Here is a 57,671-nt window from a genome sequence, read left to right on the forward strand (position 1 = left end):
TTATGCGTCAAATGACAGCGATTGAGTATATGCAGTCTCAGTCAGGCAATGCTGGTCAATATATTGCGATTGCAGATCTTGCAGCCATGACCAAGCTGGTGGATGAAGATGGTAAAGAACATGAAATTACTTACAACATGTTAGGTCATTCCTCAAAGTCTAATCTTGAATACCTCAATGAAAAGCTGAAAGAACTTGAGGAAAAGGAAAAAGCCGAAGAGTAACGGAGGGAGCGCGGTTGATCCGCGCTCTTCTTTCTATGGGCATCCCATACGATGAAGCCATAAAGCTTCCAACCGATGTGGCAATCGCCATACTCGTAGATGAGCGGCCAAACAATACTCGTCCTAAAACACCCAAAAAACAGCAAAGTCCCAAAACTGAAACTTCAACCACAACGACCACCACCAAAGTTGCAACGAAGCGTAGACACTCCCAACCAAAGGCATAAGCGATGAGCAAGAACTCTGTAGTCTCCTTAACCCTTCAAGTCAAAGGCCAGCAAGCCAGCCAAGAGCTGAAGCGGATTGCTACAGAGCAAGTCACTGCTGTGCAAAGAATTAATACTGAACAGCAAAAGCTTGCACCCATTCAGGCTACTCAGATTAACAATGCTAAAAAAATCTCGGATGAACTTCGTAAACAAGGTCAAGCATTTACAACCCAAAAACGTGAAGTACTTGCTTTGGATACTGCACGAAAGTTGGGGATTAGAACTGAGCAGCAGATCACCACTGAGATTAAAAAAACCCAAGGTGCTTACACCCAGTTAAGTATTTTGCAACGACAAGGTTTAGTTACGGCTAAAGATATGGAGCGTGCATACGCTTCGATGAAATCACGTGTAGCAGCCCTCAATACTGAGCTAGGTAAAACAGTATCGACTGAAAAACAAATTCAGCAGATTCAAAAGACTGGTGGCTCGGGTGGAATGAGTACTTTACAGCGTGGTGGCGCTGTCGCTGGTGCTGTTGTTGGTGCTGGTTATGTGATGCAGAGACCAGTTCGCGATGCAATGCAATATGAAAAAGATTTAGCTCAATTATCAATTAATGCGTATGACAATCCAGATGATCGAAAGACTGGCCAAAACACACTACGCTCAATGATTTCAAAGACTGCAAAGCAATATGGTCAAACAACTGATGATGTTTTAACGGGTTTGAATAGCTTAATGGCATCAGGTAAATACAAAGGGAAAAGTGATGCTGAAACCGAAAAAAATCTAGAAAATGCTCTTAGCGCGGCAGCTGAGGCGGCTCAAGCCTCTGGAGGAGATATTCTAGATTTTGCTCAGTTATCAATTGCGGCTAAGTCAAAAAATATAAGTGAGCGGGAGTATATGGGGTATGCAGTTCAAGCTGGTAAGGAGGGAAATTTTGAGACACGAGATTTAGCTAAACATCTTTCAACTCAATCAGGTATGTTGCCCTCAGATCCAGCCAATCGACAGCGTCAAGCATCACAATTGATGGCGCTGAACCAAGTTGCCATGTCTACAGCAGGAACAGCTGATCAAGCTGGTAATAATGTTACAAACCTTTTGTCAAAAATGGGGGCTGAAAGTACCAAAAAGACATTTAAAAAGGATTATGGCATTAATCTTGATGAAAGGTATTTGGAGGGTGCTAAAACTGGGAAAACCCGTTTTGATGTATTTGGTGAAGCTTTAAATGAAGCTATGCAAAAAGATATTCGTTATAAAAAGGTCATTTCAGATTTAGGAAAAACGAATAATTCAGGTGAGCGCGAGCAAATTTTACTTAGTCAACAAGGGATTCTAGAGCAATCTGCACTCTCTAATATTTTACCAGATATGCAGGCCTTAGCAGCTGGAGTGGCATTTGCGACACAGTTGAAAGAGTTTAATCGCATCACTACGGCAAACCAAGAAAAAGGCTTGCAATCATTGACTGAAGATGCGGGCACAATGCGGGATACTGCTGGTTATGGTGTAAACCAACTCACTGTAACAAAAAAGAATTCTGAATTTGAGGCTATGGGGGGATTCAATGAAGCACTTGGTGATGTATCAATAAAGTTGTCAAAGTATGCAGATGAATACCCGAAAATAGCAGAAGCTGTTGCAGGTGCCACAGTTGCAATAAGTGCTTTAGCTGTTGCTGCTGGTGGTGCAGCATTGGTTCAATTTACTGGCGGTAAAGGTTCTGCCCCAGACTTACCCATAGGAACCAAAACTAAAGGCGCACCAAAAGTAAAAGGCTCAAATGGATTAAAAGCAGCGGGATTGGCTGGTCTTGCTTATACTGGATATGAGTTATTTGAGCCTATTGATGACTATATTTACAGCTCTTTGGATAAAATTCGTGGTGGATCAGGTGAACGGCCTGATTTTGTTCAACAGGCTATTGATAAGAGCATTGCTGCTCAATCTGAGCAAAATGCAGAGCTGGTGGCTAAACAAGAGCAAGCAAACCAATTAAGCCAAGAGATGATTGGAAAATTAAACTCTTTAATCTCAGTCACCCAACAAAACAAGCCAATTCCTTTCAGCGCAAGCGGCTTACTGGGTGATATTACCAAGCATGCAGCAACTGAAGAAAAGCGTCACGGTGTCGATTTATTGTCTTATGGCCAAAAATAAAAGGAAGTCCTTCCGTCTGATATTAGCTTAATAGTTTTTGAATAATAACCTCACTAAAAGTGAGGTTTTTTATATGGGCTGGAAAGATGATCTTCAGGATGCAAGTTTTCGTGGGGTTCCATTTGCCTGTGTAAACACATCTGAGAATGGCTCTAAAAGCCTAGCGATAAAGCAAGCCCCTTACTCTAATAAGGCCAGTATTGAGGATATGGGCAATGACCCATTAAAAATCAGTATTGATGCAGTTTTTTCTGGTGAAAATTATAAAACAGAAATGGATGCGCTTTGGGCCGCACTCGTTGTAACTGGATCAGGCGAACTCATTCATCCCATCCACGGTGTGATGCAAGTTAATGTAGTTAACTACAACATCGTTCATGCAAGCGAAGACGTCGATTTTTGTAAATTATCCATCGACTTTATTCAACAAGAAGACAAAGAACGGCCATTATTTATACCTGTTTCTACGCCTGATGAAATTGATCCAGCAGAAATTACTGAAACACCCGCTGCTGCCCTGGACACATTACTTAATCAGTTAGAAATAACCGATCCAAATAATTATTTTACTGTGATCAATAACATCAAGAATGCCGTCACTACAGCCCGTCAGTACCTTGGAATTGTTAAAAGCACGATTGAAAGCGTTTTATCTCCAGCTGAAAGTATTGTTGGGTTAGTTGATGAAGTTACTAAGTTAGCAACCTTTGATACGAATATCTCTGCAATAGCAAAATGGCGTGATTTGTTTAAACGTGTACAGCGTTTTGAAAAACTATTTCAGGATGATGACTTACCTGAGCTAAAACAAACGTGGCGTGCGACTCAGATTGCAAGCACTGTAACTATCACACAGCAAGTGGTCACGACTGTACGTGATGAGATGGCTCAGAATGAACAAACAAGTTTTACACCTGTAGAGCTTGCGATTATTCGTCAGCAAGTACGCCAAAATGTTCAACAAGTGATTAAAACTGAACGCGAGCAATCTGCTACAGATTTGTTATTTGAATCAGTTGCACAAATTCAGGTGTACAAAGATGTTGCTGATTTAGTTCATTTGCAGATTCAAGAACTAATAGAAGTCCGTCCACCCATTACGCTCACGACAATTTCAGTCCCTTGCACGATGCATTCCTTGGCGCACATGCTCTATGGGGATATGGATCGTGCAGATGAAATTCGTCGTTTGAATCCTGATTTATTCAACCCTGCTATTTTGCAGATCGGCACGGAATTAACCATCTATGCAAGATAATTCAGGTAAGGAAATTCGCCTTGTTATTGGCGATATTGAGATCAGTGATTGGGATAATGTGAGCTGTGATAGTCAGATCAATACCCCAGCGGACAGTTGGAGTTTATCTCTGTTTCGTCAGGCTGGTCAGACATTACCAGACAGTATTCAAGGCGCAGTAAAAATTCAGTTGTTCTATGGTGATGAAATCATTTTGACTTCCATCGCAGACACTATCCAAGAAGCTGTTAATCGTGACGGATATGGCTTACAGATTTCAGGTCGTGATTTGGCGGGTCAGTTGATCGACTGTTCAGTACCGATTTTCAGTGGTCGTCAGATCACGCTTGAAGAGTTACTTCAACGATTTGTACGGGCTGGTGATCTTTCTTCAGTCATTCACGATGTACGCATTCAGGATAATAGTTGGCTGAAGAATAAAGTCTCAATAGAGCCAAGCGAATCGCTTTGGGATGCGATTGCAAAAGCTGCTCAAGTTACGGGCCAGCACGTGTGGCTTGAACCTGATGGTTCAATGAGCATTGGTGATCCATTCGCCAATCCATATCAAGTGCAAGAGACCTTACGTTTGATGAAGCCACTTGATAATTCAAATAATGTACTTGATTTGCAATACACCAATGACGTTTCAGGTGTTTTTAGTCAGATCAAAGTGATGAGTCAAGATGCCAATGCGCAATCTATTTTGTCTGAAGCAAAAGCGCAAACTCAGTACAGTTTTAATCGTTTAAAAATTGTGACGCTTGGTGATGTTGAGACGAAAGCTGAAGCAGACGCAGCGCTTACTAAAATTATTAAAGATAACAATCTCGCAGCTTATGGCTTAGTTGCGACAGTTGACGATTGGGTTGTTGACAACAAGGTTTGGCGCGCTGGGTGGTACATCAATTTAGAAACCAATGCGCTCAGTCATGCAACAGCAAAGTGGGCTGTGCTTGGTCGCACACTGAATTTATCTCGTAAGAATGGCAAAACCACAAAACTTGAGCTGAGACGACAAGGCGATTGGGCGCAGCCATTAATTTATAAACAGCCTCAGCAGAAAAAAACCAAAAAAACGGCCAAAACCAAAGGAGTGCAAAAATGATTGGATCAGCGGCTGCACAAATTAAGAAAGCGATAGGTCAATTGAGATTCCCTATGTTTGGGATCATTGCCCGTGGTGGTTCTAAGGTGTTGCAGGTCAAAGGTCTACAAGACGAAACCTTGAATGAAGTTGAACTTATACAACAAGTTGGCTTCAACGCGCATATTCCAGACGAAGCTAAAGTTGTGGTTATTCCCCTTCAGGGGAAAACGGCTAAATCAGTCGTTATTGCCACAACTGGTGGTGCTGTAGTTGTCAATGTTGCTGAAGGTGAAACATGTGTTTATGACCAGTTTGGGCATCAAGTACTGCTGCATAAAACAGGCATAAAAATGGTCGGTGACGTTGAAATTGTCCAGGGCGGTTTAACGGTTGAAAAAGACATTAAATCCTTGGCAGAAATCGCTGACCAAACAGGCTCCATGCAAGAAATGCGTGATGTATACAACATCCATAAGCATGGCAGTAGCCCAACACCATCTATACCAATGGAGTAATCAATGGGAACGATTAATTTAGAAACAAAAGACTATGTTCTCACCAGTCTTGATGCTGCTTTCAATGATGATGTTGTTCAAGTTGTTTGTTTGCGCTTGAATATCCATCGGGGCAAGTATTGGGCTGATCCAAATCTTGGTAGCCGACTCTATACGTTACGTCGATCTAAAGACGTACCTCGTATGATGCAGATAGTTAAACAATATGCTGAAGAAGCACTTTCTGACTTGGTGCCTGCACGATTACAGTCTCTTGTTGTATCAGCGACTCAAACCATCAAAAGCCGTGTTGATCTAAGCATTGAAATTACGCGCCTGACTGGTGAAAAGCAGACCATTCCATATTTTGTTGCGGTAGGTGGCTGATATGGCTTATCCAGTTAAAACATTTGCACAGATTCGGAATCTGATTACTCAAGAAATTCGAAATTTAACAGGTTTGAGCATCTCTGATGATGGTGATGCTGGTATTCGTGCAGACGGTACTGCATCACTTGTTGAAGGTTTATATCACCATCAGGTTTATATACAGAAACAACTGTTTGTCGCGACTGCTGATGAGGCCTTTTTGTATATTCATGCAGATGAGTTAGGTCGTCCACGTTTGGGTGGCACGCAAGCTTCAGGTACAGTTTTAGCGACGTCTAATATTGCTTTAACAATCTCTGCTGGTACTAAGTTGACCGATGGTAAATCTCATTATTGGTCTGTCGTAAGTGATACTGAGTTATTGGCAAATACAGCAACACCTATAGATGCTATCGCTGATCAATTGGGTGCAAGTTGGAATTTTACAGGGACTTTACTGTGGGTCAGCCCAGCTGCTGGATTGAATGGTACCGCAACAGATGTTTCGATTGGTGGTGGCTCTAATGAAGAGGAACTAGAAGATTGGCGTGCCAGATTACTTGAACAAAAGCAGTTAGGCTTATCTCGTGATCGTTCTGAAGACTTGATTGCTGTACTAAAAACCGTTGCAAATGTGTATAGCGTATATCCATACCCCAAACGTCGTGGCTTGGGTTCGCTTGATGTAGCGATCACAGCAGTTGGCGATCCACCGACATTGCCAAGTCAGGCGCTAATAGATGCTGCACAACTAATACTTGATACCTATGCGGGTTTTTGGGCGGATTGTATTGTTTACTCTCCAACTGAGCAGCTTGTGCCAGTGACCGCGATTGTTTATGGCACAGCCGATTTAGATGCTGTCAGAACTGTTATTCGTAATTATTTTGCTGAGATTAATCCAGTCGAGCCATACCAAGCGGCTATTTTGACTTCACGTATTATCGCGGTAGCAGGTGTGACAGATCTTGAGTTATCACCATCATCCAACATTGTGCCAACAGTTGATCCGTTTAATACATATTGGCTGCGTCTTGGTACTTTAACAGTGAGCGCGGCATGATGACTTTAGAAGAAACCACGAAACTATATGAGATGGTGCTTCGTCAATTGCTTCCTACTGGTGGTTATGACAGGTCACCTCATACCAATATTGCAGATGACATTTACGGTCATGCAAAAGCTTTAGCTCAATGTGACCTCGATGCAAAACGTCTTTTAAATGTTCTTGAATCTATTCCTGCTGAGTTACTTGAAGAATATGAAAAAGAATATGGTTTACCACTCAAATGCCAGACCAACGTCGCTCAAACTGTAGAGGAACGTTTGGCAATTGTGAACTGGATTAGAAATACAAAGAACGTTTTAAATACCGAATATTTAAAACAGATTCTTATATTGTTTAATGTGAACTTGATTGAACTGGTGAAGTATAGACCTATGCAATGTACAACAGCATGCAATGCTCCAGTCAATACTGACCGACTGAGATATAAGGTCAAATTAAAACTACAAAATCCTGTTTTGGCAGACATGGACTGCATTATTTATAACTATCTACCTGCGTATATTCGCTATGACATTGAGGTGATCTAATGAAACGAATTGATACTGTAAACGCTCGCCCAGATGTCAATGGCGCTGATAAAACAGGCTTTCATATTAATGATGATGTATCAGGTCAAGAAGCAACTTATCTTGATCCGTCGTGGTGTAACCATGTTCAGGAAGAATTGGCTAATGTCATTGAGGGTTTTGGCCAGGCTTTAAATCCAGAACAAAAGAATCAGGTCTTTACAGTTGTTAAAGGAATCTCTGACCGCACAACACTCTTAGAAGAGTTTGTTGAAAATATCGTTGATTTTGTTTACCCAGTCGGAATTGTTATCGACTTTGGCATTGCTGATTTTAATCCAAACACTAGATATATCGGAACAACATGGGTACGTCATGGTGAAGGTAAGGCATCTGTGGGTTTATCAACACAGGAAGATGATCCAACTTGGACTAAAACCGTTGGTAATACTGCTGGTGAATATGAGCATCAATTGACTATTGGCGAGTTACCAAAGCATAAATTACCTATTCGTCTTGCGCATGAGGATGGAGGTACACAAGATAAAACAGGTTTTCCTGCCACCAATGCATCAGGATTTGCAACGCATAGTGCAGATGCGGAAGATTTTAGCGAAACCAATTCTGCGGGAGACGGTAACCCTCTTGGATCAGTTGGTAATAATGAAGGACACAATAACGTTCAGCCGTCAGTTGTAGATGCCCGATGGAGACGTACAGCGTGAAGATGATCAATGTTGGATATGTTGAAAGATGCAAAATTCTGAAAACATTTTACGACTGGTGAAATCTTAATTTATTTTATTTATCTCAAAATTTCGGCTGATTTATCTCGTCGCGCATCAGTTGGTACTGCAAAATCTTTTTCTAAGTTCATTACTTATTTAAAAATCGAAACTTCTCCAAACGATGGTAATAAACAATTTAGCGATCCAATTATCACTTTAGAAGTGAAATATAAAGATAATATTGGGAATATGGCATCATTTACAGAGGAAACAGGGTTTTATATTGCAGGCGGTGAGACTCAAAATCTGAGAAGTACTTTTACTTTGGTTATTGATAAAAATCATACACAAAAAATCACATATAAAAATAATCACATATCATCCATTGAGCCTTTTAAAAATGGGCTTCCTCATGGTGATCAGCTAGGCTACCTTGTTGGTATGGACGATAAAATTAATTTAATTCAAGCTGAAATGCCAAGTTCACATCCAAAGTTAGTTACAATCAACAGTACTAACTACATCGAAACACACTTGTGTATGCATGAAGGAGTCGGAGTTGATCAATTCCCATGTGTTGCTAAAAATTAAATTCAAATAGTTATTTGGGTGTGCGGAATCAAAAAAATGAATACACTATTTCCGCCTCACATAATAAACCACACCGCCCTTATCATCTGAAAAATAAAAAGAATTTTCATCAACTCGGTAAATATCTGCGGGTCGCCCATTTACCGTTTTATCCACTAAAAAACCATCCATAAAGGTCTGTAATTTTTGCCCTTTACGCATAATCACAATTTTATAACCATGACCAATCGTGGCATCCGTAGAACCATGCAGAGCCACTAAAAATGAATTTTTAATGGTGTCATCCGTATTTGGATCATCAAAATAGTCAAAGCCTAGAGCAGATGAATGTGATGGGAAATAAACATAAGGAGACGGTACATTTTTACATCCTGTTGAACGTTTAAATTTTGGATCTGCAAAAATTTGACCATTCGACGAATAACAAGATGGCCAACCATAATCGACATCACGCTTAAGTGCATAAAAAGTTTCATCAGGTTTATGTTTACCTAGATGATCTGCACCTTGATTGGTAGCAAATAAAAATTTACCTATCCATCTCAAACCCACTGCATTGCGTAAACCTGTGGCAAAAACCTTTTGTTCCGAACCATCGGGATTCATTTCTAAAACAGTTGCTCTAACTTTTTCTTTCTCGACACAAGCATTACAACTCGAACCCACGGAAACATAAATTTTTCCGTTCCCACCTACGGCAATAGTTCGTGTTAGATGCCAGCCCCCATATTTATAACTTAAACCATAATCAGGAAACGTCGCTAGAACTTCAGCTTTGGCCGTGGATTTTATTTCATCTTGGGTAAATTTTCGTCGGGTGAGCTGATGCGTTTCAGCCAAATACACCCAATCTTATCCTGAAGAATCGGTATAAAATTGGACTGAATTTGGATTTTTTAACCCCGTCATATAAGGAATAATTTTGCCGAATTTCCCCGTTTCAGCATTCCATTCATCCAAAATATAAACAATGCCTTTTTTATTGTCGGTCAAATCGTGCATATCCGTTACAAACATTCTACCGTCAGGTGCTTTGCTAAAAAAACGAACGCGTTTTAAACCTTCAGCCGCAGGAATGATTTCGTAATTTGCGGGGAGATTTAGAGAAAAGTGCTTCCCATTTTTCAAGTTGATTTGATGAGGCACAAGATTGGGCTGCCCTGCTAAAACTGCCATTGAGCAACATAAACATAGAAATAAGATTGACAGTATTTTCTTCATATTGTGATACGTCTCAATTCATCTTATGAAAAGTAAGCTTCTTTTTATATGATATAACTTGAATGATGAGCATAGCGTCAAATGCTTTTTCTAGAAAATCGTATAGGCTATTCATATACAAACTATTATTTTATATTATCTTTTAGCCCAACCACTGCAAACGTCTTTACAGTGGATTAAGGCCTTCATTGTCGTTATATGGCTATACAAAAGTATTGCTTTAGAACTCTATAACAAGCATCGGTACTTGGATAAAAAGCTCATCCAAGAACTTAAACCATTTTTAGAGCCTTATTTAACAATTCACTTATTTTCAATGAACATTAAATATCAAAAATCATGAAACAATTTATTCATGTCTTTGCAGAGATAGTCTTTAAATGAAAAATCTCGTGCATGTTTAGCATCAAATTTTGCGGTCACACCATCTTTTTCAAAGATATACACGCGGTCATCTTTGCTCACTAAAAACTCACCACCCAATTTCATCAATAAGGCATCAATTTTTTCGCCATCTGGAATCGACTCATCGGCCAAAACTTTTAAATAATTTCGCTTAATTGACTTAATAAACATGCTGAACTCGCTTCTCATTTTCAGCGCTATTTAAACAGAATCTAAGCCAGAATCCTAATAAAACACGAAGCTCATCAGCTACAACTACCAATAACACGTTTCGGTCCTTTCCACCGTACATCACGAGGTTTGTATTGGAAAAATATATTTGGATCAAAATAATCAACGGAAATTTGTAAGACCAAAACACAATTCAGATATTTACATTCACACAATTCAACTTATGATGTGAAATGACTAAAAACAAATACGCACATAGATGGACTTATGTGTACGAAAAAGGTTTATAAAACATGAAGAAACTCGTACTTGCAAGCTTAATTGCACTCACTAGCCAGCTTGCACTTGCAGCCACCACTCAAGATACCATCAACCCTGAATTTGCCAAGATTGAGGAAATGGTCAAAGCCAACAATATGACGGGGGCATATCAGTCTTTAGAAAAACTGGCAAAGTCTGGCAACCCACAAGCCATGTACAACTTGGCTTATTTGACTCAGACTGGCCAAGGCACAGCGAAGAATGAGAAAAAAGCCATTCAGCTCTATCAAGAGGCTGCAAACAAAGGCTACCCTGTTGCGCATTATGTGCTTGCGAAAAACTATGTCACTGGCACTTTAGGCTTGCCACAAGACCTCAACAAAGCCAAACAACACTTTGAAGCTGCCTCTAAACTAGGCTTTGATGATGCAACTGTTGAATATGCCGTGCTGTTATTTTCTGAAAATAAACCAGAGTCTGAAAAGTTAGCCCTGAAGAAACTTGATCCTTTGGTGAAAAAAGGCAACTATCAAGCCATTCATGCACAAGCCTTGTACGACATCAGCACAGGCTTTAAAAACAAACAAGAAGCGCCGATTCAAAAAGGTCTCAACAGCATTCAAGACTTAGCCAAAAAAGGTTACATTCCTGCCCTAATGGCCGTGGGCAATATGTTTGCCAATGGCAATATCATTCCGCAGAACTTACCAGAGGCGAAGAAAATTTTTACTGCTCTAGCCAAAGAAAATGTGCCACAAGCGAAAGAGTCATTAGCGCAGGTTGAAACCATGATGGCGAATCAAGCCAAGTCCCCTGCAACAGCAGCGGTTAAAAAATAAATATTTTCTTCAAAAATACTCTCCAAGGAGAGTATTTTTTTACCACCAAAGACCAATCAAGACACTGACCACCACAAAACTCAATAACGTGCTGATCATCAATGGGGTGAGTGCTTTTTCATTCAAACCATACACTTGCCCAAAAATACCAAATAGAGATGGCATCGGTAAGGCTGCAATCAAGGTCCCTGCATAAATCATCTTTTGGTCCAATGCAGTCAAATAGGTCAGTCCTAAATAAACCAATATTGGCATACAAATATTTTTAGACACCACCAGATAAACCGTTTGCAGGTTAAAAGACTGAATAGTGAGACCGACCATTCCACCACCAATAATAAACAAGGCTAAAGGCGAGGCAGTCTGACCTAACATTGCAAACACTTGGTCTATTAAATGCGGAATTTTAATTTCAAACATCGCACAGCTCATGCCAATCATCACCGACAAGAACAATGGGTTTTTAAATAACGTAAGAAATGTAGTCTTTAAAATGGAAGCAACATTGGCTTGCCTTTGTCGGCCTATTTCAGCCAAAGTGAGCATCAATGGAACCAAAAATACACTTTCAATGATCACCACCAATGAAATATAAATCATCGCTTCACTCCCCATCAGCAACGTCAAAATAGCGGCTCCCAATAAGCCTGTATTGGACATAGATGCACCCAGTGAGAAGACTGAAGCGTGGGTAAAGTGATTATTAAAAAGCTTTTGACCGAGAATAAAAGCCGAAATGAATAAACCAAAAGTCACAACTGCATAAACAAAGAAATAGGACGGATACCAAATTTCATGCAGGTCCTTTGTTGCCAAGGCGTGCAGCAATAAAGCAGGTAATGCAATTTTAATAACAAAGGCACTGATTGCTATAATTTGTTCTTTAGCAAGCAATTGAATTTTGACTGAAATAAAGCCAAGAAATAGCAAAAAAAAGACTGGAAAAATTACCGAGAAAATCATTCAAGTTATTCCTTTTCCAGATGATGTAAGTAAAGACCTATCCTAGAACACATCTTTACTCAGTTGAAATATTTAAAAAGACTTATGGGCTTAGAACGCAGAAAATAAATCTTTGACTCCATGTGGCTGACACCGTAAATACTGTGGTGCGATAGAGACTTTTCCACCTAGTTCTGCGGCGGCATGCCACGGCCATCGTGGGTCATACAGCATAGCCCGCGCCAGACCAATTGCATCAGCTTCTTGCGCTTCCAAAATATGTTCAGCCTGCTTGGCTTCTGTAATCAGTCCGACCGCAATCACAGGAATTTGCACTGCTTGCTTCACCGCATGAGCAAAAGGTACTTGATATTTGGCCTTGATCTGAATGTTTTGTTCCACATGCAAGCCACCACTTGAGACATGAATATAAGCTGCACCGAGTTGCTCCAATGCCTTGGATAGACCTACCGTTGAATCAATATCCCAACTTTCTGTTGCGGTCGACTCCATCCAGTCAGTTGCAGATAAACGCACGCCCACGGGATAGTTTTCAGGAACGGCTTGTTTAATGGCTTGGAACACTTCTAAGGTAAATCGAATGCGGCTTTCAAAGCTTCCACCATATTCATCCGTCCGTCGGTTTGACAGGGGCGACATGAATTGATGCAGCAAATAGCCATGGGCTGCATGTAGTTCGATCAGCTCAAAACCTGCATCTACTGCACGCACAGCGGCACTGGCAAAGTCATCTATGATGTCTTGCATTTCTGTCACACTCAAAGCATGTGGAGCATGCTCTTCGGGCTTAAAAGGCACATCACTAGCAGACACCGTTTGCCAACCATGCGTCTGATTCGGTTTGATCTGACCTTTTCCCGACCAAGGACGGTCGGTCGATGCTTTACGCCCTGCATGTGCCAGTTGAATAGCAAAAGGCATTGGGGAGAGTGTTTTGACTTTTTGAAGTAAGGCCTTCATTTGCGCACGTTGCAAATCATTCCACAGTCCTAAGTCTGCAAAACTAATCCGGCCTATCGCTTGTACGGCTGTCGCTTCGACAATGCATAAGCCTGCACCAGACAACGCATAATTGGCCCATTGTTGCTCATGCCAATAGCTGAGTTCACCAGCATCATTGGCAGAGTATTGGCACATGGGCGCAATCACAATTTTATTTGTTAATTTTAAATCCCCAAATTGAATGGGTTGAAATAATAATGACATCACAGCTCTCCCTGTACTCACTATGATCTATAACAAATAAAGTGCCTTGCATTCAACGCTAAAAGTGCAAATCTGCTGTCAAACCTTTGCACTTTTATGGCTATCCATTTAGAAAATAATGCAGCTTACAAATCCCAAGACCAAGGCATTATCCACCACGTCGCAACAAAACGAACGATGAATCCCTCCCAGCCTGCCAACTTTTCTAAATCAAATTGTGTGCCTAGCCAAAACTGAGAAGTCGTTGTCAGACTTCTACCAGTGTTACGTCCACCATCCGCTAAATAATTGGTATCTGTTAACGCATTCGCTTCAAACTTGATCCCTTTTTGCGCCAATTCAGTTCGTTTTCCCTGCCAGTCACCGAATAAGTACTAGCCATGAGCATCCAAAACTTGTTCAGCATGACTCATTGTTGCTAAAACAGACATTGCCGTTGCACATAAAGAAAGCGTGAACTGTCGCATGAAATCCTAAGCCCTGATTTAAAATGAATATAGATCCACCTCATTTAGATGAAAAATTTAATGAAAATTACATAATTTTAAAAGAAAGATCTCAGCATTTTTTTATTTTTTATTCAGAATAAGTTATCAATACAGTCAACAATTATAAATATAAGATTTGATTTAAATGGTTCAAAGATTGTCCCTATAAAAATTGCTCTCTACTCCTACCTAAGTACTCATTCTGCTTTTCATTTTGTTCTAAATGCTTAGAAAAATAAGACAGATGCCAAAACTACTTGCAATATTGCGTGTACACCGCAATATTAAGCTCACGTTTTATCATCTTACGTTGCCATGCCTGAATTACCTGAAGTTGAAACTACCAAAGCCAGTTTATTACCGTTGTTAGATCAGCAAGTACTCAGCGTTGAAGTTCGTCAATCCAGTCTACGTTGGCCAATTCCCGCAGATCTCAACAAACTGGTCGGACAGCGCTTAGTTCAATTAAGTCGGCGATCCAAATACATTTTGGCAAGCTTTGAACAGGACACCATGCTTTGGCATTTGGGCATGTCGGGTAGTTTTCGGATTTGTGAAATTGGCGAACCTCTAAGAAAACATGATCATTTAATTATTCGTTTTGAAGATGTCGAGCTACGCTACCATGACCCGCGCCGTTTTGGATGTATCTTATGGTTAGATGAAAACTCACAAGCCAAGTTAATTGATACACTTGGACCTGAACCACTGAACACAGATTTTAATACTGAATATTTGAGTCAAAAGCTGAAAAATAAGCAGGTCGGCATAAAAGTTGCAATCATGGATAATCATGTAGTGGTTGGTGTTGGAAATATCTATGCCACAGAAAGTTTGTTTAATTTGGGCATACACCCTGCGCAAGTGGCATCGAGTTTAACGCATAGCCAAATTGAACAATTGGTGATCGAAATTAAACGCATTTTGCAGCAGGCCATTAACTTGGGAGGCTCGACCTTAAGAGACTATTCAAACGCCATGGGAGAAAATGGCTATTTCCAACAAACCTTGTTGGCTTATGGCCGAGCAGGTGAAATGTGTGTGAACTGCGAAACCACGCTGGAAAACATCAAACTCGGACAACGCGCTTCGGTGTTTTGCCCAGAATGCCAACCGCTGAAAAAAGTGCAATCCAAGCCCAAAGCAACGGCTATAGTTCGAGGAAAAACCAAATGAAAACTGCCATTGTTCGTCATATTTTGGTCAAAGACAAAGACCTCGCTGAACAACTGAAAAAGAAAATCCACGATGGCGCCGATTTCGCTAAAATTGCCAAACAATATTCCACCTGTAACTCGGCTAAGCGTGGTGGTGAGCTCGGCGAAGTGAAAAAAGGTCAGTTGGTTCCAGTGATTGATAAATTGGTCTTTACTGCAGCAGAAAAAGTACTTCATGGCCCAGTGAAAAGCCAATTTGGTTTTCATTTATTAGAAATAAAATTCCGTATGGATTTTTAAAATATAGCGAGATATGGTGTGTTTAAGTCCAAACACACCATAAGCATGGTCTTGATTAAGCTTCCTTCATCTCATAAGTCCACGCATCAACAGGTTCACCAGACGCTAACACCCCCTGCACCTTTACCCGTTGATACTGTATTCCTTCAAACTCATCCAATGCATCCCAATGTTCAGCCAACTTTTCGCTACAGAAAAAATAGCCCTCAACAGCAGGTGCCTTAGAATCAAGCACAATCGCAAATAAACCTTTATCAGGTCCCCAATCCAAAATATGGACCACGCCATGCACATAGCCTTTTTGCCATATACCACCAATGCGCTCTAAAAGGTGAGCATTTTCATGATTTGGACGTAAGGTCCCATAGACAAATAATTGATTCATGCAGCATCACAATACGGGTTCAAACTGCGCGCATCATAAAATTAAATCTGTACAAAAACCAGTCTTTTCATCAAGCATAAAGAAAAAAACGGCACATGATGTGCCGTTTTATTTTTGTTATCTTCGTCTTTTCATTATTGACGTTTTTTTAATTCATCACGAATCTCACGTAGCAATTCGATATCTTCTGGTGTTGCCGCTGGTTCTGGCGCAGCTTCTTCTTGTTTACGGCGCATACGATTGATCATTTTCACCATTAAGAACACTACCCATGCCAAAATGATGAAATTAATTAAAATCGTAAGGAAGTTACCATAGGTCAGGACATTTACACCTGCTTTGGTTAACTCATCTAAAGACTGTAAATTGTTTGGGTTATCGCCTAAAACAAAGAACTTTTGTGTGAAATCCACACCACCACCGGTGATCACAGTAATCAATGGCATGATGATATCTTTCACTAATGAATCAACAATTTTACCAAATGCCCCACCAATAATCACACCGACAGCCAAGTCGATCATATTACCTTTTACCGCAAATTCGCGGAACTCTTGCATAATACTCATTTAAATCTCCAGTTTTTTTTGACTTTAATTTATGTGACGAAGTATACATTAATTTTATAGCTTCATTTCCACGTAATTTACTCGGAAATCATCTGTTTTTATACATAGGTTTGCTAATTTTAAACAAAAAAAATGCCATCAAGTGATTGATGACATTTTTAAATGGCGCTGCCCCGCATGGGGCAACACCATTTTTAAAACTTATTTACCAGAACGGTTACGTTTACGTTCGTTTTCAGTCAAGTAACGCTTACGGATACGAATAGACTTAGGAGTTACTTCAACTAATTCATCATCTTCAATGAATTCAAGCGCTTGTTCAAGTGTATATTCAACAGCTGGAACAAGAGTCAACGCATCATCAGTACCAGAAGCACGTACGTTTGTTAACTGTTTTGCTTTAGTTGGGTTAACTGTCATGTCATCTGAACGAGAGTTAATACCAATGATCATACCTTCGTAAACTTCTAACTGAGGTTTAGCAAATAGACGACCACGGTCTTGCAATGTGAACAATGCATAGCCAAGGCAAGTACCTTGAACCATAGAAATCAACACACCGTTTTGACGTTTCGCAACAGTACCTTGTTTCATTGGACCGTAGTGCGAGAAGCTTGAAGTCATGATTCCTGTACCAGAAGTCATGGTCAAGAATTCTGAACGGAAACCGATCAAGCCACGTGAAGGAACAGTTGCCTCAATACGGATACGGCCTTTACCGTCAACTTCCATATTGGTCATTTCGCCTTTACGGTGACCCATTTGTTCCATTACAGAACCTTGGTGCTGTTCTTCAACGTCAAATGTTACGTTTTCGTATGGCTCTTGCTTTTCGCCATCAACTTCTTTCAAGATTACTTGTGGACGAGATACGCCCATCTCGAAGCCTTCACGACGCATGTTTTCAATCAGAACTGAAAGGTGAAGTTCACCACGACCAGAAACTTTGAAACGGTCTGGACTGTCAGTGTCTTCAACACGTAACGCTACGTTATGAATTAATTCGCGGTCTAAGCGCTCACGGATGTTACGTGAGGTTACGAATTTACCTTCTTTACCAGCAAACGGAGAGTTGTTTACTTGGAAAGTCATCGTTACTGTAGGCTCATCTACAGACAATGGCGGTAAAGCTTCAACATTTTTCGGATCACAGATTGTGTCAGAGATATGAAGTTCATCAATACCTGTGATACATACGATATCGCCTGCTTGAGCAGAATCAACATCAACACGTTCTAAACCGTGGTAACCCATGATTTTTAAGATACGACCGTTACGAGTCTTACCTTCTTTGTCAATTACAGTAACTTGAGTGTTCAGACCAACTGAACCACGTTGAATACGACCAACACCGATAACACCTACGAAGCTGTTATAGTCAAGTGAAGAAATCTGCATTTGGAATGGACCATCAACATCAACTGCTGGTGGTTCAACAATGTCTACGATGGTTTGGAACAATGGAGTCATATCTTCAGCAAGTTCTTCTGGAGATGGACCAGCAACACCACGAAGACCTGAAGCGTAAACAACTGGGAAGTCTAACTGTTCGTCAGAACCACCAAGGTTATCAAACAAATCAAATACTTGGTCAATTACCCAATCAGGACGCGCGCTTGGCTTGTCGACTTTGTTGATAATTACGATTGGCTTCAAACCACGTGCGAACGCTTTTTGCGTTACGAAACGAGTTTGTGGCATTGGACCTTCTTGAGAGTCAACAAGAAGAAGTACACAGTCAACCATAGACATTACGCGTTCAACTTCACCACCGAAGTCCGCGTGTCCTGGGGTGTCGACGATGTTAATACGGTATTCTGTATTGGTACGTGCATCTAACCATTTGATTGCAGTGTTTTTTGCAAGAATAGTAATACCACGTTCACTTTCAATCGCGCCTGAATCCATGACACGCTCAATCTCACCTGCACGATCGCCAAGTGCACCTGATTGCTGTAAAAGTTTGTCTACTAGAGTGGTTTTACCGTGGTCAACGTGCGCAATGATGGCAATGTTGCGGAGAGTTTTAATATCTGACATGTAAATTCGATACGCCTAAAGTTTGAGGGCAAATTATACAGAAAAATAATAGAATTTAGTAGTGACAGTTTATTGACAGACTCGTTTTTTTTGATAAGTGGTGTGCAATTAATTTTGTAAAGCCGTGTAAAGCGATTAGAATGGCGCCACATTGCTAATATCTTTTGACTTATGTCTGATCAGAATCTCCCCCCTAATCAGCCAGATCAGCTTGATTTGGTCTATGGTTTAAATGACCGCCCTCGTCCACTTATTGCTTTTCTTGCTGCTTTTCAGCACCTCCTTGCCATTATCGTCCCAATCGTTACTCCAGGTTTGCTGATTTGTTTAGCGCTTGGTGTGTCGAAAGAAGATACCAACATGATTTTATCCATGTCATTGGTCATCTCAGGTGTTGCAACCTTCTTACAATGTAAAAAAGTTGGACCTTTGGGCGCAGGCTTACTGATTGTTCAAGGGACCAGTTTTAACTTTATCGGTCCAATTATTGGAATTGGCTCTGCCATGGTTGCTGCAGGTACTCCTGTAGAATCCGTCATGGCTGCCATTTTTGGTGTAGTAATCGCAGGTTCATTTATTGAAATGGGCGTGTCACGCATCCTACCTTGGGTGAAAATGCTCATTACCCCATTGGTAACAGGCATTGTGGTGTTATTGATAGGTTTGACCCTCATCAAAGAAGGTCTCATCAGCATGGGTGGTGGCTATCAAGCCATGTCAAACAACACTTTTGCCAATGCAGACAATCTCATCATGTCGTGTACAGTGCTGGCATTGATCATCATCTTGAACCGTATTCGTATTACTTGGGTGAAAAGCTCGGCTATTTTAATCGCACTGATTGTCGGTTATATATTGGCTGGCTTTATGGGTCATCTTGACTTTTCGGGTGTTCAGGACGCCCCCCTAGTTCAAGTTCCAACCCCCATGCACTTTGGTTTAGACTTCTCTTGGAGCTTGTTTATTCCAATGGCCTTTATTTACCTTGTAACCTCTTTAGAGGCGATTGGCGATATTACAGCGACCTCTAAACTCTCCAACCAACCTGTCGATGGTTCAACATGGATGGAGCGTATTAAAGGTGGTGTCTTGGTGAATGGTGCAAATTCTTTGCTTGCAGGTATTTTCAATACCTTCCCTAGCTCGGTCTTTGCACAAAACAATGGCGTGATTCAACTTACTGGGGTGGCGAGTCGTTATGTCGGCATCTGGATTGCTGCGCTATTGGTGATTCTAGGTTTACTGCCTGCGGTTGCAGGTGTGATTCAGGCAGTGCCTCAAGCTGTTCTAGGTGGTGCTGTGATGGTGATGTTCGGTGCTGTTGCTGCATCAGGGATTAATATTCTTTCGGGTGTTCACCTTGACCGCCGAGCACTACTGATCATTGCCATTTCGCTGGCGCTCGGTTTAGGTGTTGCACAAGTTCCACAAATTTTGGAACATTTGCCAGAATTATTCCGTAACATCTTTAGTTCAGGTGTTGCGACAGGCGGTATTGCAGCATTGTTATTAAACATTATTCTTCCTGAGCCGAAGAAATAAGTTTTCATTTCAGTATGCACGTAGCCCAGCACTGTCTGGGCATCGTTTTTACTATGGAGTATATAAAATGGATCCACGAAGTGAAGTTGTTCTTCGCCAGCAGGAATTTCTCTCTGGTTCAGTCTTACTGGTCAATGCACCGTGTGACGAATTAAATACGCAACTAACTGGGGTTGTAGAGCCACATTTTTGGACATGGAATTTTAACGAATTACAATATTTCCAAAACCAACAAAGTGATGTGCATTTTGGTACAGATTTACCAGATGTCGCTTTTGATCAAGCCATTGTATTTGTTCCAAAATCAAAAGAGCTTCTCAATTACGTCTTGCACCAACTGGTCAGTCGTTTGGCCGTAGGCGCATCAATCTTTTTAGTCGGTGAAAAGAAAGGCGGTGTAGAACGTGCTTCAAAACAGCTACAACCATTTGGTAAAACACTCAAATTAGACAGTGCCCGACATTGCCAAATGTGGCAATTGATCACCGAAAAAACCGTAACCGCAAAACCTTTGGTCGATTGGGCACAGCACTACACAGTGCTCACCCCAAAAGGTGAATTACAGATTTGCGCATTGCCGGGGGTGTTTAGTCAAAGCCGTCTAGACGTAGGAACAGCCGTGTTATTGCCTCACCTTTCCCACGTCACCTCTGGCAAAATTGCAGACTTTGGCTGTGGTGCTGGTGTGATTAGTGCTTATTTAGCCAAGTTAAATCCGAAAAATCGTATCTTTGCACTGGATGTCGATGCCTTTGCACTGGCTTCAACAAAAATGACTTTTGAAAAAAATAATCTTTTACCAGAACAACTTGAGATCAAAGCAGTTCGCGGAATTGAGGATGCGCCACTATTTTTACACGCAATCGTCAGTAATCCCCCATTCCATCAGGGCATTCATACAGATTACAATGCCAGCGAAAATTTATGCAAAACATCCCGCCGCCATCTCAAATCAGATGGTGAGTTGTGGATTGTTGCCAATCGCTTTCTGAATTATCCATTACTCATTGAGCAAAGTTTTGGCCAATGTACAACCAAAGCCGATCAACAAGGCTTTAAAGTGCTGTTTGCTAGCACACAAAAGAAATCTTAAGGAACAATGATGAGCGAAACGACTCAACCAGCTCAACTCAAGCGAAAGCTTGGAGCTCGCCATCTGAATATGATCGCCATTGGTGGTTCAATTGGCACAGGTTTATTCCTTGCCTCAGGTGCAACCATTGCAAATGCTGGTCCAGGCGGGGCGTTATTGGCCTACTGCTTAATTGGTGTGATGATTTACTTTCTCATGACCAGTCTTGGTGAGTTGGCAACACACAACCCAACATCGGGTGCATTTTTCACCTATGGTACCAAGTATGTTGAAGGTGGTTTTGGTTTCGCCCTCGGCTGGAACTATTGGTATAACTGGGCGATTACGGTGGCATTTGAATTGGTTGCCGTCCAATTCATTATGAAATTCTGGTTCCCCGACCTACCTGGTTTTTACTGGAGTGCCTTATTTCTAGCTGTTGTCTTTGGGATCAACGCACTCACCGTCAAAGGCTTTGGTGAAAGTGAATTTTTCTTTTCTTTAGTCAAAGTCCTTGCCATTATCGTGTTCATCATTATTGGTATTTTCATGATTGTTAAAATTATGATGACACCAGGTGTATCTACATTTGCAAACTGGACCAAAGGTGAAGCCCCATTTGTTGGTGGTTTATCTGCACTAATTGGTGTGGCGATGATTGCGGGGTTCTCGTTTCAAGGTACCGAGATGGTTGGCGTTGCTGCAGGTGAATCAAAAGATCCGCAGAAAACCATTCCAATCGCCATCAAACAGATTTTTTGGCGTATTCTTCTGTTTTATGTCGTGTGTATTTTCATTATTGGCACCCTGATTTCTTATGATGATCCCTTGCTCCTTCAAGCCGCTTCATCTGAGAATATTACACTCTCTCCCTTTACTCTACTCTATAAAAAAGCAGGTTTTGCCTTTGCAGCCAGTGTAATGAATGCTGTAATTTTAACAGCCATTCTTTCAGCCGGTAACTCAGGAATGTATTCGTCAACACGTATGTTGTTCGACATGGCCCAAAATGGTAGCGCACCAAAAGCATTTTCAAAATTGGATCGTCGTGGCGTACCTATGAATGCCCTTTATGCGACCACAGCAATTGCCGCACTTTGCTTCTTAACTACCTTTATTGGTGAAAAGCAGGTATTTAACTGGCTGCTCAATATGTCAGGTATGTGTGGTTTTATCGTCTGGTTAGGGATTGCTGTTTCACACTATCGTTTCCGTAAAGGTTATGTTGCGCAAGGACATAAAATTGAAGATCTAGCCTATCGTGCCAAATTCTTCCCTTTTGCTCCATGGTTTGCCTTTATTCTGTGTACCATTGTTGTTTTAGGTCAAAACTACCAAGCAGTACTTGATGGCGAATGGCTCTCTGTTTTATCGACCTATATTGGTATTTTCTTGTTCTTGATCATTTGGTTAGGCTATAAGTGGAAATACAAAACCAAACTGGTTTCTTATCAAGAGATGGATGTCAGTCCAATGAACCCCGATCGCGATTAAAATCCTTTCATAATAAAAGACAGTCTTCGGGCTGTTTTTTATTATCATCATTTATTGTTTAACTCAAACCATAACACATCAATTAATAATTTAATTTTCAATAAGATAGTTCAATTATTAAAGTCACATAAAACCGATAGCTATAATTCGAATCTAGCCTAAAATTAGTTAATATTCTGCAACTAGTATCCGTTCACTTGTGAGATGAACAATTGACATACTTACGCAGTAAAAAGAACGTACTTGGTTTAGCTCCAAATTCGCACCGCCACAACTCAAGAAGACAGCTTGTTGAGCACTGATCGCGATCTATTTTTTAGACAGAAAATAAAGTAGTTTCAAGTGGCTCCAAGTTGGAAATATTATTTCGTTGGCAAACACATCCTTGTAAAGTTAAATAACTAGAATTATCCATTTACTCTAAAGGTAAAGCTATTATCAATGTCATGAAGCAGGAATAAATGTAAATACCCTTATCATTCCTCTTAGCCCCATCCCTATAATTAGAAACTTCTAACAGTATCATCCTATAACGAAACTAACCATGACGACCCTAAGTCTTAACGGCTCTTGCATTAAGTAATGGGTTTATTGTTATCAACATGACTTAACATAAATTTCATTATTTTTAGGCATAAAAAAACGACTCCGAAGAGTCGTTTTTTTATTAGTTAAAACTCAAATTATTGAGCTTGAACTGTACGGCTGCCAGAAATTGTCGCGAATACACGACGGTTCATAGCACGGCCTTCTTTAGTATTGTTGTCAGCAATCGGTTGGTCCCAAGCGAAACCTTGAGTAGACAAACGAGCTGGGTCAACGTTGTATTCGTTTACTAGAGACGATTTAACAGAGTTAGCACGAGCTAAAGATAAACGTTCGTTCAATGCACGTGGACCAGTGTTGTCTGTGTGACCTTCGATGCGAGCAGTAGCGTTTGGATATTCAACTAACTTCTCAGCAACTTTAGCGATTTCTGGTTTGTATTGGTCTTTGATGTTTGATTTGTTTGTATCAAAGAACACACGAAGTTCCATGTTAAGGTCTTCAGTTAACTCTTGTGGTTCAACTGGAGCAACAGGCTCAACTGGAGCAACTTCTACTACAGGAGCAGCAGGCTTCAAGTGACCACCAAGAACTACGTTAAGACCAGCAAGTGCTGTGTAGTTCCAGAAATCTTCATCAATGTTGTAAGTAGCACGAGCTTCAGTACGTAGAGATAAAGCGTCGTTTAAGCGCCAGAAAGCACCAAGACCAGCATTACCTAAAGTACCTTCTTCGTCTTTAGCAATACCATCGATGTCATATTTATAGTGACCAGCACCTAAAAGTACATACGGCTTAATTTTGCTGTCGTAGTTTTTAGTAATCAAATCAGAAGTAGCATAGAAGTTACCATTGATTTGAGTTTGCTTGTATTCAGCGCCAGCAGCTAAACCGTCTACATCACCTTTAACTTGGTTGTATTCAGCTTCGAAACCTAACCATGGAGTCAATTCAACGCCTAGAGCAGCACCAACGAATAAATCGTCTTGAAGTTCAGGACCTGAAGTTAAGTGGTCAACTCCGTTGTTGTGCTGACTGTCTTGGAAAGTGTAACCAAGCATTAATGGAGTAACAGTTACGCCCGCGTTTGCAGCAGCTAAAGGAGCAGCTACGAGCATTGCTAATGCAATACGACTCATTTTCATGGATTTATCCTCCAGAGATAACAATTGTTTTTCAAGCTAAGCTTAAAATTATTTAACCATTCTGAGATAGGTTTTTTTATACCCCAGTTTTATTTTTAAGCTATTCGCAATGAATCATACAAACACTTTATTTTTTTTCCAAGTGCTTGATAACTTTAATCAAGTAAATTATTGACAAAATTACTTACAATTTCCGTTGTAATTCGGTAATTTTTTACTCAATTTTTAGTTGCGAATCGCTTATTTTCACTTGTCATACATTTTAACAGCTTTTTGAACAAGTTGAGTACTACTAATTATGTATAAAATTTGTTTGATAAACAAAGCTTTAATAAATAAAAAATAATCTTAAAATAAAAAATACGGATAAATACATGTTTTATATCAATAAAAAAGGGATAACTTTGTTTGAACTTGTGATTACCATCACTATTCTTGCCATCATTTGCACACTCGCCCTGCCATATTTTCATCAACACATGGCCTCTCAAGAGCGAAGCAAGACGCTGAATATATTAAGAAATAGTATTCAGGCTGCCAAGAATATAGCCAACTTACAACATCAAAATATCACCATTTGTCCAAGTCAAGACCTCGTTCAATGCCAGAATCATCAATGGAACACAGGCTTTATTGTATTTATCGATAATAATAAAAACCGACGAGTAGATCCCACTGAAACCATTATTCGAACAGAACAGCAACAGCTCAAATATGGCAATCTTGATTGGCGAGGCACCCTCAATCTTCCGTCCTTAAGCTTTAAAGCTGAAAATGGTCTCCCTCTCGGCTCAAATGGAACTTTTTATTATTGCTCTTTGCAAAGCTCAGATCATTTTAAACTAGTCATGAGCAAAATGGGACAGCTCCGAGCCGAACCACTCAATACCTGTAACTAGACCCATGAGTCCATAATCACGTTTTCAGCTTTTCACTCTAAAAAATTTGCATATACTGCTTAAGTTTCCAACAAAACAGATAAGTGATTTCGGAGAAGAAAATGACAGACATCGTGATTGTAAATGGTGCACGTACCGCAATGGGTGGTTTTCAAGGCAGTTTAGCAAGCGTAACTGCGCCTGAACTCGGTGCTGTGACCATCAAAGAAGCGATTGCTCGAGCAGGCTTACAAGCAAACGATGTAGAAGAAGTCATTATGGGCTGTGTTCTACCTGCCGGTTTAAAGCAAGGTCCAGCACGCCAAGCTATGCGCCAAGCTGGTTTACCTGATTCAACAGGTGCCGTAACCATTAATAAGCTCTGTGGTTCTGGTATGAAAGCAGTTATGCAAGCGGCGGACATGATCAAAGCTGGTTCTGCAAATATTGTTGTTGCAGGTGGCATGGAGTCGATGACAAATGCACCTTATATTTTAACCAAAGCGCGTGCGGGCTACCGTATGGGACATGGCGATGTCAAAGACCACATGTTCCTTGATGGTTTAGAAGATGCTGAAACAGGCCGTTTGATGGGTTCTTTTGCACAAGATATGGCCAATACTCGTGGCTATACGCGTGAGCAAATGGATGCCTTCGCGATTCGCTCTTTAGAACGCGCACAAACAGCGGTCAACGAAGGTTACTTTGCCGATGAAATTGTGCCTGTGACTGTAGCAACCCGTAAAGGGGATGTTGTCATTGATAAAGATGAACAACCGTTCAATGCCAACATTGCAAAAATTCCAAGCCTTCGCCCTGCTTTTGCTAAAGACGGCACCATCACTGCGGCAAATGCAAGTTCAATCTCGGATGGTGCATCAGCATTGGTTTTAACTTCAGCAGAGAATGCATCGAACAAAGGTTTAGCCCCATTAGCTAAAATTGTGGCTTATGCTTCGAATTCACAACATCCATCAGAGTTTACCATTGCACCCGTCGGTGCAATTGAAAAAGTACTGAAAAAAACGGGGTGGGATGCACAAGAGATCGACCTTTGGGAAATCAATGAAGCTTTTGCAATGGTGACCATGTGTCCAATAGATGACTTCAAGCTTGATCCTGCAAAAGTGAACATCAATGGTGGAGCTTGCGCACTGGGTCATCCTGTCGGTTCAACAGGCTCACGTATTATCCTCACTTTAATTCATGCACTTAAACGCACAGGTGGTCAAAAAGGGATTGCAGCACTATGCATCGGCGGCGGTGAAGCGACTGCTGTCGCGATTGAATTACTTTAAGATGCAAGCAACCTTCTTTTATTGACATATTTTATACAATAAAAGATTGAATGATTAGCTGATATAAAAGCGATATTTATGAGAATCCCTCGACTTCGGGGGATTTTCTATTACAAGATTGTATTATGGTCGATCTCAACGACTTGTTAAAATAACGACGAAAAAAACAACAAGGATAAGACAATGCAACTGAATCACTACCTCAACTTTGACGGTCAAACCGAAGCCGCTTTTAATTTTTACAAATCTGTCTTTGGTGGAGAGTTTGCAACCTTCATGCGTTATGGAGATTTACCTTCAGATGAAAGTTCAGTCACCCTTTCCCAAGCTGAGCAACAAAAAATCATGCATGTTTCATTACCGATTAACGAAACAACAGTGCTTATGGCATCCGACACGAATGATCAGTTTTGTGCCCAAAGCAATACTGTATTTACAGTAGGTAATAACCATTATATTTCGATCAATTTGGAAGCCCATGAGCAAGCCGATGCAAAACGTTTATTTGATGCACTTTCAATCAATGGAAAAATAGAGATGCCTCTAGAGAAAACCTTTTGGGGTGCACTCTATGGCGCATTTACTGATCAGTTTGGAATTAAATGGATGGTGAATTGCCAACTAGATGGATAATTGCATATTTGTAATAATGCAATCTCAAATTGATATTGCATTATTATTTCTCTATTTATATGTTTTCTAATATTTTACGAACTCCAATATCTTCAAAAATCTCAGGGTATTGTTTCATAAAAGTTGGTAAATGTTGTTTCACTTCATTTTTCTGAAGTACAGTCCATCTCGGTGGATAGGTTTCATAACTAAGAAATTGTAGACGACACCGTAAATGATAGTAAAAGCTCTGCTGATCTTTCTCAGTTTCTATAAATTTTTGCTGCGTAACAAACCAATAAAGCTGATCCCATAAACTATAACCTTGCGTTAAGTCTAATTTTTGCTGAAATGACAAACTTCCTTCGACTAAGCATAAATACTGTTTTAATTCATCTAAAGTAGGCTGGGTATCACAATATCCTTTTGCTTTAATAAATTGAGATAGTGACACTATTTGTTGAGTAGAATGAAAATATTCTAAATATTGATTTAGTTTGATATTTTTTTGTTTCAATGCAAATAAGACCAATGCATTTGCAACTTTTTGAGATTCCATTTTTTCAATAATATGAAAAAAATGAGGTAAATCACCTTTCCATAGAATCCATTGAAAAGCTCTAATTTTCAGCTGTTGTCGGTTTAAACTATCAATAGAATATTGAGTAAAATATTCTTTAAAATTAAATTGACATTGCCTTAAAGCAAAATATGCATAATCCATTATAGATAAATAATGACTGTGCCAAAGCTTAATTAAATCATCCGTTGTTAAAACACCTCTATGATACAAGACATCAAATAAACGATACTGCACATCTCGAAATTTTGAAGTTTGGAGTTCAATCATAAGTTCATGATTTGATTGAGTTTGAATAATAAAATCAAGCCAAAATTTACGGACTATTTGGTCTTTCGCAACTTTGCATAATTCAATCAAGTAATCATGTTCAACCCATTGGTATTTTTTGATATAAACCAACAAAATACGAGGAAGTTCTCCTTGTAATGAAATCAAGGTGTCTTGCAAATAACTTTTATTATTAGCAACCTCTTTCAATAATAATTCTTCAACTTCAGTAACAACGCGTATTCGCTTTTGTATCGCCGCAATATCTAAAAAATAATCAACACAGAGCCGACTAAATTCAGGCCTTTGACTCCACCGTTGCAAGTGTGCAGCTGCCAACTTTTGGTTAATTGGAACATAGTCACTTAACCGAAATAATAAAGCTGGAAAAAGTGCAGTCTCATAACAGTCTCGCAGTTGTTCTAATGTACTCTGACGTATATACCCATCATAACTTCTAAGCTGCCAAAGCAATTCATCTAAAGAACTTTCTTCAAGATTTTCATTTTTTATTTTTGGCATAATTACATAAGAAGATTGTTCTTCTAAACATTCAACGGACTGCTTTTCAAATACATTAGATGCATTTATATGTTGCTCAGACAAACCAAAGAGCTTTTTTAAAAAGTTTAACATTTTATTTTTTAATGAAAGAATTTTATTTTTATAACAAATTATGAAATAGCTGTCATTCACTGTCGATTATCAAACATCAATATTGGAAAATTGCGCAATAATAGTGAGCCCCACAGTAATAAAACCGATACCAAGCCATCCTGCTAGATCTATGTTTTGTCCTAAAAATGTCTTGGCCAGTAGTACAGTGGCGATGACACCAATACCAGACCACAGCACATATAAAATGCCTGCTTGCATAAATTTTAAAGCATAGGCAGCGCATGCAAAAGAAATCATGTACAGCACTAGCGCAATGCCTTGATCCAATTTATTGACCAAGCCATTGCCTTTTGCAGAGTAAAAAGTCGAAAGTACATCTGTAGCAATAGCGATGAGTAGCCAAATAACACCAGGATTAATCTTTGCAAAGAGTGCCATCATGTCAAATTTTCCTGCTTTTTTTCTTCAATTTGTTCATCAAAAATGCTGCGTATAAATACAAAAAAGCTGGACTAAAGTCCAGCTTTTCAATGCTTGCCTAAAAATTTAAGCGCCTGTTTGATAACTGGCTTGAGCAACGGCTGTTGATGCTTGATACGGATTTCTAAAATCATTTAAACCCGCTGCTGCTTCAAGAATGTCTTTGCCTTCTTTAACAACAAAGGTATCAAAGCCTGAACGTTTCATGTAGTTCAAGACATCTTTAAACACATCACCTGTTGCGCGTAGTTCACCTTGGAAACCTTGGCGACGTAATAGCGCTGCAAATGAATAGCCACGACCATCGTTAAAACCAGCAAAATCAATAAATATGGCATCTAGCTGATCTAAAGGGAACTCATGCGTTTCAGGTGAAGCATCGACTGTCACCAGTAGTGCTTTTTTACCCGAAACTTGAGCCAATTGATCTAACTGCTCAACCGTTAAAACCACATCACCTTGTGGTAAAACACCATCTTCACCAATCACTTGGTAAGTGTTGTCGGCAATCGTGCCATCTTTAGAGAGGACTTGTAGTGCTGTATTAAGCATATGCACGCTCCTTAAAGGGTTGGATGCCCACACGGCGATAAGTTTCAATGAATTCTTCACCCTCATTTCGAAGGTCAAGATAGGTATTTAAAATTTCTTCAACGATGTCTGGTACCACTTCAGCTGCAAATGATGGGCCTAAGATATCGCCAATCGAAGCATCATGGTCTGCATTACCACCCAAAGTGATTTGGTAGAACTCAGCACCTTTTTTGTCTACACCTAAAATACCAATGTTGCCCACATGGTGATGACCACATGCATTCATACAACCTGAAATATTCAGATCCAGTTTGCCGAGGTTATAAATGGTATCTAAGTCATCAAAACGACGTGAAATCGCTTCAGAAATAGGAATTGATTTTGCATTTGCCAATGAACAGAAGTCACCGCCTGGGCAGCAGATAATATCTGTTAAGAAACCAATGTGCGCACGTGCTAGATTGTTTTTCTCAAGAATAGTCCAAAGCTCAAACAAATCTTTCTGAGGCACATCGACCAAAGAAATATTTTGCTCATGCGTGGTCCGCAATTCACCAAAGGTGTATTTGTCTGCAAGATCTGCAATCAAATTCATTTCTTCCGTGGTCACGTCACCCGGTGCAATACCTGTACGCTTCAACGAAATCGTTACAATACGGTAGCCCTTCACTTTGTGAGCATTGGTATTGATATTGAACCACTGTTTGAATTTTGGATGCGTAGCAAACTGTTCAGAAAAATCTTCATCTGCATAATCTTGATAATCAAACGGTATAAATTCTTCGTCTAATTTCTGCAAAATTTCAGGCTGAATCTTTAAAGTTTTAATGGTATGCGCAAACTCAGCTTCGACTTTTTCAGCAAAGACTTGAGGAGTTAACGCTTTCACTAAAATTTTAATACGTGCTTTGTATTTGTTATCACGGCGACCGTGTAAGTTATAAACACGTAGTACGGCTTCTAAATAAGCAATCAGGTCTTCACGTGGCAAGAAATCACGAATGAAACTACCAATTACAGGGGTACGACCTAAGCCACCACCGACTTTAATTTTATAGCCGATCTCACCCGCTTCATTTTTAACGATATACACCCCAATATCATGGAATGAGGTCGCTGCACGATCGGTTTCTTCAAGTGCTGATACAGCAATCTTGAACTTACGTGGTAAGAAAGCAAATTCTGGGTGGAAGGTTGACCATTGACGGATCAATTCACACGTTGGACGTGGGTCAGCCACTTCACCTGCAACCACACCTGCATATTGATCTGTAGTCGTGTTACGAATACAGTTACCTGAAGTTTGGATCGCATGCATTTGTACCGAAGCAAGCTCTTGAAGCATGTCTGGAACATTTTCTAGCGCAGGCCAGTTAAACTGAATATTCTGACGGGTTGAAACGTGCGCATAACCACGGTCAAACTCAGTTGCAAGTTCTGCAACTTTGCGCAATTGCGTTGAGTTCATTAAGCCATAAGGCACAGCAATACGTAACATTGGCGCATAGCGTTGTACATAGAGACCATTTTGAAGACGTAATGGGCGGTACTCATCTTCAGTGAGTTTTCCAGCTAAATAACGTTCCGTTTGGTCACGGAACTGTGCAACACGTTCATTGATCAGTTGCTGATCGAAATCAGTATATAAATACATGGCGTACAGCTAGTAGTTTCATTATAACGGCTGACAGCATAACGAGATTTAAACTATCAACAAAATGCGTTTTTTACATATTTCATAGCTGTTTTATTGATAAGGATAAGTAGATGTGCTGTTTGTCCCTAATCCTAAAGGTTTTTTCTGATTAAAGTATTTTTTATTAGATACTTATACATTATTCAGCTAACCTCATTCAGGCTATCATATACACACAAACCAATGCATTGCTACCGCATAAATTTTAAACCCGACTTTCTGGGCAGATCTCAATTTTTCTATTGCTTCCTCGTTCTCACTTTACCCTTTTAAACTGACTGCACATAAAAATAGCCTGACGAATCAGGCTATTTGAAAGTTTAAATGACTACAGCAAATTATTTTGCATCTGGTAAGGCATACGCCACCAAAGCATCTCCCATCTTGGTGCCAAATGAACCATGACCACCTGCCATAATGACCACATACTGTTTACCATTGGCTTCATAGGTCATTGGTGTAGCTTGACCACCCGCTGGTAGACGACCTTTCCACAGTTCATCACCATTGGTCACGTTGATGGCACGGATATAATTATCCTGCGTACCACCGACAAACATCACATTACCCGCAGTTGAGATTGAACCACCAAGCATAGGCACCCCCATTTTAAATGGTGGCAATTGAATCCCCGGTAAGCTGTCGCGGATCGTACCAATACGACGTTTCCATGCAACTTCATGAGTATTTAAATCCACACCTGCCACAAAGCCCCAAGCAGGCTGTTTACATGGCAAGCCAAATGGAGACAAGAACGCACTGATTTCAACACCATAAGGCACACCATACATCGGTTGCACACCCGCTTCAGTGCCTGCACCTTTGGCTGTTTTCGGACGGTTTGGATCGGCTGGAATAAGCTTAGACACAAACGGCAAACCGATTGGGTTCATCACCGCGATTTGGCGGTCAGGGTTAACAGACATACCACCCCATTCGAATACACCCAAGTTGCCCGGGAAAACCAAAGTTCCGTTTTCTGAAGGTGGGGTATAAATACCGTCATAGTTCAGTTTGTGGAAAGACACACGGCACATCAACTGGTCAAACATGGTTGCGCCCCACATTTGCTTATCTGTCAATTTCTCTTTTGGCGCAAGATCAAAGTCAGAGAAAGGTTGTGTCGCAGAATAACGCTCACCTTTGGTTTGTGGCCCACGTTTCACTGTTTGTGGTACAGGTTTTTCCGTAATTGGAACAATGGCTGCACCAGTACGACGGTCTAGAACAAAGGCATTACCTGTTTTCGTTAACACGTAAATGGCAGGAACCATTTTGCCTGACTTGTCTTTAATGTCCGTCAATGTCGGCTGTGATGGTACATCCATATCCCACAAATCATGATGCGTAGTTTGGAAATTCCACACCAACTTACCTGTTGAGGCATTCAGTGCCAGCATTGAGTTGGCATAACGCTCATGTAATTCGGTACGGTTACCGCCCCAAATATCTGGCGTACCCACACCCGTTGGAATGTAAACGATATCCAAGGCTGCATCATAGGCTAATGGTGCCCATGCATTCGGTGAGTTTTGAACATACTTTTGACCCAGAGCTGGAATCGCGTTCGGATCTTCGGCACCTGTATCAAACACCCACAACAATGCACCCGTATTCACATCATAACCACGAATCACACCTGAAGGTTCTTCAGTTGAATAGTTATCTGTGGTTGAACCCGCAATAATAATCGTCGTGCCTGTGACCACAGGTGGTGAAGTTGGGATATAACCGCCCGGATAAGGGAATGGCATATCTTTTTGTAAGTCGACTTCACCATTTTTACCAAAGTCCGTACAACGCTCACCAGTATCAGCATTGATGGCAACCAAACGACCATCATTCACCGGCAAGATCACTTTACGTGGGCACAACTCAGACGATGACTTTTTATGTTGCAAGCTGGCTTCAAAACCAACTGTATTGTTCGCATCATAATAAGACACGCCACGACAGGTTAAATGTTGGAAAGTATTGTCCGATTTCAACTTCGGATCAAAAGTCCATTTCGCCTTACCTGTAGCTGGGTCGAGGGCAACCAGTTTTTGGTGCGTGGTACAGATATACATATTGTCCCCAACTTTAATTGGGGTGACTTGATTGGTGGTTTCACCAGAGTCATTTTCTGTTTTAAAGTCACCTGTGTTATAGGTCCAAGCCACTTTTAAATCTTTAACATTCTCAGAGTTAATTTGCGTTAAAGGAGAATAACGCAAACCAGACTGAGTACGGCCATAAGCAGGCCAGTCGCCATCCGCAACACCTGGAATGGACTGTGCGGTTGCAGGTTGCTTGCTGCTCAGTTCACCTCGAATTTCTTGAGGATCATTAAATACAGCATAGATCATCACTGCAATGGTAATTGCCAATGAACCTGTTAAAGCAATTTTTGCACCTTTAGTGTTATCAAAGCCACGTGTGACCGCTGGAATGAGTAACCATAATCCAAATAAACCAAGGATATCTAGACGTGGCGCCAAGGCAAAGAAGTCAGAACCCACTTCCCAAAGGCCCCACACCACTGTACCCAAGACCAACAAGGCATAAACGATTAATGCCGTACTTTTTAATTTTTGCAGTAGCACTGCAGTCGCGATGAAGAGTAAACCCGCAATGATGTAGTACCAAGACCCACCAAGCACTGCAAGATAAATCCCTCCTATCAGCAGGACTAAACCAAAGATCACAGCAATCACAGCTGTAAAAGTTTTAAGTCCTGAACCTGAAGACGGAGTACTCATATTGACCACCTTTTTCTTAGATTCTGTTAAAAGCTCATATCATTTCAACATTGATATAAGCACCTAGACAGTTTTTAGATTTTAAGTATCTGTCCAAACGACTTATTTCAAACAGTTTTATGCTTTGAATAACCATAAACGTATTTATCAACCTTGTTGGACAAATACTTATAGATCTAGAAACTAAAATGCCGTCTGGAGTTTAATTCCGCCGACCCATGCATTTTCACCATTTTTATACGCGCCTACATGGCGGATATATTGGATATTGGGACGAATGGTCAACCAGTTGGCTGCATGAATACCGTAGTAAATCTCGGCATCATATTCTTCACTTTGTAAGCCACGGGCATCAACGCTGTTATTGGCAATATTCGCCTCATTCACGTCATCATTGATGCTAATACGCCCCAAGCCAATCGCAATTTCATCTTGTGGACGTGCATCAAAAGCGCCTTTATAGACCAAACCTATGTTCTGCATGTCGCGAACCGTATTGGTGTCTGAGTCATGTAGCGTGAGATTTACAAAGCCTGTTAAACCACGTGTAGCATCATCGTGATGTGCTGTGAGTTGTTGCTTGGCAACCACCCAGCCCCCTTGTTTATGTGAAGTTTGCTGCGGGTTTTGAATATTTGTGGCGTCTGCCGAACTGTAGTAATAACCCGCACGATATTCACCGGGTAATTTTTCAGTTCCTAACTGAGGAGACCACACTACTTCAGCAGGAAGAATCGCGCCATGCGAACCATCAGTACTTAAGTTCCAGCCTTTGCCACGCTCTAAGTTTTCAGGGTTATATTCATATACCCCAACTTGTGCATATAGCTCAGGACGGATATTGTATTTAACCCGCGCAGCCCACTGACTGACAGGCCAGTTGTACCATTGGTCACCGACCCAGTTACCAACTTGAGAGCCACACAGTGCAAGATTCTGGAAATCACAATCGAAACTGTTGAAGTCTTCACCTTCACCAAAACGACCGACTTTGATGTCCAACTTTTGATCCATGAACTTTTTCTTAATCCACAAATCCGTTAAACGCCACGTTTGTCCACGTCCCCACACTTCTTGAGTAGAACTTAAATGTCCATCTAAAGCATCGGAAGTTTGAGAAAGTGAACGTCCATTACGCTCAGTAATGGTGATTTGAGCCTCAGTATCCTGCCAACCCAAAATTTTGTCTAAATCGAAGTGCGTACCAAATGCAAACTGGTCTGCATATTCAGTACCATGATTTGAAGAACGTGAAGCATCGAGTAAAGTTGCCATCTCACCCGTATAACCAAAGCTAAAATCGTAGCCTTTTTCTTGCAATGCGGTGCGTTGACCATTCCAATCACCGAGCATCCAAGGGCTTTGTACCTCGAATGCATTTGCAGCATATACAGTTTGCAGGCAACAGCTGAGTGTTAATAAACTCACCGTTAAACACCAACTTCTATTACATTTATTCATAATTGGTGACCTTTCTTACAATTTTACAACCAATTGATATGATACTTGCTATTTGTATAAAGACCCATTGTTTTTGTTAGATTATTGTTTTAAAACTGGTTAAATTATCGCTATATGATATTTACAAAGAGTCAAAACCCAAAGATTTCCCTATAAATTCATACCTTATTTTTGAACGTGAAAACTTGATTGGACAAGCTAATTGTTGTTCGCTTTTTGTACTCCCCTCTTCTAAAGGCACAGCAACAATCCATTTTCGGTCTCTTGCCAGTTGCGAATCGAGTGCTTCATCCAGCTTCAATACAGGCTCAACACAGACATCCCGTGACTGAAAAATTGCGTTCCATACAGCAAAATCTTGGGTTTTAATCTTGGCTTTTATCGCTTGTTTCACCACCTGACGGTCGTCAGTTGCCAGTGAGGCGCCTTTTTCAGCCACAATCGGCAACTCTAAAATTTCTGCCAGTCCGTGTAAAAACTGTGGCTCTAAACTCCCAATCGACAAATAGCGGCCATCTTGCGTTTCATAATAGTCATAAAAAGTCGCACCATTGAGATAGCTTTGCTCCGGCCCTTGCTTTTCCTGTCCTGCTAAGCTCGCCGCTGCAGCCATGCTACTGAGCCCCACCACACAGTCAGTCATAGAGATATCAATATACTGCCCTATGCCACTACGCTGCCTTTCGATCACAGCTGCGAGTATTCCTATCACGCTATGTAATGACCCGCCTGCAATATCCGCAATTTGAATTCCCAAAGGAGGAGGACCACTATGCTGTCGACCGCTATGTCCTGCGATCCCAGACAAAGCCACATAGTTGATATCGTGCCCTGCTTTATTTTGATATAAACCTGTTTGCCCATAACCCGTAATGGAACAATAGATCAAGCGCGGATTAATTTCAGATAAAGTTTGATAGTCAAGTCCCAGTCTTTGCATTACCCCCGGGCGGAATTGCTCAATCACAATGTCATAGTCTGAAATTTTCGACTTGATCAGTTCAATATTGGCAGGATCTTTTAAATCCAGTGCTACAGAATGCTTATTTCGGTTGAGATAACTGTGTGCTGTGGCCTGTCCATTGGCATAAGGTGGCATTAAACGGATCAGATCAGGTCGAGTTGGAGACTCGATGTGGATCACTTCTGCACCTAAGTCTGCCAAATACATTGTTGCAAACGGTCCCGGTAAAAGTGTAGAAAAATCGAGAACTTTCAATCCTTTCAATGCCATATCCATGCTACTTTTTACTCTTTTTATGTTGATTTTTTAGCTATTTTAGAAATATAAAAGCAACAAAACAATGTCATGTTCAGCCATTTACCTTGATCATTTCGGCAATTTAACATGTAAAAAGGCAAAAAACTTTAGTGTAAATTGCCTAAACTTATTTTTTTAGCGTCATTTAGGTCAAACGCAAGTGAATATAAAAGAGACTGAAGGATTAAATATGAGCCGTGATACCATTAGTATCCATTTCGTCAATGCGGCTTTAACTGGCGTAAAACGTCTCGGCATGGATGTCGAAACATTACTTTCTCACGTTGGCATTGAGGCAGAACTGCTGCGTCAGCCTAAAGCCCGTATTTCTCCAGAACAATATACTCGCTTCGTTAAAATGTTATGGATGGTCACCCAAGACGAACATGTTGGTTTTGACAAACAACCACGTCGTCTAGGTACATTTGCCATCATGTGCCAGTTGATTATTCATGCCAAGACCTTAGGGGATGCTTTAGAACTGTCTTCACAGTTTTATAAGCTCTTTGGTGATGAATGGTCGGTGACATTAGAGCGCGACAAGCACGAAGCGCGTCTCGTTCCCCAGATTCCAAAATCAATGGACCCAGATCACTTTATCACTGAAAGTATGTTGATGATTTGGCATGGTCTTGCTTCTTGGTTGATTGAACGTCGTTTACCACTTGAACGTGTACATTTTGGCTATGAACGTCCTGCACATGCAGATGAATATGATGCCTTATTCTTCGCACCTGTGATGCAGTTCGATATGCCGCGTACAGAAATCACTTTTGCCGCAGATTATTTGGACTTACCAATTCGTCAGAATGAAGAAACGTTAGAAGAGTTCTTAAAAGCAGCTCCTGCACAGTTGTTAGTGAAATTTAAAAACACCAACTCCCTCACTTCACGTATTCGTGATGTGTTAAAGAGTCAAATTGGTGAGGAAATGCCAACGCTGAACGATGTGGCTTCCATGTTGTATTTATCTCCTCAAACGTTGCGTCGTCGCTTAGCGGCTGAAGGTAAAAGTTACCAAGGCGTGAAAGATGCATTACGTCGTGATGCCGCGATTCACCTGCTGTTAAATCCGGGTTTGACGTTGGAAGATGTGGCACAACAAGTGGGCTTTAGTGAAACCAGTACCTTCCACCGTGCATTTAAAAAATGGACAGGCGTCACACCTGGTTTATATCGCCAACTACACGGTTATCACTAATTTTTTAGTTTGACCACGGTTCGGCACATTGCTAAACCCAAGATTTCGATCTTGGGTTTTTTTATGCCCTAAACTCAGGCTATTGGCAAAAATCTTCATCTAGCCTGACTCGTTCTAGTCATTGCATCACGGCGATTAATTTGTACACTCAAGGACATAACAACTTAAAAGTCATAAAAAGGAACAGCTATGAGCGAGGCTTATATCATTGACGCCATTCGCACACCACGCGGAAAAGGAAAGAAAGATGGTTCACTGTATGAAGTGAAACCGATTACTTTACTGACCACATTATTGAATGAACTCAAAGATCGTCATCATTTAGATACGTCTAAGGTAGATGATATTGTCTTAGGCTGTGTCACACCAATTGCGGATCAAGGTGGTGATATTGCGAAAACTGCGGCAATTGCAGCAGGTTGGGACAATGATGTTGCGGGTGTACAAATCAATCGCTTTTGTGCGTCAGGTTTAGAAGCAGTCAATATGGCAGCGCAAAAAGTACGTTCAGGTTGGGAAGATGTGGTTGTTGCTGGTGGCGTAGAGTCGATGTCACGTATCCCAATGGGTTCCGATGGTGGTCCGTGGGCATTAGACCCTGAAACCAATTTAAAATCACATTTTGTTCCGCAAGGCATTGGTGCAGATTTAATCGCAACACTGGATGGTTATACGCGTTCAGATGTTGATCGTTTTGCAGCCAATTCTCAACGTAAAGCGGCAGCAGCACAAGCTGCAGGTTATTTTAATCAATCAGTCGTCGCCATCAAAGACAAAGCAGGCGTAATCATTTTAGATCAAGATGAATTTATTAAACCAACTACAACAGCGGAAGGTTTAGCAAAACTCAATCCAAGTTTTGAAATGATGGGTGCAATGGGTTTTGATGCGATTGCATTACAACAGTATCCTGAAGCGCAAAAAATTAATCATGTGCATCATGCAGGAAATTCATCGGGTATTGTCGATGGTGCAGCGCTGGTATTGCTTGCTTCTGAGAAAGCGGTCAAAGAACAAGGTTTAAAACCACGTGCCAAAGTCTTGGCGACAGCATTAGTCGGTTCGGATCCAACCATTATGCTGACTGGGCCTGCACCTGCTGCTCGTAAAGCATTGGCAAAAGCAAGCTTAACGATTGACGATATTGATCTATTTGAAGTCAATGAAGCTTTTGCATCTGTGGTGATGCGTTTTATGACGGAATTAAAAGTGCCAAGCGATAAAGTCAATGTAAATGGTGGCGCAATTGCGATGGGGCATCCATTGGGTGCGACGGGTGCGATGATCCTCGGAACATTGCTGGATGAATTAGAACGTCAAGGTAAAAAGCGTGGCTTGGCAACATTATGTGTGGGTGGTGGCATGGGTATTGCGACCATTATTGAGTTGGTATAAGGAGAATAATAATGAGCGCAATTCAATATCTAAAAAATGACGATGGCATTATTATTCTGACTTTAGATTCTCCGAATCAATCTGCAAATACCATGAATGGTGATTTCCGTGTAGCTTTAGAAAACATTGTTTCTAAACTGAAATCTGAAACGTCAATTACTGGGATTATTTTCCGTTCAGCGAAGAAAACTTTCTTTGCAGGCGGTGATTTAGATGAATTGATTCAAGCACGACCTGAAGATGCCACACCATTTTTTGAAATGGTTCAGAAAATGAAAACCGAGTTTCGTTATATCGAAACTTTAGGTGTACCTGTTGTAGCAGCATTGAATGGTACGGCTTTGGGTGGCGGTTGGGAAATTGCTTTAGGCTGTCATGCACGTATCGCATTGAATGATCCTAAAACAAAATTTGGTTTACCGGAAGTGACTCTAGGTCTACTGCCGGGTGGTGGTGGTATTGTGCGTATGGTTCGCCTTTTAGGTTTACAAAATGCTTTTCCATTCTTGATGGAGGGTAAGCAGTTTGGTGTGGATAAAGCGAAATCTCTAGGTTTAATCCAAGACACGGCGGAAACACCTGAAGAGTTGATGGATAAAGCGATTGCTTGGGTGAAAGCACATCCCCCATCCACAAAAGCATCACAACAGCCGTTTGATGTGAAAGGTTATAAAATTCCGGGTGGTGATCCTAAAACACCTGCGGTTGCGCAAATGCTGGCGATTGCTCCAGCAATGTTACGTGATAAAACCAAAGGATGTTATCCAGCGCCTGAAGCCATCATGGCGGCTGCGGTTGAAGGTGCACAGGTGGATGTGGATACAGCACTGACCATTGAATCTCGTTATTTTACCTATCTTGCGACAGGTCAAATTTCAAAAAATATGATCGGCACTTTTTGGCATGGGCTGAATGCTATTAAAGCAGGTGCGAGCCGTTCTAAAGATGTTGCAAAATGGCAAGCGACCAAAGTTGGTGTGCTTGGTGCAGGGATGATGGGAGCAGGGATCGCTTATTCAACAGCAATCAAAGGTATTCCTGTTGTGCTCAAAGATATTTCTATTGAAAATGCAGAAAAAGGGAAAGCCTATAGCCAAAAGTTACTGGATAAGAAAGTATCACAAGGTCGTATGACTGCTGAAAAGCGCGAGCAGGTTTTAAGCTTGATTACTGCAACAGCATTTGCGGAAGATTTAAAAGGTTGTGATTTAATTATTGAAGCTGTATTTGAAAATCAAGAACTCAAAGCGAAAGTGACGCAGGAAGCCGAAGCATTCCTTGCTGAGGGTGGAGTGATGGCTTCAAATACTTCGACATTACCGATTACAGGTTTGGCAAAAGCTTCGAAAGATCAAGCAAACTTCATTGGCCTACATTTCTTTAGCCCAGTTGATAAAATGCAATTGGTTGAAATCATTAAAGGCAAAAACACTTCTGCTGAAACTTTGGCGAAAGCCTATGACTATGTACAGCAAATTGGTAAAACCCCGATCGTTGTGAATGACAGCCGTGGCTTCTTCACCAGTCGCGTATTTGGTACTTTTGTTCAGGAAGGTTTACGTTTACTGCATGAGGGCGTACACCCAGCTCGTATTGAAATGGCGGCACTTAAAGCAGGCATGCCCGTTGGCCCATTGGCCATTCAAGATGAAGTTGCGTTGACTCTTTCTGAACATGTTGCCAATGAAACGCGTAAGGCATTGCAGGCCGAGGGTAAAGATTTACCACGCTCAGGTGCAGATGATGTGATTCAAACCATGATTCATGAATTCGGTCGTAAGGGTAAAGCTGCTGGTGCAGGTTTTTATGATTATCCTGAAAGTGGTAAGAAACAGCTTTGGGAGGGCTTGAGCCATTGGAAAAAAGAGATTGATATTTCTGAACAAGAAATGATAGACCGTTTCCTGTTTGTACAATCGCTAGATACGTTACGTTGTTATGAAGAAAATGTCCTTGAGTCTGTAATTGATGCCAATATCGGTTCGATCTTTGGGATTGGTTTTGCGCCGTGGACAGGTGGTGCGATCCAGTTTTTAAATCAATATGGTTTAGAGCAAGCTCTGCAACGTGCCAATCAGCTTGAAGCGAAATACGGTGAGCGTTTTAAAGCACCGCAATTACTCATTCAATCATTGCCATCTGGGCAAATCCATTAAAATGCTGACTTAAAAATCAGGGATCCATAGATCCCTTTTTTTATTCTCTTGGAGAAACCAATTAAAATACTGATTCATCTTTTAATTTTGACCTATCTTAGTGCATTATTTTCGCGCCGGAACTCATTTTTTGTGTTATAAAGTTACATCGTTTTAGATTTATTATTATTCAATTGGGCTGTTGCACATGACTGACAATACTTCTCCTGAAAAATCACCATGGGGTTGGAAAGCACTGATCATTGCTTTCATTTTAAGCGGATTTTTCTTAGGTTTCTTCTACCTTGCAGTAACCAATGAACCTGACTATATGCCAAGTCAGCAAGCTAAACAGAACACTCAACAACATGCTTTTAAAAATGCACCAGCTATGTCTGAAGAGTCAATGGCAAAAGCGCAGGCTGATAAAGTAGCGCGTGAAACAAGCAATCAAGCTGCTTCTGAAAATATAACCGAACATGCAACGGCTGAAGAACATAGTATGAGTGCCGATGAACATGCGCAGATGTCTTCTGAACATAGTCACTAATCTACATTAAAAAGAAAAAGCCCTGATTCATCAGGGCTTTTTCATAGACGATAAACGCATATCAATATGTGGAATACCACAGTCTAAATACACCTCACCCTCTTGTACAAAACCCAAAGCCTGATAAAACGCTTGTGCATGTACTTGAGAAGACAACACTAAAAATGGACGCTGTTGCTGTTGGGCGTATGCGATCACAGCCTGCATCAAAACCTTACCTATACCCAAACCTCGATGCGACTTTAAAACAGCAACACGACCAATACTATGATTCTGTAATAGCCTTGCCGTGGCAATCGCTTGATCTTGTTCATAGACGACAAAATGAACTGCAATTTCATCTTGCTCATCCCATTCATCTTTAGCAGCAATGCTTTGCTCTTGAATAAAGACCTGCTCACGAATCATTTTCGCAGCCTGTTGCAACTCATCCCATGTTCCGTGTGTAATTCTCAAACTTGGCATTTTCATTTCCCTATAAATCATCTCTGTATTGATCATTGCAGTAACAGTGATGTTCCGATCAGCACTTACACCCTACACCTTGCTGATCCCATTGATCATTCAACAACAGTTCCAGTGAATGCTTTTGAATGCCATACATCTCTTTCAAGGCTTGAATTTGTGCCAAGACAGCAACATCGGGCGCTTGATAATCCCTACGCTTGGTTGCCAAAATCATTTTATTCTTACTGGTATGCTCAAGTGCCACAAACTCAAACACTTTGGTTTCATAGCCATAGGCTTTGAGTAATAAGGCACGAATAGTATCGGTCAGCATTTCAGCTTGCTGACCTGCATGAATGCCAAATTGCAACATGGGTTGTAATACAAGCGGAGCTTTCAACTGTGGACGTAATTCTTTATGACAACACGGCGCACACATGATCATTTCGGCATTTAAACGAATGCCCGTATGAATCGCAAAGTCAGTCGCTACATCGCACGCATGCAGCGCAATCATCACATCGAGACGTTCAGGTTGGTACGTCCGAACATCACCCTGAAAAAAATCAAGTTGTTGAAAATCCGACTTGTGTGCAACCTCCTGACAGAATTCCACCATCTTGCTGTTGAGCTCAACCCCAGTCACAAAAGGATTCAGATCTTGCTTTAGCAAATAATCATACAAAGCAAAAGTTAAGTAGCCTTTTCCAGAGCCAAAATCGACCACACGTAGTTGTTCAGGCAGTTGAATATGACTTAAAGCTCCTGAGAAAATTTCAACAAATTTATTAATCTGTTTCCACTTACGCGCCATACTAGGAATGATGTGCGCTTTTGCATCGGTAATGCCAAGCGGCTGTAAGAAATAACTGTCTTGATCGACAAAACGCTGCTTGATTCGATCATGTCCTTGCTGCTCTGCTACTTTAGCCTGCGTTTTATTTTTACTTTGGGTCAGCATGGCTTTCTTCTTGTTCTTTTTCAGTTGAAACTCTTGTTCAGTCGTCATCAAATTGGCTTGTTTACACTGTGCCAAAAGTTCAGTCACCGTTTCAAGTGCCAGATCTAAGGAATAGTTTTTAGTGACATCTTGAGTTTTATAACGATATAAACAACTCAATACTGACTGACCTTGCACAGTCACTACCCGAAATGTCATTTTTTCTAATTGTTGCATTTCCCCCTGATACTGGCTCAAAATCATCCGATCGAAACATTGAGATTCAAGCGCTTGCTGAAAGGCTTGAAGGAATTGCTGCTCTTGTACAGAGGAAGACACCGAAGTGGTCATAATAGAAACCAGAAAAAGAATTGCGATTAAATTTTAAAGCGTCTTACGCTAAATGCAAATTTGAATTACGATACAGTTGTATATTTTATAAAAACAAGCACGATTGCCTATGAACGCTCATCCAGTTGCAAACTACGATCCTGTCGAAGAACGAATCAATTTCATTAGCCATGCTATTGGTGCAGCTCTTGCACTCATAGCAGGAATATTATTGATTATCAAAGGGTCTTACTTAGAAACAGCGCAATGGATCGGGCTGTGGGTCTATGCTTTGAGTCTATTTTTATTGTTCGCCGCATCAAGCTTATATCATTTTGCCGAATCACCTGAGCGTCGAGGCTGGTATAAAAAATTAGATCACACCGCCATTTATTATCTAATTGCGGGCACCTATACCCCATTTTTGTCTATCGCACTACCCACACAAAAAGCACATTACCTGCTCATTGCACTTTGGGTGATTGCACTCATTGGCACACTATTCAAGTTAGTTTTCATCCATCGCTTTGAAAAAATCTCACTGATTGCCTATCTACTTATGGGATGGATGGCTGTGTTGGTTATGGATGATATGCAACGCTTTTTATCTAAACAAGCACTCACTTTTTTAATCATTGGTGGACTTTCCTACACCATCGGTGCATTGTTTTATGCGCTAAAAAAGGTAAGATACACTCACGCTATCTGGCATATTTTTGTATTGATCGGTGCAGGATCACATTTCTTGTCTATCTATCTTTACGTGATATAACCCGCACCTACTACATTTTTTAGCAACCCTAATCCCGTAGTTTGTCCGCAGGGTTTTCGTATTTTTTTAAGAAATTACGCCTTTTTTAAAAAGATTACGCTTTTAAAACTAAGTCTCATTATTTTTAGTAAGTGTAAGGTCTACCATGGCGTCATTAAATACTGCTGTTGCAGAACAACAGCAGCCTGTAAACTCAAAATTTCGCGTACTTACAGCCAGTCTCGTAGGTACCACAATCGAATTCTTCGATTTTTATATTTATGCGACTGCTGCAGTCATCATTTTTCCATATTTGTTCTTTCCAGCAAGTACCGATCCGATGACCGCTACAATTCAGTCATTAGCAACCTTTGCAATTGCCTTTATTGCACGCCCGATTGGTGCTGCACTGTTTGGACATTTAGGTGATCGTATTGGTCGAAAAGCCACCTTAGTTGCCGCATTGCTAACCATGGGGCTTTCAACCGTATGTATTGGCTTGCTACCAACCTATGCACAAATTGGAATTGTTGCACCATTACTGCTTGCACTCTGTCGTTTAGGTCAAGGCCTCGGCTTAGGTGGTGAATGGTCAGGTGCGGTCTTGCTTGCCACAGAAAATGCACCTGAAGGTAAACGTGCTTGGTATGGTATGTTTCCACAGTTAGGTGCACCGATTGGCTTTATCTTGGCAACGGGTTCGTTCTTGACACTCGGTCATTTCATGTCTGAAGAAACATTCATGACATGGGGTTGGCGTATTCCATTTATATCAAGTGCGCTACTGGTGATTATAGGACTGTGGATTCGTTTACAACTCCATGAAACTCCTGCGTTCCAGAAAGTTTTAGACAAGCAAAAAGAAGTTAATATTCCATTTAAAGAAGTAATCACCAAACACTGGGGTATGCTGATTTTAGGCACTATTGCTGCCATCTGTACCTTTGTTGTGTTCTACCTCACGACGGTCTTTGCTTTACAGTGGGGCACCAAACAACTGGGTTACACTCGTGAACAGTTTTTACAACTTCAATTGGTCGCAACACTCTGCTTTGCTGCGTTCATCCCTTTATCTGCAGTATTTGCAGAAAAGTTTGGTCGTAAAACAACGTCTATTGCTGTATGTATTGCTGCGGCATTGTTTGGTTTAGTGTTTTCCAGCATGTTGGAATCAGGCAATACCTTTGTTGTATTCTTATTCCTATGTATTGGTTTATCTATCATGGGTTTAACCTATGGGCCAATTGGTACCGTGCTCTCTGAAATTTTTCCAATATCGGTTCGCTATACAGGTTCAGCACTGACCTTTAACCTTGCTGGCATCTTTGGTGCTTCATTTGCGCCATTAATTGCAACAAAACTTGCAACCACTTATGGCCTACATGCTGTAGGTTACTACCTCACAGCTGCATCCCTTCTGTCTTTATGTGCATTCTTAATGATCCGTGAGACCAAGAATGATGATGTAAACAATCAAATTTGACCCTAAGTTTGATATTTGAAACCAGCACACAGATGCTGGTTTTTTTATACCAATGCTTTAACAAACGCTACAAAAACCACCTTTAAAATTGCGCATATAACTTCAAAAATAAAGGTGAATACTGATGAATAGGACACAGAAATGGATGAAAAAATAGAACAACTCACCAATGAACAACTCCTCGACGTCATCGTATTAGTTGAAGAAAACAAAATCATTCAAGCCATCCAATACATCGCAACACACACGGCTTTTCAATACGACGATGCCCAAGAAATCGTCACGGAGCTCACAAAACGTCATGATGCAGCACTAAAAAGTATGTATAACCACGAGCAACTTTACTCAGAAGATATCTCAACTGCAGAGTTAACAATAAATCGTCTTACTCCTCCGAAATTAACTCTCAAAGAAGATCAAACCCTGCAAAAATCACAACATAAAGATGTGAATAATAGTGACGTAACCCGAACACAAGGTATTCAAGCCTTACAGCCCAAAAACCACAAGCTGTGGATGATCTTGGCTGTGGTCATTTTGGTTTTAAGCTTTATTTTTTATTGGTTCTAGCTGAGCTTTAGATTAGCTCAATGATATCAATGGTCGGTGGGACCCGGAAGCGAAACGGTACACCCACCATACCTGTACCCACCGTAACAAACACATCTGCGTGTTCATGACGGTACAGGCCTTTCTTGTGCCCCAAGATCGACACCTTTTTCATCACAAAATCCGTTAACCACGGCAGTTCAACTTGGCCGCCATGCGTATGACCTGACAACATTAAAGGACGTGTTGGTAAAGAAGGCACCATATCGACCGTGTCAGGATTGTGCGATAAAATGACCCATGGCTTGTCCTGCGGTAAATGTGGCATAAAACGCATATCTGCCTTACCTGCCCACAAGTCACCGACCCCGATTAAGCGAAACTCATCAAATTCAACAATCTGCCCCTCTATATCAATGACATTGTTGACCTTCAAAGCATGTCTTAACAGGTTTTGAATCGGGGGACCTGGATACTGTTCATCATGGTTACCATTGACCGAATAGACGGGTGCATTAATTTCGCGTAGTACCTCTAACTCTTCCGCCAGTGTATTTTCAGGTTCATAGGTCCAGTCTCCAGCAATCACCACCAAATCAGGCTTTTGTTCATTCAGCCGTTTAACAATGGTTTTTAACTGACGTTCATGACCTGAAAACAAACCAATATGTAAATCGGCAACCAAAGCAATACGAACAGGTTTGAGTAATTTATAGTCCTCTTGGATTTGATACTGCATGGTTTTAACATGGACAAAATGCGGCTCAATAAAACGTGCATAACACAATAAGCCACTCACTAAAAAGACAAAAATTGCTTCATGCCATGAGTAATAACCTTGGATACCTGCGTATAAACTAAAGAAAAATAAAGGAATCAGTAAATAAGACAAATAAAAAGCCAATAAATGCACAAAGGCTTTAAACGGATGAATCGTCTCCGTATTGGTTTGACTGATCCATGCTTGATACACTGCCCAACCGGCAAGCAAGGCCATCGCAATATAAAAATAGAACACGACGGATTGTGTATTTAGCATAGACATTTACTCACAAACAGTTCATCAAGAACACATAATCTTCTGTTTATCTTTTCACAGCTCAGAATTATACTCAAACCAAATTTATAGACTTTATGACGATGGAAAAACCACACAGCGCAGTGAAGCGCGCTCTACCCCGCTCAACGTCGACTCAGCAAGGTGCTAAACTACTTTTACTCAGCTGTATGGTGATCTCTGTTCCTGCCTGTAATACTTTGCCCAAACAGATTCCGCAGCCTCAAGTTTATGCTTTTGATCAAGCCACGGACCAAACCAGCTTAGCCAAAATTGTACTACCACTCCGTGAGCAAAATCCGGGATTGACAGGTTTCCATATTCTCTATAACCCACTCGAAGCATTAGCAGCGCGCATCCATCTCATTGATAAAGCAGAAAAGACTTTAGATCTACAATATTATATTTGGGATAATGACCGTATCGGCGCACTGGCACTTTATTCAATATTGAAAGCGGCAGACCGTGGGGTCAAGGTTCGGTTACTGATTGATGACAACAATGCCAAGAAAATGGAAGGCATTTACCTCGCACTCGACCAACACACCAACATTGACATCAAACTGTATAATCCCTATCGCTTCCGCCACTATCGCGCGATGGATATGATGCTCAATCTCAAACGCATTAACCGTCGTATGCATAACAAAAGTTTTATTGCTGATAACCAAATCGCGCTGATTGGTGGTCGTAATATGAGTAACCAATATTATAATGTCAGCGACAATTACCAGTTTTCCGATGTAGATGTCATGCTTGTAGGTTCGGCAGCAGATGAAATTGTGCACTCATTCGATGAATACTGGAATGATGATTATGCCTTTCCAGTGCGTCAGATCGTCAATGCCAATCATTACAGCTTACGCTATGAAGGCTTAAAAACACAGTTGCAACAGCACTATCAAGAAGTGACGGTACAAAATTATCTGGATCTTGCCAATCGTTCACAAGCGTTTGAACACTGGCTGAACGATAGTATCCAATTTGACTGGGTCAAGGCCGAAGTCGTAAAAGACTCACCAAGTAAAATCAAATCCCGAGCTAAAAAAGAAGAACATCTCAACTTCCAGTTGCAAACCCATCTAGAAAAACCAACAGATAGCATCGACATTATCTCTGCCTATTTCGTTCCTGAACGTAAAGGCAAAAAACACCTTGCCAACCTTGCGCAAAGTGATATCCAAGTCCGTGTACTCACCAACTCATTCAAAGCCAATGATGTACCTTTGGTCCATGCTTTCTATGGAAAATACCGCCAAGACTTACTAGAAAATGGTGTACAACTGTATGAATTCTTAGCAAATCCTGCGGCTGAAGCACTTAATGAGAACAATGAGGAAATCTCGAAAAAAGCCAAAGTCAGCATCAAAGGATTAAGCCGTTCTAGCCTGCATGCCAAGCTTATGACGATTGATGAAAAACAAGTTTTTATTGGCTCGTTTAATTTTGACCCACGTTCTGCCAACTTAAATACCGAAATTGGTGTTTTACTCAACAGCCCGCCTTTGGCAAAGGCTGTGCATCAAACAATGGATCAAAATTTGAGTAAATATGCCTATAAACTGGTTCTGGATGCCAACAAAAATATTAACTGGCAAATTAAGCAGGCCGATGGCTCAATCAAGACTTATACCACAGAGCCGAAAATGAACTGGTTTAAACGTGCAGGTATTAAAGTCATTTCATGGCTCCCGATCGAAGGCTTTATGTAAGCCTTCAACTTCCCATCGCGCTCGCTTGAGGTTTCAATACCTTTTGGTGTAAGTCAGCCAAGCCTTGCACCATCTTTTGTTGTACCAAGGCTGTTAAGCTATCGACTGTATGACCTGCAGTACAAATTGCAGGTAATGCAACAAGATGTGCTGTAACTTGAGGCATCTCCAAGACTTTTTGGACGTGTTCGGCAAAACCAATATTACCAATAAAAGGCGAAACTTGGTCGAGCCCGCCCTGCTGATTGACATAACAAATTAAACAAATTTGGACATCGCGCTGTGCTTCAATTGCAGCCCCTAAAATACGCCCATGGACTTTTTTTACTTTAGAGCCGTCAGTAGTTGTCGCTTCTGGAAAGAACAGCACAGGAATGTCTTGTTTTAAAAATTCAGTAATTTGTTCACGGATCTTGATTGAATCCCCCGACCCACGTTGGATAAACAAGGTTCCACCACTTTTTGCAAGTTTGCCAAACACAGGCCATTTTTCAATTTCAGCTTTGGCTAAAAAAAACACCCGTGCGCCAGAACCCAAAACTGCCACGTCTAACCATGAAATATGATTACTCACCCAAAGTGCAGGTTTACGTGGAATATCGCCATGGACATGCACATCAATGTTAAAAACTTTGCAGAGTCGACGACAAAAATACTGCACGTAGCGGGTATTTTGAGGATTATTAATGTCTTTATACAAGCCATGTCGATAAACCAAATAAAAACCCTCAGAAACGGCACCGAGTCCCGTTACTAGCTTCTTGCTATACAACGCAAGTTTTGAGAGTCCACTTAATGATGTTGTTTTTATTTCAGTATTTGATTGCATAGAGGATTCACTTGGCACAGCTTTATTCAACAGTTAATCATTGATTACAACTCATTCTATACTGATCTTAACTTACTTGCATTGATCATAAAAACCGAAAGACTAGATGATTATTTTCAATTTTAATCGTTTAAATAAATTAATTACAATAATTCAATCGAAATATCAAAACAAGGTTCTCCCATGAATGATCAAATGAATCCTCCTGCTGCACCCTTAAATCCCGTTCAAGCATTTAAATTTATTCTTGGGTTAAGCATCTTATACTTTGGAAGTTTGGTTCTTTTGGTACAGCTCTTTCGCACCATGTAAAGCCACGCTATAACTATTTCGCTCAAGCTGAGTAAATTCATCTACACTAGAGCTTTCTAGGTGCGAGATTATATTGAGTGGAATATTTTGAACAGAAACAAGGTGGCGAAAAAACGATTTTAGTCAGTGTTGCCATCCACATTCTGGAAGATCTTGATGCAGAAGAGTTTCGCTTACTTGCCAAGTCGGCAGGTGCAGAAATTCTAGAGCATATTCACGCTCAAAGATTCAAACCTGACCCTAAATATTTTATTGGTTCAGGCAAAGCTGAAGAAGTAGCAGCACGTGTGGAAGAGCTAGAAGCAAGTTTGGTGATTATTGACCATGCACTAACCCCCAGTCAGGAACGCAACCTGAGCCGCATTATCAAATGTCGCGTCATTGACCGTACCCGCCTTATTTTAGATATCTTTGCACAGCGCGCACGTACTCATGAAGGTAAACTTCAAGTCGAATTGGCTCAACTCGATCACTTGTCTTCTCGACTAGTCGGTACAGGGATTAGTCTCGATAGCCAAAAAGGTGGGATTGGGCTTCGTGGACCAGGTGAAACTCAACTCGAAACTGACCGTCGTTTACTTCGTGTTCGTGTAGGACAACTTAAAGATAAATTAGAGAAAGTACGACAAACGCGAATCCAAGGTCGTGCAGCACGCCAAAAAGCTGCTATTCCAACCGTTTCTTTAGTCGGTTATACCAATGCTGGAAAATCGACTCTATTTAACACCCTCGCCAAATCTGATGTTTATGCCGCAGATCAGCTATTTGCAACCTTAGACCCCACTCTAAGACGTTTAGACTGGGATGGTATTGGCCCTTTGGTCTTAGCCGACACTGTAGGCTTTGTACGTAACCTTGCGCATGCCTTGGTCGAATCTTTTAAAGCGACACTAGAGGAAACCTTAGAAGCCAGCCTACTGCTGCATGTAATTGACTCCAACAGTCCAGATTTGATGGAACAAATTGAAGCCGTTGAAAAAGTGCTCAAAGAAATTGGAGCCGATATTCCTATCCTTCGTGTTTATAACAAAATTGACCAAAGTGCTGAACAAGCCAAAATTATCTATGCTGAACCCAATGTCCCTGAGCGTGTTTATGTGTCAGCACATACGGGCGAAGGACTCAATCTACTGCGCCAAGCAGTACAAGAATGCTTAATGGGACAAATTCAAAACTTTGACGTTCTGCTCAAGCCAGCCTATGGCAAATTGCGTAATCAACTGTACGCCCTAAATGTGATTCAATCTGAAAATTATGATGATGAAGGAAATCTTCACCTACAAGTGTACATTGCACCACATAAACTGGAACAACTGATTAAACAAGCACATTTACCAATTGATGAAATTTTAGGTTTGAAAGCAAAACAATTTCATCGTGAACTCGAAGAATTTGAAATCAAAAACTAAATCGGTTAAAACGTGATAAGTAAAATGTTAATGACAGAACAAAATGGAATGGATAAAAACGGTTGATTGGACCGCATGGATCGGCACGGTTGCCCTCATCGTTCTCTTTCGAGAATCTGCTGTATGGGTCACGGGGTACTTTGGGCACCCCGAAATGGGCAATTTACTTGGACTGATTAGTTTATTGATCGTGCTGTTAGGTTGGCGGAAATTCAAAAAAATTCCAGCACGTTTGGTCGATACCAACAATAAAATCATGAAAGAAAGTGCTTTCGCCTTTCTGCCCATTAGTGCAGGTTCCTTGCTGATGATGACCCATTTAGGTCACGAAATCCCAATGTTTTTGGTGGTGCTGTTTGTCAGCACACTTATCCCACTTTGGGTTTATGCCAAAATGTCTAAGAAATGGCTTTAGGAGAATGCTCATGATTCCCATCATTTTCGGTTTTTTCCTGACTTTAGTTGCTTATTTACTGGCAAAACCAATCAATAAAAAGTTGCCACAGATTCCAATTATTGTGATTGGCATGTGTTTTGTGATTGCACTTCTCTTCCTCCTCAACATTCCTTATGAGCAATATATGGCGCAGGTGAATCCTGTTTTTAATCATTTGCTCGGTTATGTCACTGTTGCACTGGCTATTCCTTTAGCGTCCATGCGTTATGACGACCTTCCTCTCAAAGCAGTAGTTGGCATCTTAGTTTTTGCAAGTATTAGTGCGGTCGGATTGCCTATGGGTTTGGCTTATTTACTGCATTTATCTGATCCGACCATCATGGCTTTTGCCACACGTGCTGTCACCACTCCAATTGCGATTAATATCGCAACACTCCTCCATGCACCCATCAGTCTCGCGATTTTAATTGTGATTTTATCTGGAGTCATCGGTGCCGCATTCTCTCCACTAATTTTAAAACATATCAATGATGAACGCGCTTCAGGGTTAGCACTCGGTCTTGCCGCACATGCTATTGGAACAGCCCAAGCATGGCAACGAGGCAGTATTGCAGGGCGCTATGCTGCCTTTGGAATGGCTGTCAATGCGGTATTTACAGCAATATGGTTACCGTTGTTTATTCTATACTTGCAAAAAATGTGATATGTTCCTCACATAAACAATTGTATTGTTTAAAAAATCAACTTATGATGAGTTTGTCGTTTATTAAATGATAAAAGGATTTTGTTCATGAGCAAATTGACACTTGCAATCGCACTCGCTACATCTGTCATTGGCAGTGCAGCTTTTGCTGAAGATATTAGCGGTACGTGGAAAAACATTGATGACAAAACTGGATCATCGAAAGCCATCCTAGAAATCCGTCAAGAATCAAACGGGACCTATACCGCTAAAGTTGTTAAAGTGACCCCTCGTCCAGGCTATACCCCCAAAGAACATTGTATCAATTGCCCAGCACCATATACCAATAAACCCATTTTAGGCATGGATGTCATGAAAGGGCTCAAACACAATGGTGATACCAATTATACAGGTGGAAAAATTATCGACCCGTTGTCAGGAAATATTTACAGTTGCAAAGCAAAACTTAGCTCGAATGGTAAACGTTTAACACTTCGAGGATATGTGGGCATATCTGCACTGGGTCGTAGCCAAACATGGATCCGTGAATAATTGCGACTTAATGCTCGCTAACGTGTGGCTATCATCTGTAAAATCATACCATGTTGAGATTTAACAGCTAAACGATGAGTAAATTATACATTTTCAAAACTTAGACTGATCATTTTAAATTCAATGAATAATAAGGTTTCAGCTAAGTCTGTATGATTTTTCCATTTTTTTAAAAGGCATATGCCTATTCTATATCCAACGACCATAAGCAGTTTGCCTTATGCTAACTGCTTATTTTTCTGTGTCTTGGATATTTTTGTGAAATTATAGAGAACCTTATATGAAAAGTAAGTTTTTTATCGCGGGATTAACATTGTCCATGCTTTGCGGGGGAGCATTTGCACAGGACTTAACAGGGACATGGCAACAAATTGATGATAAGTCAGGCTCGCCGAAAGCCATTATTGAAATTCGTAAAGAGTCCAATAACACCTATACTGGAAAAATTGTTAAAATTACGCCACGTCCTGGATATACACCTAAAGAATTTTGTGTAAATTGCCCATCGCCTTATACCAACAAACCCATTTTAGGCATGGATATTATTAAAGATTTGAAGCACGTGGACGGCACCAACAACTATGAAAAAGGTCGTGTGATTGATCCATTATCAGGCAAACTCTATGATGCCAAAATGAAGCTGAATGCCACAGGAAAGCGACTTTCCCTACGTGCATACATTGGTGTTTCTGCCTTAGGTCGTAACCAAACCTGGTTAAGAATCGACTAAGAATAAAAAAGCCACGAACTTCGTGGCTTTTTTAATGCATGGGCTATTGAACTGGATTATCAACGGCAAATAAGCTCTCATCTTCTAAACGATAAGCCATTAATTGATGCCCCCAGACACAACCGCCATCTACGTTTTGAATCGAGTCCGAAATAGTTTTGCCTTGTAAAGCGGCCCAGTGACCAAACACAACTTTATGGGTTTGCGCTGCTTGCGAAGCGAATTCAAACCATGGTTTGAACCCTTCAGGCATTGGGTCGCTGAGCGAGTCTTTAAAACTAAATTCCAAACGCCCAGCACTATCGGTTAAACGCATACGGGTCAAATAATTCACGATACAGCGTAAACGCGCGTTGCCCGTGAATTTATCCGACCATAAGGTAGGTTCTTTGCCATACATGTCTTTTAAAAAGGCATCGACAACATCAAAATCATCCGCTGCAATGACCGCCTCAACTTCTGCCGCCAAAGCAGCTGCCTGTTCTGCTGTCCAGTTAGTTGGAATGCCTGCATGCGTCAGAACTGTCGTTGCATTTGGAAACACACACAAGGGTTGTTTCCGCAACCAATCAATCAAATCATCACTATCAATCGCATCAATCACATCACGAATGTTATCTTTATCTTTGATTGTTTTAATGCCCCGTGCAGCCGCCAGCAAAGTTAAATCATGATTGCCTAAAACTGTTGCAGCAGCATTACGCTCTACTAATTTTTTAATAAAGCGTAAAGCACCCAATGAGTTTTCACCACGGGCAACCAAATCCCCTGCAAACCAAATAAAATCTTGGTCAGGATCAAACTGAATGGTCTTTAGCAAGGCTTTCAGTGCTTCAAAACAACCCTGCACATCACCAATGACATAATTGTATCGAATCTCTGCACCTGCCACCTTAAGCCACCATTTGATCTGCTAATGCCACAAATTGAGCCAGTGTTAAAGTCTCTGGGCGCGCCATCGGATCAACACCTGCTTGTTCAAAGCCATCTTCAACCAACATACCTTTTAAGCTATTACGCAAAGTTTTACGGCGCTGGGTAAAGACATGCGATACCAACCGTGCCAAAGCTTTTTCATTTTTTGCCACAATCGGCTTAACTGCATACGGCTCTAAACGGAACACCGCAGAAGTCACTTTAGGTGGTGGGTTAAATGAACCCGGCGGTACTTCAAACAAGAACGTAGGTTTACAGAAATACTGAATCATCACCGACAAACGACCATACTCTTTGCTATTTGGAGCAGCCGTAATACGATCCACCACTTCTTTTTGTAGCATAAAGTGCATGTCTTTAACTTTGTCACCAAACTCCAAGAGGTGAAACAAAAGTGGCGTCGAGATGTTATACGGCAAATTACCCACAACCCGTAAAGGGCGACCATCTTCAAATAGATTAGTGAAGTCGTACTTCAGTGCATCCGTTTCAATAATGGTTAAACGTTCAGGATGTGGCACACGGCCCGGTAAACCTGCCGCCAAATCACGGTCTAATTCGACCACCGTGAGTGCGTCACATTCGCCAATCAATGGAGAAGTTAAGGCTGCCAAACCCGGGCCAATTTCCACAATGTTATCACCTGAACGGGGTGCAACTGAACGTACAATCTTGGCAATCACACGTTGGTCATGTAAGAAGTTTTGCCCAAAACGCTTACGCGTATGGTGCCCTTCATCTTTAGGGTTTAAGGCATTAATTTGATACATAAAATTTTCCAACGTGAGTTAATCACTGAACATTAGTGACGAGCTAATTCTAACGCTAAATCAACAGCGACCTGTAAGCTTGAGCTTTTCGCAAGGCCTGTGCCTGCGAGGGAGAGAGCTGTGCCATGATCAACTGAGGTACGAATAAACGGCAAGCCCAAAGTAATATTAATGGCTTCACCAAACCCTTGCGATTTTAACACAGGTAAGCCCTGATCGTGATACATCGCCAAAACAGCATCGGCATCTTTTAAGTTTTCAGGGGTAAATAAAGTGTCGGCAGGCAAACTCAGGCTCATATTCATGCCTTGAGCACGGTAGCTTTCTAGCACGGGATTAATCACCTCAATTTCCTCCATCCCCAAATAGCCATCCTCTCCTGCGTGTGGGTTTAAGCCACACACTAAAATATGCGGATGCTCTTTTTTGAATTTGCTTTTTAAATCTTGAATTAAAATATCAATCACTTGATGCAGGCGCTCTTTGGTAATTGCATCAGGCACAGCTCTCAAAGGTAAATGTGTAGTCGCTAGCGCGACACGCAACGTCTTGGTTGCAAGCATCATCACCACACGTTCCACCCCAGCAAACTCTTGGTAGTATTCGGTATGTCCACTAAAGTGAATGCCAGCATCATTGATGACTGACTTTTGTACAGGTGCAGTTGCAACACCTACACTTTTCCCTGACATGGCATAATCGGCCGAACGTCGTAACTGTTCTAAGACATAGGATGCATTGCTTGGGTTTAATTCACCTAATACCACAGCTTGGTTCAAGGGCACATGTTCAACATAGAGCTGTCTCGGAGCCGATGACGTCTTTTGCCCTACATATTCAATGAGTTCTATGTCGATTCCCAATTTCTCTGCGCGCTTAGCTAACAAGTTCAGATCCGCCAAAACAACAATGGGGCGTTCATCTACCCGCCCTGCAAGGCTCAAACAAATATCTGGACCAATTCCAGCAGGTTCGCCACTGGTGACATATAAAGGAAGCATAGCTAACTCAAATAGAAGGCATGCAATATTATACAACGTATATCAAAGCACATCATGTAACGATGAACTCAAGACCTATCTATCGGCTGACATATTTTAAGCATGTCGATATGGCTCTTGAGCTAGAAGACCTTCTGTAGAAAATGAAACAGTGAAACTTGTTTAATCGAGCGATTTCAAAATTGAAGCAGGGAAATTTGGTACTTTATAAAGAAAACTCACCCACTCTTGGACAAATTTCCAACTGTCACTTTTATAAAATTCATAAGCAATATCATATCTTAGATTATAAAAATATGTTTCAAATTTGATAATAGCGCCAACTCTCCGCTTTTATTTTCGATTCACTCCAATTTCCTCATGATTTAAATAAAAGAATAAACTTTAATCTCTTCCTTTATAGTGCGGAATATCGTAAAATACGGCACTTGAAATTTCATATTTTCATTTGTGATTCCGAACAACTTCGTTTAGAATCGCGTCTCCTTTTGTTTGGACAGATTCCATAGTCCAAACCAACTATAATAGGTAGTGGTTTAATGAAAACTCTCAGCGCTAAGCCTGCTGAAGTTCAACACGAC

At 40.9% G+C, this 57,671-nt stretch carries 56 protein-coding genes and 2 pseudogenes (2 of these 58 cut by a window edge); 35 read left to right on the forward strand and 23 right to left on the reverse strand.

The window, feature by feature from the left end; all coding sequences use genetic code 11:
• The 11 genes from B9T36_RS07150 to B9T36_RS07200 all read left to right on the forward strand — a co-directional run.
• On the forward strand, positions 1 to 224 hold the 3' portion of the coding sequence (locus tag B9T36_RS07150) for a hypothetical protein (RefSeq protein ID WP_086208811.1). Its footprint begins 79 nt before the window's first position; 224 of the gene's 303 nt are visible here — the last part of the coding sequence; its start codon lies off the left edge, out of view; its stop codon occupies positions 222 to 224.
• A gap of 14 nt (positions 225 to 238) precedes the next feature.
• Positions 239 to 451, forward strand: a complete 213-nt coding sequence (locus B9T36_RS07155; RefSeq protein ID WP_139841350.1) for a hypothetical protein — start codon at positions 239 to 241, stop codon at positions 449 to 451.
• Between the two features lie 3 nt (positions 452 to 454).
• Positions 455 to 2,605 (forward strand): hypothetical protein, encoded by a 2,151-nt coding sequence (locus B9T36_RS07160; RefSeq protein WP_086208813.1) that lies wholly within the window; start codon positions 455 to 457, stop codon positions 2,603 to 2,605.
• A 73-nt stretch (positions 2,606 to 2,678) separates the two neighbouring features.
• Positions 2,679 to 3,863, forward strand: a complete 1,185-nt coding sequence (locus tag B9T36_RS07165; RefSeq protein ID WP_086208814.1) for a DNA circularization N-terminal domain-containing protein — start codon at positions 2,679 to 2,681, stop codon at positions 3,861 to 3,863.
• Positions 3,853 to 4,950, forward strand: coding sequence for a phage baseplate assembly protein (locus B9T36_RS07170; protein WP_086208815.1), 1,098 nt, complete (start codon positions 3,853 to 3,855; stop codon positions 4,948 to 4,950). Before B9T36_RS07165 ends, B9T36_RS07170 begins: the two co-directional genes overlap by 11 nt.
• The gene (locus B9T36_RS07175; protein ID WP_086208816.1) at positions 4,947 to 5,447 is read left to right on the forward strand and encodes a phage baseplate assembly protein domain-containing protein; all 501 of its coding nucleotides are present in this window, start codon (positions 4,947 to 4,949) and stop codon (positions 5,445 to 5,447) included. The genes B9T36_RS07170 and B9T36_RS07175 overlap by 4 nt, the downstream gene beginning before the upstream one ends.
• A 3-nt stretch (positions 5,448 to 5,450) precedes the next feature.
• Entirely contained in the window at positions 5,451 to 5,813 is a 363-nt protein-coding gene (locus B9T36_RS07180) for a phage GP46 family protein (protein WP_086208817.1), read from the forward strand.
• 1 nt (position 5,814) lies between these two features.
• Positions 5,815 to 6,858 (forward strand): baseplate J/gp47 family protein, encoded by a 1,044-nt coding sequence (locus tag B9T36_RS07185; RefSeq protein ID WP_086208818.1) that lies wholly within the window; start codon positions 5,815 to 5,817, stop codon positions 6,856 to 6,858.
• Positions 6,858 to 7,391, forward strand: a complete 534-nt coding sequence (locus B9T36_RS07190) for a DUF2313 domain-containing protein (RefSeq protein WP_086208908.1) — start codon at positions 6,858 to 6,860, stop codon at positions 7,389 to 7,391. Before B9T36_RS07185 ends, B9T36_RS07190 begins: the two co-directional genes overlap by 1 nt.
• Positions 7,391 to 8,095 (forward strand): phage baseplate protein, encoded by a 705-nt coding sequence (locus B9T36_RS07195; protein WP_086208819.1) that lies wholly within the window; start codon positions 7,391 to 7,393, stop codon positions 8,093 to 8,095. The genes B9T36_RS07190 and B9T36_RS07195 overlap by 1 nt, the downstream gene beginning before the upstream one ends.
• A gap of 225 nt (positions 8,096 to 8,320) precedes the next feature.
• Complete coding sequence (locus B9T36_RS07200) at positions 8,321 to 8,689, forward strand: hypothetical protein (RefSeq protein WP_139841351.1); 369 nt, start codon at positions 8,321 to 8,323, stop codon at positions 8,687 to 8,689.
• A gap of 45 nt (positions 8,690 to 8,734) precedes the next feature.
• On the opposite strand, the pseudogene B9T36_RS07205 reads toward B9T36_RS07200, so the two are convergent.
• Both B9T36_RS07205 and B9T36_RS07210 read right to left on the reverse strand, forming a co-directional pair.
• A pseudogene (locus tag B9T36_RS07205) lies at positions 8,735 to 9,910 on the reverse strand (PQQ-dependent sugar dehydrogenase).
• A 330-nt stretch (positions 9,911 to 10,240) separates the two neighbouring features.
• Positions 10,241 to 10,486 carry a hypothetical protein gene (locus B9T36_RS07210; protein ID WP_004695190.1) on the reverse strand — a complete coding sequence of 82 codons (246 nt, stop codon included), beginning with the start codon at positions 10,484 to 10,486 and terminating at the stop codon, positions 10,241 to 10,243.
• Between the two features lie 293 nt (positions 10,487 to 10,779).
• Here B9T36_RS07210 and B9T36_RS07215 point away from each other — a divergent pair, with 293 nt between their 5' ends.
• Entirely contained in the window at positions 10,780 to 11,586 is an 807-nt protein-coding gene (locus tag B9T36_RS07215; protein ID WP_086208821.1) for a tetratricopeptide repeat protein, read from the forward strand.
• Between the two features lie 39 nt (positions 11,587 to 11,625).
• On the opposite strand, the gene B9T36_RS07220 is transcribed toward B9T36_RS07215, so the two are convergent.
• From B9T36_RS07220 to B9T36_RS07230, 3 genes and pseudogenes are all read right to left on the reverse strand, one after another.
• A complete protein-coding gene (locus tag B9T36_RS07220) occupies positions 11,626 to 12,549 on the reverse strand; it encodes an AEC family transporter (RefSeq protein WP_086208822.1) in 924 nt (307 codons plus the stop codon).
• A gap of 90 nt (positions 12,550 to 12,639) precedes the next feature.
• A complete protein-coding gene (locus B9T36_RS07225) occupies positions 12,640 to 13,755 on the reverse strand; it encodes an NADH:flavin oxidoreductase/NADH oxidase (RefSeq protein ID WP_086208823.1) in 1,116 nt (371 codons plus the stop codon).
• A gap of 158 nt (positions 13,756 to 13,913) precedes the next feature.
• A pseudogene (locus tag B9T36_RS07230) lies at positions 13,914 to 14,222 on the reverse strand (carbohydrate porin); the annotation flags it as partial.
• Positions 14,223 to 14,558: 336 nt separating this feature from the next.
• Here B9T36_RS07230 and mutM point away from each other — a divergent pair.
• Both mutM and B9T36_RS07240 read left to right on the forward strand, forming a co-directional pair.
• A complete protein-coding gene (gene mutM / locus B9T36_RS07235) occupies positions 14,559 to 15,419 on the forward strand; it encodes a bifunctional DNA-formamidopyrimidine glycosylase/DNA-(apurinic or apyrimidinic site) lyase (protein WP_086208824.1) in 861 nt (286 codons plus the stop codon).
• Positions 15,416 to 15,700, forward strand: a complete 285-nt coding sequence (locus B9T36_RS07240; protein ID WP_086208825.1) for a peptidylprolyl isomerase — start codon at positions 15,416 to 15,418, stop codon at positions 15,698 to 15,700. The genes mutM and B9T36_RS07240 overlap by 4 nt, the downstream gene beginning before the upstream one ends.
• A 55-nt stretch (positions 15,701 to 15,755) precedes the next feature.
• Here the strand turns inward: B9T36_RS07240 and B9T36_RS07245 are convergent, their stop codons facing one another.
• The 3 genes from B9T36_RS07245 to typA all read right to left on the reverse strand — a co-directional run bounded on the left by B9T36_RS07245 (position 15,756) and on the right by typA (position 18,694).
• A complete protein-coding gene (locus B9T36_RS07245) occupies positions 15,756 to 16,085 on the reverse strand; it encodes a gamma-glutamylcyclotransferase family protein (RefSeq protein ID WP_086208826.1) in 330 nt (109 codons plus the stop codon).
• Positions 16,086 to 16,219: 134 nt separating this feature from the next.
• Entirely contained in the window at positions 16,220 to 16,654 is a 435-nt protein-coding gene (gene mscL, locus B9T36_RS07250; protein ID WP_086208827.1) for a large conductance mechanosensitive channel protein MscL, read from the reverse strand.
• A gap of 201 nt (positions 16,655 to 16,855) precedes the next feature.
• Positions 16,856 to 18,694: a translational GTPase TypA gene (gene typA, locus B9T36_RS07255; RefSeq protein WP_004695169.1), complete on the reverse strand. Its 1,839-nt coding sequence runs from the start codon at positions 18,692 to 18,694 to the stop codon at positions 16,856 to 16,858.
• 171 nt (positions 18,695 to 18,865) lie between these two features.
• On the opposite strand from typA, the gene B9T36_RS07260 reads away from it, so the two are divergent.
• The 3 genes from B9T36_RS07260 (at position 18,866) to B9T36_RS07270 (ending at position 22,802) form a co-directional block, all read left to right on the forward strand.
• Positions 18,866 to 20,236: a uracil-xanthine permease family protein gene (locus B9T36_RS07260; protein WP_086208828.1), complete on the forward strand. Its 1,371-nt coding sequence runs from the start codon at positions 18,866 to 18,868 to the stop codon at positions 20,234 to 20,236.
• Positions 20,237 to 20,303: 67 nt separating this feature from the next.
• A complete protein-coding gene (locus B9T36_RS07265) occupies positions 20,304 to 21,329 on the forward strand; it encodes a class I SAM-dependent methyltransferase (RefSeq protein WP_086208829.1) in 1,026 nt (341 codons plus the stop codon).
• 9 nt (positions 21,330 to 21,338) lie between these two features.
• Complete coding sequence (locus tag B9T36_RS07270; RefSeq protein WP_086208830.1) at positions 21,339 to 22,802, forward strand: amino acid permease; 1,464 nt, start codon at positions 21,339 to 21,341, stop codon at positions 22,800 to 22,802.
• A 683-nt stretch (positions 22,803 to 23,485) separates the two neighbouring features.
• On the opposite strand, the gene omp38 is transcribed toward B9T36_RS07270, so the two are convergent.
• Positions 23,486 to 24,493, reverse strand: coding sequence for an outer membrane protein Omp38 (gene omp38 / locus B9T36_RS07275; RefSeq protein ID WP_086208831.1), 1,008 nt, complete (start codon positions 24,491 to 24,493; stop codon positions 23,486 to 23,488).
• 374 nt (positions 24,494 to 24,867) lie between these two features.
• Here omp38 and B9T36_RS07280 point away from each other — a divergent pair, with 374 nt between their 5' ends.
• The 3 genes from B9T36_RS07280 (at position 24,868) to B9T36_RS07290 (ending at position 27,302) form a co-directional block, all read left to right on the forward strand.
• Positions 24,868 to 25,392, forward strand: a complete 525-nt coding sequence (locus B9T36_RS07280; RefSeq protein WP_086208832.1) for a GspH/FimT family pseudopilin — start codon at positions 24,868 to 24,870, stop codon at positions 25,390 to 25,392.
• A 101-nt stretch (positions 25,393 to 25,493) separates the two neighbouring features.
• A complete protein-coding gene (locus tag B9T36_RS07285) occupies positions 25,494 to 26,669 on the forward strand; it encodes a thiolase family protein (RefSeq protein WP_086208833.1) in 1,176 nt (391 codons plus the stop codon).
• A 183-nt stretch (positions 26,670 to 26,852) separates the two neighbouring features.
• Positions 26,853 to 27,302, forward strand: a complete 450-nt coding sequence (locus B9T36_RS07290) for a VOC family protein (RefSeq protein ID WP_086208834.1) — start codon at positions 26,853 to 26,855, stop codon at positions 27,300 to 27,302.
• 55 nt (positions 27,303 to 27,357) lie between these two features.
• On the opposite strand, the gene B9T36_RS07295 is transcribed toward B9T36_RS07290, so the two are convergent.
• From B9T36_RS07295 to B9T36_RS07325, 7 genes are all read right to left on the reverse strand, one after another.
• On the reverse strand, positions 27,358 to 28,827 hold the full coding sequence (locus tag B9T36_RS07295) for a hypothetical protein (RefSeq protein ID WP_228146981.1): 1,470 nt from the start codon (positions 28,825 to 28,827) through the stop codon (positions 27,358 to 27,360).
• 9 nt (positions 28,828 to 28,836) lie between these two features.
• The gene (locus tag B9T36_RS07300; RefSeq protein WP_086208835.1) at positions 28,837 to 29,190 is read right to left on the reverse strand and encodes a DMT family transporter; all 354 of its coding nucleotides are present in this window, start codon (positions 29,188 to 29,190) and stop codon (positions 28,837 to 28,839) included.
• A gap of 105 nt (positions 29,191 to 29,295) precedes the next feature.
• A complete protein-coding gene (locus tag B9T36_RS07305) occupies positions 29,296 to 29,781 on the reverse strand; it encodes a DUF934 domain-containing protein (protein WP_086208836.1) in 486 nt (161 codons plus the stop codon).
• Entirely contained in the window at positions 29,774 to 31,417 is a 1,644-nt protein-coding gene (locus B9T36_RS07310) for a nitrite/sulfite reductase (RefSeq protein ID WP_086208837.1), read from the reverse strand. Before B9T36_RS07310 ends, B9T36_RS07305 begins: the two co-directional genes overlap by 8 nt.
• A gap of 380 nt (positions 31,418 to 31,797) precedes the next feature.
• On the reverse strand, positions 31,798 to 34,200 hold the full coding sequence (locus tag B9T36_RS07315) for a glucose/quinate/shikimate family membrane-bound PQQ-dependent dehydrogenase (protein WP_086208838.1): 2,403 nt from the start codon (positions 34,198 to 34,200) through the stop codon (positions 31,798 to 31,800).
• Between the two features lie 183 nt (positions 34,201 to 34,383).
• On the reverse strand, positions 34,384 to 35,661 hold the full coding sequence (locus B9T36_RS07320; RefSeq protein ID WP_086208839.1) for a carbohydrate porin: 1,278 nt from the start codon (positions 35,659 to 35,661) through the stop codon (positions 34,384 to 34,386).
• Between the two features lie 121 nt (positions 35,662 to 35,782).
• Positions 35,783 to 36,901, reverse strand: coding sequence for a CaiB/BaiF CoA transferase family protein (locus B9T36_RS07325; protein ID WP_086208840.1), 1,119 nt, complete (start codon positions 36,899 to 36,901; stop codon positions 35,783 to 35,785).
• 211 nt (positions 36,902 to 37,112) lie between these two features.
• Here B9T36_RS07325 and B9T36_RS07330 point away from each other — a divergent pair, with 211 nt between their 5' ends.
• The 4 genes from B9T36_RS07330 (at position 37,113) to B9T36_RS07345 (ending at position 42,203) form a co-directional block, all read left to right on the forward strand.
• Entirely contained in the window at positions 37,113 to 38,123 is a 1,011-nt protein-coding gene (locus B9T36_RS07330) for an AraC family transcriptional regulator (protein WP_086208841.1), read from the forward strand.
• 189 nt (positions 38,124 to 38,312) lie between these two features.
• Positions 38,313 to 39,518, forward strand: a complete 1,206-nt coding sequence (locus B9T36_RS07335) for an acetyl-CoA C-acetyltransferase (RefSeq protein WP_086208842.1) — start codon at positions 38,313 to 38,315, stop codon at positions 39,516 to 39,518.
• 11 nt (positions 39,519 to 39,529) lie between these two features.
• Entirely contained in the window at positions 39,530 to 41,674 is a 2,145-nt protein-coding gene (locus tag B9T36_RS07340) for a 3-hydroxyacyl-CoA dehydrogenase NAD-binding domain-containing protein (RefSeq protein ID WP_086208843.1), read from the forward strand.
• Between the two features lie 187 nt (positions 41,675 to 41,861).
• Positions 41,862 to 42,203 carry a hypothetical protein gene (locus B9T36_RS07345; protein ID WP_086208844.1) on the forward strand — a complete coding sequence of 114 codons (342 nt, stop codon included), beginning with the start codon at positions 41,862 to 41,864 and terminating at the stop codon, positions 42,201 to 42,203.
• A 30-nt stretch (positions 42,204 to 42,233) separates the two neighbouring features.
• Here the strand turns inward: B9T36_RS07345 and B9T36_RS07350 are convergent, their stop codons facing one another.
• Together B9T36_RS07350 and B9T36_RS07355 are read right to left on the reverse strand one after the other, a co-directional pair.
• Positions 42,234 to 42,668 carry a GNAT family N-acetyltransferase gene (locus B9T36_RS07350; protein WP_086208845.1) on the reverse strand — a complete coding sequence of 145 codons (435 nt, stop codon included), beginning with the start codon at positions 42,666 to 42,668 and terminating at the stop codon, positions 42,234 to 42,236.
• A 58-nt stretch (positions 42,669 to 42,726) separates the two neighbouring features.
• Positions 42,727 to 43,941 carry a class I SAM-dependent methyltransferase gene (locus tag B9T36_RS07355; RefSeq protein WP_086208846.1) on the reverse strand — a complete coding sequence of 405 codons (1,215 nt, stop codon included), beginning with the start codon at positions 43,939 to 43,941 and terminating at the stop codon, positions 42,727 to 42,729.
• Positions 43,942 to 44,050: 109 nt separating this feature from the next.
• Between B9T36_RS07355 and trhA the strand changes: the two genes are divergently transcribed.
• The 3 genes from trhA (at position 44,051) to B9T36_RS07370 (ending at position 46,724) form a co-directional block, all read left to right on the forward strand.
• A complete protein-coding gene (gene trhA / locus B9T36_RS07360) occupies positions 44,051 to 44,692 on the forward strand; it encodes a PAQR family membrane homeostasis protein TrhA (protein WP_086208847.1) in 642 nt (213 codons plus the stop codon).
• Between the two features lie 145 nt (positions 44,693 to 44,837).
• Complete coding sequence (locus tag B9T36_RS07365; protein WP_086208848.1) at positions 44,838 to 46,154, forward strand: MFS transporter; 1,317 nt, start codon at positions 44,838 to 44,840, stop codon at positions 46,152 to 46,154.
• 141 nt (positions 46,155 to 46,295) lie between these two features.
• On the forward strand, positions 46,296 to 46,724 hold the full coding sequence (locus B9T36_RS07370) for a hypothetical protein (RefSeq protein WP_086208849.1): 429 nt from the start codon (positions 46,296 to 46,298) through the stop codon (positions 46,722 to 46,724).
• A gap of 7 nt (positions 46,725 to 46,731) precedes the next feature.
• Here B9T36_RS07370 and B9T36_RS07375 read toward each other — a convergent pair whose 3' ends face one another.
• Positions 46,732 to 47,742 (reverse strand): metallophosphoesterase, encoded by a 1,011-nt coding sequence (locus tag B9T36_RS07375; RefSeq protein WP_086208850.1) that lies wholly within the window; start codon positions 47,740 to 47,742, stop codon positions 46,732 to 46,734.
• Between the two features lie 188 nt (positions 47,743 to 47,930).
• On the opposite strand from B9T36_RS07375, the gene B9T36_RS07380 reads away from it, so the two are divergent.
• Positions 47,931 to 49,472, forward strand: a complete 1,542-nt coding sequence (locus B9T36_RS07380) for a phospholipase D family protein (protein ID WP_228146985.1) — start codon at positions 47,931 to 47,933, stop codon at positions 49,470 to 49,472.
• Between the two features lie 4 nt (positions 49,473 to 49,476).
• On the opposite strand, the gene B9T36_RS07385 is transcribed toward B9T36_RS07380, so the two are convergent.
• Positions 49,477 to 50,301, reverse strand: a complete 825-nt coding sequence (locus tag B9T36_RS07385; RefSeq protein WP_086208852.1) for a lysophospholipid acyltransferase family protein — start codon at positions 50,299 to 50,301, stop codon at positions 49,477 to 49,479.
• 183 nt (positions 50,302 to 50,484) lie between these two features.
• On the opposite strand from B9T36_RS07385, the gene B9T36_RS19325 reads away from it, so the two are divergent.
• The 6 genes from B9T36_RS19325 to B9T36_RS07410 all read left to right on the forward strand — a co-directional run bounded on the left by B9T36_RS19325 (position 50,485) and on the right by B9T36_RS07410 (position 54,383).
• Positions 50,485 to 50,613: a hypothetical protein gene (locus B9T36_RS19325; protein WP_265733398.1), complete on the forward strand. Its 129-nt coding sequence runs from the start codon at positions 50,485 to 50,487 to the stop codon at positions 50,611 to 50,613.
• A 77-nt stretch (positions 50,614 to 50,690) separates the two neighbouring features.
• A complete protein-coding gene (hflX, locus tag B9T36_RS07390; protein WP_086208853.1) occupies positions 50,691 to 52,022 on the forward strand; it encodes a ribosome rescue GTPase HflX in 1,332 nt (443 codons plus the stop codon).
• 43 nt (positions 52,023 to 52,065) lie between these two features.
• Positions 52,066 to 52,437 carry a hypothetical protein gene (locus B9T36_RS07395; RefSeq protein WP_086208854.1) on the forward strand — a complete coding sequence of 124 codons (372 nt, stop codon included), beginning with the start codon at positions 52,066 to 52,068 and terminating at the stop codon, positions 52,435 to 52,437.
• A gap of 10 nt (positions 52,438 to 52,447) precedes the next feature.
• A complete protein-coding gene (locus B9T36_RS07400; RefSeq protein ID WP_086208855.1) occupies positions 52,448 to 53,122 on the forward strand; it encodes an LrgB family protein in 675 nt (224 codons plus the stop codon).
• 87 nt (positions 53,123 to 53,209) lie between these two features.
• Positions 53,210 to 53,653, forward strand: coding sequence for a DUF2147 domain-containing protein (locus B9T36_RS07405; RefSeq protein ID WP_086208856.1), 444 nt, complete (start codon positions 53,210 to 53,212; stop codon positions 53,651 to 53,653).
• A 280-nt stretch (positions 53,654 to 53,933) separates the two neighbouring features.
• Entirely contained in the window at positions 53,934 to 54,383 is a 450-nt protein-coding gene (locus tag B9T36_RS07410) for a DUF2147 domain-containing protein (RefSeq protein WP_086208857.1), read from the forward strand.
• A gap of 43 nt (positions 54,384 to 54,426) precedes the next feature.
• On the opposite strand, the gene B9T36_RS07415 is transcribed toward B9T36_RS07410, so the two are convergent.
• From B9T36_RS07415 to pdxA, 3 genes are read right to left on the reverse strand one after another with little or no spacing between them, the layout of a single operon-like run.
• Positions 54,427 to 55,275, reverse strand: coding sequence for a symmetrical bis(5'-nucleosyl)-tetraphosphatase (locus tag B9T36_RS07415; protein WP_086208858.1), 849 nt, complete (start codon positions 55,273 to 55,275; stop codon positions 54,427 to 54,429).
• A 1-nt stretch (position 55,276) separates the two neighbouring features.
• Positions 55,277 to 56,089, reverse strand: a complete 813-nt coding sequence (gene rsmA / locus B9T36_RS07420) for a 16S rRNA (adenine(1518)-N(6)/adenine(1519)-N(6))-dimethyltransferase RsmA (protein ID WP_086208859.1) — start codon at positions 56,087 to 56,089, stop codon at positions 55,277 to 55,279.
• 32 nt (positions 56,090 to 56,121) lie between these two features.
• On the reverse strand, positions 56,122 to 57,090 hold the full coding sequence (gene pdxA / locus B9T36_RS07425; protein WP_086208860.1) for a 4-hydroxythreonine-4-phosphate dehydrogenase PdxA: 969 nt from the start codon (positions 57,088 to 57,090) through the stop codon (positions 56,122 to 56,124).
• A 539-nt stretch (positions 57,091 to 57,629) separates the two neighbouring features.
• On the opposite strand from pdxA, the gene rplM reads away from it, so the two are divergent.
• Positions 57,630 to 57,671, forward strand: partial view of a 50S ribosomal protein L13 gene (gene rplM, locus B9T36_RS07430; protein WP_004695096.1) — the 5' portion only. 387 nt of this gene lie beyond the right edge of the window; the window shows 42 of its 429 coding nt (coding positions 1-42); its start codon is at positions 57,630 to 57,632; its stop codon lies beyond the right edge, outside the window.

Origin of the sequence: Acinetobacter sp. ANC 4204 (genome assembly GCF_002135205.1) — a bacterium.
In the GTDB taxonomy this organism is placed as follows: domain Bacteria; phylum Pseudomonadota; class Gammaproteobacteria; order Pseudomonadales; family Moraxellaceae; genus Acinetobacter.

What these genes read in the sequence shown, in the direction of transcription:
- B9T36_RS07220 (WP_086208822.1), bottom strand. Translation starts at nt 12,549, where the DNA reads ATGATTTTCTCGGTAATTTTTCCAGTCTTTTTTTTGCTATTTCTTGGC.
- B9T36_RS07330 (WP_086208841.1), top strand. Translation starts at nt 37,113, where the DNA reads ATGAGCCGTGATACCATTAGTATCCATTTCGTCAATGCGGCTTTAACT.
- B9T36_RS07320 (WP_086208839.1), bottom strand. Translation starts at nt 35,661, where the DNA reads ATGAATAAATGTAATAGAAGTTGGTGTTTAACGGTGAGTTTATTAACA.
- B9T36_RS07210 (WP_004695190.1), bottom strand. Translation starts at nt 10,486, where the DNA reads ATGTTTATTAAGTCAATTAAGCGAAATTATTTAAAAGTTTTGGCCGAT.
- B9T36_RS07185 (WP_086208818.1), top strand. Translation starts at nt 5,815, where the DNA reads ATGGCTTATCCAGTTAAAACATTTGCACAGATTCGGAATCTGATTACT.
- B9T36_RS07300 (WP_086208835.1), bottom strand. Translation starts at nt 29,190, where the DNA reads ATGATGGCACTCTTTGCAAAGATTAATCCTGGTGTTATTTGGCTACTC.
- B9T36_RS07395 (WP_086208854.1), top strand. Translation starts at nt 52,066, where the DNA reads ATGGAATGGATAAAAACGGTTGATTGGACCGCATGGATCGGCACGGTT.
- B9T36_RS07280 (WP_086208832.1), top strand. Translation starts at nt 24,868, where the DNA reads ATGTTTTATATCAATAAAAAAGGGATAACTTTGTTTGAACTTGTGATT.
- mutM (WP_086208824.1), top strand. Translation starts at nt 14,559, where the DNA reads ATGCCTGAATTACCTGAAGTTGAAACTACCAAAGCCAGTTTATTACCG.
- B9T36_RS07165 (WP_086208814.1), top strand. Translation starts at nt 2,679, where the DNA reads ATGGGCTGGAAAGATGATCTTCAGGATGCAAGTTTTCGTGGGGTTCCA.
- B9T36_RS07410 (WP_086208857.1), top strand. Translation starts at nt 53,934, where the DNA reads ATGAAAAGTAAGTTTTTTATCGCGGGATTAACATTGTCCATGCTTTGC.
- B9T36_RS07305 (WP_086208836.1), bottom strand. Translation starts at nt 29,781, where the DNA reads ATGCTTAATACAGCACTACAAGTCCTCTCTAAAGATGGCACGATTGCC.
- B9T36_RS07245 (WP_086208826.1), bottom strand. Translation starts at nt 16,085, where the DNA reads ATGAATCAATTATTTGTCTATGGGACCTTACGTCCAAATCATGAAAAT.
- B9T36_RS07370 (WP_086208849.1), top strand. Translation starts at nt 46,296, where the DNA reads ATGGATGAAAAAATAGAACAACTCACCAATGAACAACTCCTCGACGTC.
- B9T36_RS07380 (WP_228146985.1), top strand. Translation starts at nt 47,931, where the DNA reads ATGGTGATCTCTGTTCCTGCCTGTAATACTTTGCCCAAACAGATTCCG.
- B9T36_RS07225 (WP_086208823.1), bottom strand. Translation starts at nt 13,755, where the DNA reads ATGTCATTATTATTTCAACCCATTCAATTTGGGGATTTAAAATTAACA.
- B9T36_RS07350 (WP_086208845.1), bottom strand. Translation starts at nt 42,668, where the DNA reads ATGCCAAGTTTGAGAATTACACACGGAACATGGGATGAGTTGCAACAG.
- B9T36_RS07285 (WP_086208833.1), top strand. Translation starts at nt 25,494, where the DNA reads ATGACAGACATCGTGATTGTAAATGGTGCACGTACCGCAATGGGTGGT.
- B9T36_RS07190 (WP_086208908.1), top strand. Translation starts at nt 6,858, where the DNA reads ATGACTTTAGAAGAAACCACGAAACTATATGAGATGGTGCTTCGTCAA.
- B9T36_RS07335 (WP_086208842.1), top strand. Translation starts at nt 38,313, where the DNA reads ATGAGCGAGGCTTATATCATTGACGCCATTCGCACACCACGCGGAAAA.
- B9T36_RS07400 (WP_086208855.1), top strand. Translation starts at nt 52,448, where the DNA reads ATGATTCCCATCATTTTCGGTTTTTTCCTGACTTTAGTTGCTTATTTA.
- B9T36_RS07170 (WP_086208815.1), top strand. Translation starts at nt 3,853, where the DNA reads ATGCAAGATAATTCAGGTAAGGAAATTCGCCTTGTTATTGGCGATATT.
- B9T36_RS07175 (WP_086208816.1), top strand. Translation starts at nt 4,947, where the DNA reads ATGATTGGATCAGCGGCTGCACAAATTAAGAAAGCGATAGGTCAATTG.
- B9T36_RS07340 (WP_086208843.1), top strand. Translation starts at nt 39,530, where the DNA reads ATGAGCGCAATTCAATATCTAAAAAATGACGATGGCATTATTATTCTG.
- B9T36_RS07345 (WP_086208844.1), top strand. Translation starts at nt 41,862, where the DNA reads ATGACTGACAATACTTCTCCTGAAAAATCACCATGGGGTTGGAAAGCA.
- pdxA (WP_086208860.1), bottom strand. Translation starts at nt 57,090, where the DNA reads ATGCTTCCTTTATATGTCACCAGTGGCGAACCTGCTGGAATTGGTCCA.
- B9T36_RS07215 (WP_086208821.1), top strand. Translation starts at nt 10,780, where the DNA reads ATGAAGAAACTCGTACTTGCAAGCTTAATTGCACTCACTAGCCAGCTT.
- mscL (WP_086208827.1), bottom strand. Translation starts at nt 16,654, where the DNA reads ATGAGTATTATGCAAGAGTTCCGCGAATTTGCGGTAAAAGGTAATATG.
- B9T36_RS07265 (WP_086208829.1), top strand. Translation starts at nt 20,304, where the DNA reads ATGGATCCACGAAGTGAAGTTGTTCTTCGCCAGCAGGAATTTCTCTCT.
- B9T36_RS07325 (WP_086208840.1), bottom strand. Translation starts at nt 36,901, where the DNA reads ATGGATATGGCATTGAAAGGATTGAAAGTTCTCGATTTTTCTACACTT.
- B9T36_RS07405 (WP_086208856.1), top strand. Translation starts at nt 53,210, where the DNA reads ATGAGCAAATTGACACTTGCAATCGCACTCGCTACATCTGTCATTGGC.
- trhA (WP_086208847.1), top strand. Translation starts at nt 44,051, where the DNA reads ATGAACGCTCATCCAGTTGCAAACTACGATCCTGTCGAAGAACGAATC.
- B9T36_RS07195 (WP_086208819.1), top strand. Translation starts at nt 7,391, where the DNA reads ATGAAACGAATTGATACTGTAAACGCTCGCCCAGATGTCAATGGCGCT.
- B9T36_RS07180 (WP_086208817.1), top strand. Translation starts at nt 5,451, where the DNA reads ATGGGAACGATTAATTTAGAAACAAAAGACTATGTTCTCACCAGTCTT.
- typA (WP_004695169.1), bottom strand. Translation starts at nt 18,694, where the DNA reads ATGTCAGATATTAAAACTCTCCGCAACATTGCCATCATTGCGCACGTT.
- B9T36_RS07260 (WP_086208828.1), top strand. Translation starts at nt 18,866, where the DNA reads ATGTCTGATCAGAATCTCCCCCCTAATCAGCCAGATCAGCTTGATTTG.
- B9T36_RS07315 (WP_086208838.1), bottom strand. Translation starts at nt 34,200, where the DNA reads ATGAGTACTCCGTCTTCAGGTTCAGGACTTAAAACTTTTACAGCTGTG.
- B9T36_RS07160 (WP_086208813.1), top strand. Translation starts at nt 455, where the DNA reads ATGAGCAAGAACTCTGTAGTCTCCTTAACCCTTCAAGTCAAAGGCCAG.
- B9T36_RS19325 (WP_265733398.1), top strand. Translation starts at nt 50,485, where the DNA reads ATGAATGATCAAATGAATCCTCCTGCTGCACCCTTAAATCCCGTTCAA.
- B9T36_RS07365 (WP_086208848.1), top strand. Translation starts at nt 44,838, where the DNA reads ATGGCGTCATTAAATACTGCTGTTGCAGAACAACAGCAGCCTGTAAAC.
- B9T36_RS07355 (WP_086208846.1), bottom strand. Translation starts at nt 43,941, where the DNA reads ATGACCACTTCGGTGTCTTCCTCTGTACAAGAGCAGCAATTCCTTCAA.
- B9T36_RS07375 (WP_086208850.1), bottom strand. Translation starts at nt 47,742, where the DNA reads ATGCTAAATACACAATCCGTCGTGTTCTATTTTTATATTGCGATGGCC.
- omp38 (WP_086208831.1), bottom strand. Translation starts at nt 24,493, where the DNA reads ATGAAAATGAGTCGTATTGCATTAGCAATGCTCGTAGCTGCTCCTTTA.
- B9T36_RS07270 (WP_086208830.1), top strand. Translation starts at nt 21,339, where the DNA reads ATGAGCGAAACGACTCAACCAGCTCAACTCAAGCGAAAGCTTGGAGCT.
- B9T36_RS07385 (WP_086208852.1), bottom strand. Translation starts at nt 50,301, where the DNA reads ATGCAATCAAATACTGAAATAAAAACAACATCATTAAGTGGACTCTCA.
- rsmA (WP_086208859.1), bottom strand. Translation starts at nt 56,089, where the DNA reads ATGTATCAAATTAATGCCTTAAACCCTAAAGATGAAGGGCACCATACG.
- B9T36_RS07310 (WP_086208837.1), bottom strand. Translation starts at nt 31,417, where the DNA reads ATGTATTTATATACTGATTTCGATCAGCAACTGATCAATGAACGTGTT.
- B9T36_RS07240 (WP_086208825.1), top strand. Translation starts at nt 15,416, where the DNA reads ATGAAAACTGCCATTGTTCGTCATATTTTGGTCAAAGACAAAGACCTC.
- B9T36_RS07290 (WP_086208834.1), top strand. Translation starts at nt 26,853, where the DNA reads ATGCAACTGAATCACTACCTCAACTTTGACGGTCAAACCGAAGCCGCT.